Source organism: Moorena sp. SIO3I6 (assembly GCF_010672095.1).
Genome location: NZ_JAAHHU010000025.1, coordinates 24041 through 81711, shown reverse-complemented (window position 1 = coordinate 81711; position 57671 = coordinate 24041). Strand labels below are relative to the sequence as shown.

At 44.2% G+C, this 57671-nt stretch carries 48 protein-coding genes (1 of these 48 cut by a window edge); 21 read left to right on the top strand and 27 right to left on the bottom strand.

The genetic code is table 11. The annotated features are described in order from the left end of the window. Together F6K49_RS09470 and F6K49_RS09465 are read right to left on the bottom strand one after the other, a co-directional pair. Positions 1-45, bottom strand: the 5' portion of a protein-coding gene (locus tag F6K49_RS09470; RefSeq protein WP_293028277.1) for an alpha/beta fold hydrolase. Its footprint begins 987 nt before the window's first position; only the first 45 of its 1032 coding nucleotides appear in the window; the start codon lies at positions 43-45; the stop codon falls past the left edge of the window. Positions 46-52: 7 nt separating this feature from the next. Further along, a complete protein-coding gene (locus tag F6K49_RS09465) occupies positions 53-667 on the bottom strand; it encodes a class I SAM-dependent methyltransferase (protein WP_293028282.1) in 615 nt (204 codons plus the stop codon). Positions 668-764: 97 nt separating this feature from the next. On the opposite strand from F6K49_RS09465, the gene tnpA reads away from it, so the two are divergent. Further along, positions 765-1016, top strand: a complete 252-nt coding sequence (gene tnpA, locus F6K49_RS53265) for an IS200/IS605 family transposase (protein WP_365940426.1) — start codon at positions 765-767, stop codon at positions 1014-1016. 162 nt (positions 1017-1178) lie between these two features. On the opposite strand, the gene rpsJ is transcribed toward tnpA, so the two are convergent. The 8 genes from rpsJ to F6K49_RS09425 all read right to left on the bottom strand — a co-directional run bounded on the left by rpsJ (position 1179) and on the right by F6K49_RS09425 (position 10011). Beyond that, positions 1179-1487, bottom strand: a complete 309-nt coding sequence (gene rpsJ / locus F6K49_RS09460) for a 30S ribosomal protein S10 (protein ID WP_198954346.1) — start codon at positions 1485-1487, stop codon at positions 1179-1181. A gap of 104 nt (positions 1488-1591) precedes the next feature. Then, positions 1592-2821: an elongation factor Tu gene (tuf, locus tag F6K49_RS09455; RefSeq protein ID WP_293024668.1), complete on the bottom strand. Its 1230-nt coding sequence runs from the start codon at positions 2819-2821 to the stop codon at positions 1592-1594. Between the two features lie 23 nt (positions 2822-2844). Next, on the bottom strand, positions 2845-4920 hold the full coding sequence (fusA, locus tag F6K49_RS09450; RefSeq protein WP_293024667.1) for an elongation factor G: 2076 nt from the start codon (positions 4918-4920) through the stop codon (positions 2845-2847). 142 nt (positions 4921-5062) lie between these two features. Beyond that, positions 5063-5533, bottom strand: a complete 471-nt coding sequence (gene rpsG, locus F6K49_RS09445; protein WP_008179641.1) for a 30S ribosomal protein S7 — start codon at positions 5531-5533, stop codon at positions 5063-5065. 595 nt (positions 5534-6128) lie between these two features. Further along, positions 6129-6500 carry a 30S ribosomal protein S12 gene (rpsL, locus tag F6K49_RS09440; RefSeq protein ID WP_071106977.1) on the bottom strand — a complete coding sequence of 124 codons (372 nt, stop codon included), beginning with the start codon at positions 6498-6500 and terminating at the stop codon, positions 6129-6131. An 88-nt stretch (positions 6501-6588) separates the two neighbouring features. Continuing rightward, positions 6589-6933 (bottom strand): iron-sulfur cluster assembly accessory protein, encoded by a 345-nt coding sequence (locus tag F6K49_RS09435; RefSeq protein WP_075904457.1) that lies wholly within the window; start codon positions 6931-6933, stop codon positions 6589-6591. A gap of 272 nt (positions 6934-7205) precedes the next feature. Then, positions 7206-7634 carry a cupin domain-containing protein gene (locus tag F6K49_RS09430; protein WP_075904465.1) on the bottom strand — a complete coding sequence of 143 codons (429 nt, stop codon included), beginning with the start codon at positions 7632-7634 and terminating at the stop codon, positions 7206-7208. A gap of 316 nt (positions 7635-7950) precedes the next feature. Next, a complete protein-coding gene (locus tag F6K49_RS09425) occupies positions 7951-10011 on the bottom strand; it encodes a phosphodiester glycosidase family protein (protein ID WP_293096090.1) in 2061 nt (686 codons plus the stop codon). A 943-nt stretch (positions 10012-10954) separates the two neighbouring features. On the opposite strand from F6K49_RS09425, the gene F6K49_RS09420 reads away from it, so the two are divergent. Both F6K49_RS09420 and F6K49_RS09415 read left to right on the top strand, forming a co-directional pair. Continuing rightward, a complete protein-coding gene (locus F6K49_RS09420; RefSeq protein WP_293096116.1) occupies positions 10955-15763 on the top strand; it encodes a glutamate synthase-related protein in 4809 nt (1602 codons plus the stop codon). A gap of 382 nt (positions 15764-16145) precedes the next feature. Further along, entirely contained in the window at positions 16146-16433 is a 288-nt protein-coding gene (locus tag F6K49_RS09415) for a DegT/DnrJ/EryC1/StrS family aminotransferase (protein ID WP_293059302.1), read from the top strand. Between the two features lie 703 nt (positions 16434-17136). Here the strand turns inward: F6K49_RS09415 and F6K49_RS09410 are convergent. From F6K49_RS09410 to F6K49_RS09400, 3 genes are all read right to left on the bottom strand, one after another. Next, complete coding sequence (locus F6K49_RS09410; protein ID WP_293036363.1) at positions 17137-18054, bottom strand: polysaccharide deacetylase family protein; 918 nt, start codon at positions 18052-18054, stop codon at positions 17137-17139. Between the two features lie 141 nt (positions 18055-18195). Beyond that, complete coding sequence (locus F6K49_RS09405) at positions 18196-19740, bottom strand: bifunctional pantoate--beta-alanine ligase/(d)CMP kinase (protein WP_293096087.1); 1545 nt, start codon at positions 19738-19740, stop codon at positions 18196-18198. 275 nt (positions 19741-20015) lie between these two features. Further along, on the bottom strand, positions 20016-21098 hold the full coding sequence (locus tag F6K49_RS09400) for a septal ring lytic transglycosylase RlpA family protein (protein WP_293024654.1): 1083 nt from the start codon (positions 21096-21098) through the stop codon (positions 20016-20018). A gap of 553 nt (positions 21099-21651) precedes the next feature. On the opposite strand from F6K49_RS09400, the gene purM reads away from it, so the two are divergent. Then, on the top strand, positions 21652-22692 hold the full coding sequence (gene purM / locus F6K49_RS09395; protein ID WP_075904478.1) for a phosphoribosylformylglycinamidine cyclo-ligase: 1041 nt from the start codon (positions 21652-21654) through the stop codon (positions 22690-22692). Between the two features lie 53 nt (positions 22693-22745). Here purM and F6K49_RS09390 read toward each other — a convergent pair whose 3' ends face one another. From F6K49_RS09390 to F6K49_RS09375, 4 genes are all read right to left on the bottom strand, one after another. Further along, complete coding sequence (locus F6K49_RS09390; protein WP_293042238.1) at positions 22746-24386, bottom strand: hypothetical protein; 1641 nt, start codon at positions 24384-24386, stop codon at positions 22746-22748. Positions 24387-24580: 194 nt separating this feature from the next. Next, on the bottom strand, positions 24581-25498 hold the full coding sequence (locus tag F6K49_RS09385) for an NAD(+) kinase (protein WP_293042272.1): 918 nt from the start codon (positions 25496-25498) through the stop codon (positions 24581-24583). 208 nt (positions 25499-25706) lie between these two features. After that, positions 25707-26684: an SDR family oxidoreductase gene (locus F6K49_RS09380; RefSeq protein ID WP_293096083.1), complete on the bottom strand. Its 978-nt coding sequence runs from the start codon at positions 26682-26684 to the stop codon at positions 25707-25709. Positions 26685-26906: 222 nt separating this feature from the next. Next, the gene (locus F6K49_RS09375) at positions 26907-27011 is read right to left on the bottom strand and encodes a PetM family cytochrome b6-f complex subunit 7 (protein WP_063747919.1); all 105 of its coding nucleotides are present in this window, start codon (positions 27009-27011) and stop codon (positions 26907-26909) included. A gap of 161 nt (positions 27012-27172) precedes the next feature. Here F6K49_RS09375 and pdxA point away from each other — a divergent pair, with 161 nt between their 5' ends. Then, positions 27173-28273 (top strand): 4-hydroxythreonine-4-phosphate dehydrogenase PdxA, encoded by a 1101-nt coding sequence (gene pdxA, locus F6K49_RS09370; RefSeq protein WP_293096081.1) that lies wholly within the window; start codon positions 27173-27175, stop codon positions 28271-28273. 21 nt (positions 28274-28294) lie between these two features. Here the strand turns inward: pdxA and F6K49_RS09365 are convergent, their stop codons facing one another. Further along, positions 28295-28669 (bottom strand): hypothetical protein, encoded by a 375-nt coding sequence (locus F6K49_RS09365; RefSeq protein ID WP_293082920.1) that lies wholly within the window; start codon positions 28667-28669, stop codon positions 28295-28297. 369 nt (positions 28670-29038) lie between these two features. On the opposite strand from F6K49_RS09365, the gene msrP reads away from it, so the two are divergent. Beyond that, complete coding sequence (gene msrP / locus F6K49_RS09360; RefSeq protein ID WP_293096077.1) at positions 29039-30025, top strand: protein-methionine-sulfoxide reductase catalytic subunit MsrP; 987 nt, start codon at positions 29039-29041, stop codon at positions 30023-30025. A 151-nt stretch (positions 30026-30176) separates the two neighbouring features. On the opposite strand, the gene F6K49_RS09355 is transcribed toward msrP, so the two are convergent. Further along, positions 30177-30803 (bottom strand): methyltransferase domain-containing protein, encoded by a 627-nt coding sequence (locus F6K49_RS09355; protein WP_293024640.1) that lies wholly within the window; start codon positions 30801-30803, stop codon positions 30177-30179. 107 nt (positions 30804-30910) lie between these two features. On the opposite strand from F6K49_RS09355, the gene hemH reads away from it, so the two are divergent. Continuing rightward, positions 30911-32074, top strand: coding sequence for a ferrochelatase (gene hemH / locus F6K49_RS09350; protein WP_293096072.1), 1164 nt, complete (start codon positions 30911-30913; stop codon positions 32072-32074). A 128-nt stretch (positions 32075-32202) separates the two neighbouring features. Here hemH and F6K49_RS09345 read toward each other — a convergent pair whose 3' ends face one another. The 3 genes from F6K49_RS09345 to F6K49_RS09335 form a co-directional block, all read right to left on the bottom strand. Continuing rightward, positions 32203-32697 (bottom strand): DUF427 domain-containing protein, encoded by a 495-nt coding sequence (locus F6K49_RS09345; protein ID WP_293096069.1) that lies wholly within the window; start codon positions 32695-32697, stop codon positions 32203-32205. Positions 32698-33192: 495 nt separating this feature from the next. After that, the gene (locus tag F6K49_RS09340; protein ID WP_293024634.1) at positions 33193-33795 is read right to left on the bottom strand and encodes a class I SAM-dependent methyltransferase; all 603 of its coding nucleotides are present in this window, start codon (positions 33793-33795) and stop codon (positions 33193-33195) included. A gap of 96 nt (positions 33796-33891) precedes the next feature. After that, positions 33892-34686 (bottom strand): class I SAM-dependent methyltransferase, encoded by a 795-nt coding sequence (locus tag F6K49_RS09335; protein WP_293096066.1) that lies wholly within the window; start codon positions 34684-34686, stop codon positions 33892-33894. Positions 34687-34837: 151 nt separating this feature from the next. On the opposite strand from F6K49_RS09335, the gene F6K49_RS09330 reads away from it, so the two are divergent. From F6K49_RS09330 to egtD, 4 genes are all read left to right on the top strand, one after another. Next, entirely contained in the window at positions 34838-35548 is a 711-nt protein-coding gene (locus F6K49_RS09330) for a hypothetical protein (protein WP_293096063.1), read from the top strand. Between the two features lie 23 nt (positions 35549-35571). Further along, complete coding sequence (locus F6K49_RS09325; RefSeq protein WP_293086371.1) at positions 35572-35826, top strand: hypothetical protein; 255 nt, start codon at positions 35572-35574, stop codon at positions 35824-35826. Between the two features lie 1021 nt (positions 35827-36847). After that, positions 36848-38071 carry an RNA-guided endonuclease TnpB family protein gene (locus F6K49_RS09320; protein ID WP_075904509.1) on the top strand — a complete coding sequence of 408 codons (1224 nt, stop codon included), beginning with the start codon at positions 36848-36850 and terminating at the stop codon, positions 38069-38071. Between the two features lie 96 nt (positions 38072-38167). Next, complete coding sequence (egtD, locus tag F6K49_RS09315) at positions 38168-39199, top strand: L-histidine N(alpha)-methyltransferase (RefSeq protein WP_293096059.1); 1032 nt, start codon at positions 38168-38170, stop codon at positions 39197-39199. A 74-nt stretch (positions 39200-39273) separates the two neighbouring features. On the opposite strand, the gene F6K49_RS09310 is transcribed toward egtD, so the two are convergent. Then, on the bottom strand, positions 39274-39396 hold the full coding sequence (locus tag F6K49_RS09310; protein WP_293047089.1) for a hypothetical protein: 123 nt from the start codon (positions 39394-39396) through the stop codon (positions 39274-39276). Between the two features lie 35 nt (positions 39397-39431). On the opposite strand from F6K49_RS09310, the gene ovoA reads away from it, so the two are divergent. From ovoA to F6K49_RS09280, 6 genes are all read left to right on the top strand, one after another. Then, positions 39432-40784, top strand: coding sequence for a 5-histidylcysteine sulfoxide synthase (gene ovoA / locus F6K49_RS09305; RefSeq protein ID WP_293096056.1), 1353 nt, complete (start codon positions 39432-39434; stop codon positions 40782-40784). Positions 40785-42684: 1900 nt separating this feature from the next. Next, entirely contained in the window at positions 42685-43833 is a 1149-nt protein-coding gene (locus F6K49_RS09300) for a choloylglycine hydrolase family protein (protein ID WP_293070945.1), read from the top strand. A 631-nt stretch (positions 43834-44464) separates the two neighbouring features. After that, positions 44465-44845, top strand: coding sequence for a gamma-butyrobetaine hydroxylase-like domain-containing protein (locus F6K49_RS09295; protein ID WP_293042374.1), 381 nt, complete (start codon positions 44465-44467; stop codon positions 44843-44845). 12 nt (positions 44846-44857) lie between these two features. Further along, positions 44858-45586 carry a TauD/TfdA family dioxygenase gene (locus tag F6K49_RS09290; protein WP_293042407.1) on the top strand — a complete coding sequence of 243 codons (729 nt, stop codon included), beginning with the start codon at positions 44858-44860 and terminating at the stop codon, positions 45584-45586. 317 nt (positions 45587-45903) lie between these two features. Further along, on the top strand, positions 45904-46257 hold the full coding sequence (locus F6K49_RS09285; protein WP_293096053.1) for a methyltransferase domain-containing protein: 354 nt from the start codon (positions 45904-45906) through the stop codon (positions 46255-46257). A 243-nt stretch (positions 46258-46500) separates the two neighbouring features. Beyond that, positions 46501-46716: a hypothetical protein gene (locus F6K49_RS09280; RefSeq protein ID WP_293096050.1), complete on the top strand. Its 216-nt coding sequence runs from the start codon at positions 46501-46503 to the stop codon at positions 46714-46716. A gap of 98 nt (positions 46717-46814) precedes the next feature. On the opposite strand, the gene F6K49_RS09275 is transcribed toward F6K49_RS09280, so the two are convergent. Further along, entirely contained in the window at positions 46815-47405 is a 591-nt protein-coding gene (locus F6K49_RS09275) for a DUF4126 domain-containing protein (RefSeq protein ID WP_293096047.1), read from the bottom strand. 142 nt (positions 47406-47547) lie between these two features. On the opposite strand from F6K49_RS09275, the gene F6K49_RS09270 reads away from it, so the two are divergent. The 3 genes from F6K49_RS09270 to F6K49_RS09260 all read left to right on the top strand — a co-directional run bounded on the left by F6K49_RS09270 (position 47548) and on the right by F6K49_RS09260 (position 52994). After that, entirely contained in the window at positions 47548-48831 is a 1284-nt protein-coding gene (locus F6K49_RS09270) for a Glu/Leu/Phe/Val dehydrogenase (RefSeq protein ID WP_293023937.1), read from the top strand. 305 nt (positions 48832-49136) lie between these two features. After that, a complete protein-coding gene (locus F6K49_RS09265) occupies positions 49137-50408 on the top strand; it encodes a transposase (RefSeq protein ID WP_293023891.1) in 1272 nt (423 codons plus the stop codon). Between the two features lie 504 nt (positions 50409-50912). Further along, positions 50913-52994 (top strand): ABC transporter ATP-binding protein, encoded by a 2082-nt coding sequence (locus F6K49_RS09260; RefSeq protein ID WP_293096044.1) that lies wholly within the window; start codon positions 50913-50915, stop codon positions 52992-52994. Positions 52995-53622: 628 nt separating this feature from the next. Here the strand turns inward: F6K49_RS09260 and F6K49_RS09255 are convergent. Next, the gene (locus tag F6K49_RS09255) at positions 53623-54249 is read right to left on the bottom strand and encodes a PD-(D/E)XK nuclease family transposase (protein ID WP_293023895.1); all 627 of its coding nucleotides are present in this window, start codon (positions 54247-54249) and stop codon (positions 53623-53625) included. Positions 54250-54616: 367 nt separating this feature from the next. Here F6K49_RS09255 and F6K49_RS09250 point away from each other — a divergent pair, with 367 nt between their 5' ends. Then, a complete protein-coding gene (locus F6K49_RS09250) occupies positions 54617-54925 on the top strand; it encodes a hypothetical protein (protein WP_293096040.1) in 309 nt (102 codons plus the stop codon). A gap of 389 nt (positions 54926-55314) precedes the next feature. On the opposite strand, the gene F6K49_RS09245 is transcribed toward F6K49_RS09250, so the two are convergent. Continuing rightward, complete coding sequence (locus F6K49_RS09245) at positions 55315-55905, bottom strand: hypothetical protein (RefSeq protein WP_293070933.1); 591 nt, start codon at positions 55903-55905, stop codon at positions 55315-55317. 258 nt (positions 55906-56163) lie between these two features. Beyond that, a partial coding sequence (locus F6K49_RS09240; RefSeq protein WP_293096035.1) for an iron uptake porin occupies positions 56164-57671 on the bottom strand: 1508 nt, incomplete at its 5' end.

Genomic DNA, 57671 nt, shown 5'->3' with positions numbered 1-57671 from the left:
CAGTTCCTGGTTAACTTGTTCGAGTTTTTTCAATTCTGAACTCATTTTTTATTTACGATTTAGTTGTATTTCCAATTTTGGATGCTATAAGATACATGGGGTCGTCGTAAATCGGCATAACCTTGGAATCGATAAGAGTCCATTCTGGTTGGTCGAGGACTTCCTGAAGTTGAGGCAAAAAGCTCTGACGTGCTGTGAACACTAAAATTCCTTCAGGCTCAATACTGTCTTGAAGTGTGCTCAGTTCTCCTGGTCCAGCATGGCTCTCGGCAAATACTCCTGTGGCAATGATGCCACTTGCCCTTCCCAAGTTTCTGAATCGTTCATCGCCGATCGAGCAGCAAACTAAGGAGCTATATACGCCTTTTTCAGCCGCTTTGGTTAACATAGCAGGCGATATGTCAATGCCTATCATCTGTTCAAATCCCAACCCAGCCAATGCAACACCAACTAGACCTGTTCCAGCCCCGACATCAAGGATTACACCCTGCTTGTCGTCCATATACTCTGCTAGCATAAATGCCGCTGTCATGGGAACAGGTTCCCATACTCCACCAACATCTACTTCATACTGATCTGCCCATTGATCATAGTTCTGACGTAGCTGATCAAAATTTTGACTTGAACAGATCCACTTCAACCACTCGTTTGGTTGTATCTCAGACATTTTTCTCCCACCACATCAATAGTTAGACATTTTTATAGGATGCTCATCTACTTCGATTTGCTCACCGCCTCATCCGCTCAGTTCCCTTTATCGGCTGTTGTGCCACAAGTGTCTAACTAAAGAGATGTTGGAATCGCTTGTGGAGATATTTCGAAATTTCCTGGTCAAGTGGCAATGCACATTATTAGAGTTTGCTGGTGAAGGTGATCATGTTCATTTACTTTTTGAAGCACACCCAACCTTTGAACTCGGTCAGTTAATCAAAAACCTAAAGTCTGTCTCAGCTCGTAGAATCAGGTCTGAATACGGTGATTACTTAGCAAAATATTACTGGAAACCTTACTTCTGAAATCATGCCTATACTTTTACTTTCGTAGGTGGGAGAGCAAACCTAGAGACTCTATTAGTTTATAGTAAAAATCAAGATGAACCAGCAAGATTAAAAAGCGTTGGCTCCTATACTAGGGATTAATCCTGTCGGATTTAATCCTAGGATAAGGAGCCATTTTGATCAAAGCTTAACTTCAATATCAACTCCAGCAGGTAAATCCAATTTCATCAGAGCATCAATAGTCTTTGAAGAAGGCTGATAAATATCAATAATCCGTTGGTGGGTGCGTGTTTCAAAGTGTTCCCGAGAATCTTTATCAACGTGAGGCGATCGCAAAACACAGTAAATACGACGTCGAGTGGGTAAGGGAATTGGGCCAATAGCTGTAGCATTTGTGCGGTTTGCTGTATCTACAATCTTCTCACAGGAGGTGTCCAGCAAGCGTCGATCAAAGGCTTTTAGTCGAATCCGAATTTTCTGCTGTTGAATAGTTGCCATTTTTTTAATTTTCTAGGTTCTTTTAGGTAAAATAAACATGAATAAAGAGCAGAGAAGCTAGAACTTCCCTGCTCCTACTCTATAGTAGAGTACTGCTATTCGAGAATCTTGCTGACCACACCTGAGCCGATGGTGCGACCACCTTCACGGATAGCAAAGCGCATTCCTTGTTCAATCGCAATGGCGTTGATCAGGCTCACTGTCATTTTGATGCGATCGCCTGGCATCACCATCTCAGCTGTAGAGCCATCGTCAGCAGTAAAGGCATCAATAGTGCCAGTCACATCAGTGGTTCGTACATAGAACTGAGGGCGATAGCCGGAGAAGAAGGGAGTATGACGTCCACCTTCTTCTTTCTTCAGGACATATACCTCAGATTCAAACTTGGTGTGAGGGGTGATTGAACCGGGCTTGGCAAGTACCATACCCCGCTCAATGTTCTCTTTTTGGATACCCCGTAGCAGTAGCCCAACATTGTCTCCAGCCATCCCTTCGTCTAGGGTCTTCTGGAACATTTCCACACCAGTTACGGTGGTGTTACGGGTCTCTTTAAGCCCGATGATTTCTACCGTCTCACCAACTTTAACTTTACCCCGCTCGATTCGACCGGTGGCAACAGTTCCCCGACCAGTGATGGAGAAGACATCTTCCACTGCCATCAGGAATGGCTTATCCACATCCCGCTCTGGTGTGGGAATGTATGAGTCTACATTAGACATCAGTTCTAGTACCACATCAGTCCACTCATTGTCACCTTTGGCAATGCCTGGATTCTCGGTCAGGGCGTTTACAGCCATTAAGGCTGACCCAGCCACAATCGGGATATTGTCCCCGTCAAAGTCGTATTCGCTCAACAGTTCCCGAATTTCGAGTTCTACTAGCTCTAGGAGTTCTTCATCGTCTACTTGGTCTTTCTTATTTAAGAAAACCACGATGTTAGGCACTCCCACCTGCCGAGCCAGGAGGATATGTTCTTTAGTTTGTGGCATGGCACCGTCAGCGGCAGAAACCACCAGAATTGCCCCATCCATTTGCGCCGCACCCGTGATCATGTTTTTCACATAGTCAGCGTGGCCTGGGCAATCCACGTGGGCATAGTGGCGATTTTCGGTTTCGTACTCCACATGAGCAGTATTGATGGTAATCCCCCGTGCTTTTTCCTCAGGAGCTGCATCAATTTCCTCGTAGTTCCTCGCTTTTGCCTTCCCTTGAGCTGCCAATGTCATAGTAATAGCAGCAGTTAGGGTAGTCTTGCCGTGGTCTACGTGACCAATCGTGCCAATGTTGACGTGGGGTTTATTCCTTTCAAACTTTTCGCGTGCCATGAATTACATGTTCCTTTTTTTTGTTATGCGTTCCCTTGATTCTTAGCAATGATGGCTTCTGCCACATTGCGAGGTACTTCATCATAGGTTTTAAACTCCATAGAGAAAATACCCCGACCTTGGGTCTTAGACCGGATATCCGTAGCATAACCAAACATCTCTGCTAATGGAACTTTAGCAGTTACTTTGGCAATGCCGTCTTCAGAACCCATACCTTCAATCTGGCCACGGCGGGAGTTGAGGTCACCCATGACATCCCCAAGGAAGTCTTCCGGCACTTCCACCTCAACTTTCATCATAGGCTCTAGGAGTACTGGGGCAGCCTTCATCACAGCATTCCGCATGGCCATAGAACCAGCAATCTTAAATGCCATTTCTGAAGAGTCTACGTCGTGATAAGACCCATCTACTAGGGTAACTTTGACGTCGATCACTGGATACCCTGCTAGAATTCCCGATTCACAGGCTTCCTTCATCCCTTGTTCAGCAGGAGAGATGTACTCTCTCGGTACAGAACCACCTACGATCTTGGAGACGAATTCAAAACCACTACCAGTATCTCCTGGTTCCAATTCAACAATAACGTGACCGTACTGACCTTTACCGCCACTTTGACGGATAAATTTGCCTTCCGCTTGGACTGATTTACGAATCGTCTCTCGATAGGCTACCTGGGGAGCGCCCACATTCGCTTCTACCTTAAACTCTCGCAGCATCCGGTCTACCAGGATTTCCAAGTGCAGCTCACCCATGCCCGCAATCACGGTTTGGTTAGTTTCTGGGTCAATGCTGACCCGGAAGGTAGGGTCTTCTTCAGATAGGGCTTGGAGGGCTTTGGATAGCTTCTCCATATCCTGCTTGGTTTTTGGCTCTACTGCCACCGATATCACTGGTTCTGGAATAAAGAGGGATTCCAAAATAATGGGAGACTCTTCGTCACAAATAGTATCCCCAGTGATAGTATGTTTTAAGCCAACGGCAGCGCCCAAGTCTCCAGCCCGCAACTCCTCTACTTCAATGCGGTCATCAGCTTTCAAGACAATTAAGCGAGATATCCGTTCCTTCTTATCCTTAGTGGAGTTGAGGATATAGCTCCCCTTCTTGAGTACCCCAGAGTACACCCGCAGGAAAGTTAGGCGACCATAGGGGTCTGCCATAATCTTGAATGCCAGAGCTGACATAGGAGCTTCGTCATCAGCCACCCGCTCGACGGTTTCACCCTTAGGCATAGTACCTTGAATTGGCGGAACATCAATCGGAGCTGGTAGGTAATCAATAACCGCATCCAATAGCAGCTGAACCCCTTTGTTCTTGAATGCAGAGCCACACAACATAGGAACGATTCTGCCCTCAATGGTTCCTTTGCGCAGGGCTTCACGAATTTCCTCTGCCGTGATTTCCTCTCCTTCAAGGTACTTCTCAATTAACGCCTCATCAGTTTCTGCCACCGATTCCACTAGTTTGGCACGGTATTCTTCGGCTTGCTCTTTGACCTCTTCAGGAATTTCTGTATCTTCGATGTCAGTTCCCAGGTCATTGGTGTATATCTTGGCTCGCATCCGCACCAAGTCAACAATGCCTCTAAATTCGCTTTCACTACCAATCGGGATTTGGATGGGAACAGCATTGGAGCGCAATCGGTCACGAACTTGCTCGTAGACCTTGAAGAAGTTTGCTCCTGTCCGGTCCATTTTATTAACAAACGCAATTCGAGGTACCTGATAGCGGTCTGCTTGCCGCCAGACGGTTTCAGACTGAGGCTGGACACCACCTACAGAGCAAAACACAGCAATCACACCATCCAATACCCGCATGGAGCGCTCCACTTCAATGGTGAAGTCAACGTGACCGGGAGTATCGATAATATTAATCCGATGCTCTCGCCAGTTGGTGCTAATTGCAGCAGCAGTGATCGTGATTCCCCGCTCCCGCTCTTGGTCCATCCAATCAGTTACAGCTGTACCTTCATGGACTTCACCAATTTTGTGAACAATTCCGGAATAAAACAGGATTCGTTCAGTTGTTGTTGTTTTGCCCGCATCAATATGAGCTGCAATGCCGATATTGCGTGTTTTATCAAGCGGGATGGTGCGTGCCACGGTTACCTCCTTTGTCTGGTGCCACCATTTCCTCACCAGGTAGCTATCTATTTACAATTTTATACTTTTTTTAAGTTTTTTTAGGCATTTGTGGACATTATCCTATAGCTACCAGGTTCTTGTTCTAGGCTTTTTAGGATAATTAGTACCGATAGTGGGCAAAAGCTTTATTTGCCTCTGCCATTCTATGGGTTTCTTCACGCTTGCGAATAGCATTTCCGGTTTCATTGGCAGCATCCATCAGCTCATTAGCCAATTTGCTAGCCATGCTCCGACCGGAGCGACTTCTGGAGAATTTAATCAGCCAGCGTAGGGCTAGAGTAGTCCCTCGCTCAGCCTTTACTTCCATAGGAACCTGATAGGTTGCCCCACCAACCCGGCGAGCCTTGACTTCTACTAGAGGGGTCAAGTTACGCACAGCTTTTTCAAAGGTTTCTATGGGATCAGCTCCAGTTCTTTCTTCAATGATTTTCATTGCGTCATAGATAATTCGGTAGGCAAGGGATTTCTTGCCATGACGCATGAGTCTACACCCCAACATACAAATCAGGCGACTGTTATAGACTGGGTCAGGGGGGACAGGACGCTTTTTAACAACTGAGCGACGAGACATAAGTAAGCTTAAGAAAAAATCAAAAATACAGTTTACTATTAAAAATTAACCAAGGCAATCAACTACACTCCTGTGATTAATCCTAGTGTGATTAACCCTGGTGTGATTAACCCTGGTGATACAGTTAGCTTTTGACACTCCCGTCGCTAAATCGAACGCGCCCCGCGTCGGGCAAAGCCCGTAGATTATAGCGTTCGCGTAGCGGCTCCTAGGTCGCTGGGATTCTTAAGAATTTTACACTCTTAATGGCTGAGCCAAACAGCCTCTAAACCCTCCAATAAAATTATTGGGCTTACTTTTTAGATTTTTGGTTTATGCTTGATTCAGAGGCTTTTCAGCTTGCGCACAAACCGCTACTCTTTCGAGGGCATTAATTATTAATAATGCTCAAATTATCAAGGAAGCGCAACAGTTCTAGTCTCCAATTCCCAAGGGGCTGTGTGGGTCACCTGCGGGAGCACTTTATACGCCCCGTCTTCCGCTAAGTCGGTCGGCTATAACGGGAGTCCCCTTGGGGTTTAGATGGGCGTGGGTGAGAACACAGCAACTCTATTGCTGAAAGTCTCTTACTTTAGAGGAGTCAATTCTCGTGAGTTTACTTAGGGCGCTTTGTCCCATACTTAGAACGACCTTGACGCCGATCCTTAACTCCTGCCGTATCAAGGGTACCCCGAATAATGTGATATCGCACTCCAGGTAAGTCCTTAACACGACCACCTCTGATCATAACGACGGAGTGTTCTTGTAGGTTATGACCAATACCAGGAATATAGGCTGTTACTTCAAATCCTGAAGTCAGACGAACCCTTGCCACCTTTCGCAAGGCTGAGTTGGGTTTTTTGGGTGTAGTTGTGAACACCCTAGTACAAACACCACGGCGCTGGGGACATTGTTTCAGCGCTGGGGACTTAGTTTTCTTCTTAGCTTTGAAGCGCTCGCTACTAATGAGCTGCTGAATGGTGGGCATGAGTTACGGCTTAATAAACATTGGTTGATTGAACTTAATCAACTACAAACAAACCAAAGGTAATTATATCGCATTTAACACTCTGGTGTCAATCTGAATCCTTTGATGGGTCTACACGAAAGGAATTACCGCAGCCGCAGCTTTCTGAAGCTTTAGGGTTATGGAAGCGAAACCCTCCTCCCATCAGGTCTTCTGAGTAATCTAGAGTTAAGCCATTGATAGTTTTTAGGCTTTCCGGGTCTACGATGACACTGATGCCATCACAGTCATAGACCTGATCCTCAGAATTTATCACTTGCTCAAAGTCAATAGTGTAGTAAAAATCAGCACACCCACCCTGGCGGACACCTAGACGCAATTTGGCGTCTGGGTTTTGACGCTTGGACTGTACACGTCTAATCTCACTCGCAGCAGCTTTACTCAGTTTAATCATTAACGATACTAACTATACGCAACAACTAGCACCAGCTAATGTTACCTCAAAAAGGAATAGTCATTAATCATTAGTCATTAGTAATTGGTCACTGCCAATAGGCTTTTTTTGACCTACTAAAAACTTCTAACTAATGACTAATGACTACTAACTAAAGAATTGTCAGCTGTCAGCCGTCAAGATTAAACGAATGCTTACCTCTTTTATTCAAAAGATTAAAGCTGATTGCTGATAGCTGATTCCTTACAAATACTTACAACTAATGACTTAATCTATTTGTCTTCTGGTTTGCTGCGAGCATAGTCATCTTCAAAGCGAATAATGTCATCTTCTCCGAGGTATTCTCCATTCTGGACTTCAATTAAAACGAGGGGAATAACACCAGGATTCTCTAGGCGATGAGCATAGCCTTGGGGAACATAGGTTGATTGATTTTGATGAATAATTTCTTCTTTATCGCCACAAATAACTTTAGCTGTACCACTGACAACAATCCAGTGTTCGCTCCTATGGTAGTGCATCTGCAAACTTAAGCGATGACCCGGCTTGACTTCAATGCGCTTGATTTTGTATCCCCGTCCTTCTTCTAAGACAGTGAAAGACCCCCAAGGTCGTAGTTCGGTAGCGGCAACGCCTTCAGCTACTCGGGATGACTGTAGGGTAATGGCCGAAACTTGAGAAATTTCTTTTGACTGAACCATGGTTTTGTTCCTGAAAACGTCTAGCTAAGTGATTTTGGGAAAGTTTACTAATTGCTTACTAATTCTAGGTTAGACAAAATCAAGGGTAATTGACTATCGAAAAATCTAGCAAACTATAACTAAATTTTTCAGGCCAAATTAGTGGATTCCCTGAATTTATATAAAGTCTTTACACTCTTATATAGTTATGTTTACCTAATTATCAGCTGAATAAACCTATAGTTAAGGGATTCGTGATTTACAAAAATCTTAATAAATCTGAACACTTCATACTTCCTTCATAGTTAATACTTAATACTTAATACTTCTTAAACTATCAGGGAACAGGTGTAAAAAAGATGCCCAGACCGTTGTTAACTGGTGCTGCTGTATAGGGAGACCGATCTAGGAGTTGACCACCTAGATAAAGTCCAGTTGAGCTACCCCCGTCAAGATTGAGGGCATTAATGGCTCCCAATTTCTGCATCAACTGAGCTGTTTCCCTTAAGGTTGGGCCGTCTCCAGTATGACTATACTGAAAAGCAGCAATAATCAATGTGCCATTAGCAGTGGTTCCGATAGCACTGCGTGGAGCAGACTGCTGAATAAAGGCATCACTAAATTGTTCCGATTTGCCATCCAAAACAATTTTTCGATCTTGTAGTAGCAGTGGTCCACCACCGAGAATATGGGGGTAGCCATTGAAGTCAGCAGGAAACGTACTCCCCTCAATTCGCACTTGGGTACCGATACTAAGATCATGAACGGCTGTGCTGTTGGCTCTAAGGGTAACTAGATAGCCATTGGGGGGGATAGGAAAGGCTTGCTGACCGGCAAGTCCTCCAGGCAACAGATGGGTGACCGAGTTGTTCTGGACAACTACAATGATTTCATGATCAATTAAGGGAGTGTAGGTTGGTCCGAAGGCGGGAGTGTAGCGGGCAATGCCAGCTTTGACATAACCACTGTTGACGAATAGTACTGGCAAACGTTTCCGGTTTGAGGTAACTAAGGTTTCGGTGAGGCTGAGTCGTCCCAGTTTAAAGTGACCGCGATCATTCCAAGCGATCGCTCCCCGATTCAAAATTGGACCAGATAACCATCGACTGTCACGGCGAATTGCTCCTAAGGGCAATTGGTTGTTACGGTTGAAAAAGCCAGCATTAATTGCAGCAGATGCTTGCCACCACTGAGCAGCTTTAATTAGTGGGGCTGTTCCCACTTGGGTCGTAGCATTACTGCCAATGGGTCTGAGGCGTAACCGGTGAGATTTGGGGTCAACCTCCAGCCACACCACTGGGAAGCTAGTATCTTTGAGACTAATCAACTGCTGACGCCACTGGATGCCGGGTGCCCAGAGAATATTTTTCTTTACCATGGCATCGGGTCGCAAATCAATCACCAATCGAAAAGGGTTAGGCAAGGTGAAAACTCGCAGACGTTTACCTTTGGGGAAATCCACCCTGAGCCTAGTTTGGTTCTGATGGCTTTCTAAGCGGATAACCGGTTTATCCATAGGAGCACCCACAGAAATGGGAGCTACATCTTCAGGCCCTTGGATCTTGGTAGCCTCTAGAGCATTAAAACCCTTGACTAGTGACAGGTCCGCTGAGGCAGCTACTGTAATCACACCTTCAGTGCGTCGGTCATTGACTTGCCAGAAGGTTGGGCGGTCTAAATCAAGAACAATACGATTACCCCAAGGCTGACGTCCCTGGCGAATAGCCTTCACCCTGGCTGGCATGGAAGAGATATACAGCTTATCCCCGTGAACTTGTAACTGCCAACCTGCTGTTTTGGCAAAATCGGTAATATCTAGATATCGATAAGCACCACTAACTTGGCTGGGGAAGACTACTGATGTACTCCGGGGTTTAGAAAACCACCGAATCGGTTGCTGGGTAAAATCTTTACTATTGAGCATTTCTATCCCCAAAGTTTGCATCGCTCCTACATCACTGATGCCAGTGCGCACTGAGGTTCCCACCAGCCACTGCTGCCAAGGTAAGTTGATCCGCTGACCATTTAAATACACTTGAAACCCTTGTCGGATCACCTGGGGGGGGACAGAGAAAAATTCTACCTCTAAGGTGTTATCAGGCATGGGTGGTAGCTCTTCCAATAGTTTCTTCCCCTTTAAAACTAGGATGTTCTCCTGGGTGGTTTGGGATAAACTTTGAACGAGGACAGGGGTCTCTTCATCTGCTGGGGGCAACTGGTTAAGTAACTCTTTAAAGCTATTTAAGATTAAGGGTTCAATTGCTCCAACTCGCCTATTTGCCGTAGCTACGGATGCTGGGAATAGAATTAGGAGCAAGAGGGTAATGGCTAGCTTGGAGATCTGAGTCCACACTTTTGTAGTATCAATTCCGGTCTTTGGTGTTACTCTAGTCGCCATCAAAGGGTTCCATTGAGCATTGATTGCTGGTAGTAGCCTGTTTCCTGAAAGGACTGATTTAGCTCAAAGCTATCCTTTCATAACCTAAATCAGTCAGCAAAAACTATAGAGAATGTCTAATTTCACATACTCTTCAACTAAGTTCTAGGCATTTAGGCTCTAGGCATGTAGCCTAAGGGGGTTTTAAAAAAGTATGAAGGGCTCCAGGTCAAGCATGGAGGCTCTCAACTCCCCCTGTTCTAAGACCTAAGACCATTAGCCTAATACCTAGGCATTTAGGGAGGAGATGCCACCTGGTCTAAACTAATACTGTGATAAAGGCTACTTTGATCAAGGCTACTGTGACAAGATCAAGTCCTGTCAGTGAAAAAGAGTCCTTAAGAAAGCTATTTTGAGTTTCGCTCAATGGTCTTGATCACTGCTACAGTAAATCCACCAATTTCTTCCCGAGTAAAATTTTCAGTAGGTTTATGGAGAAATTAGGTATTGCTATCCCTAACCTATTTCTTATATCATGACTATCCACCTATATCCTATATATGTAAGTTTCTAGGATTTATGCCAGTGTCAGGGAACCCTGCTAACTTTGGTCATCAGCTAGGTGGTTAGTTGCATGGCATGGTTGAAGCACACTTGCGTGTTGCTACTGGTAAAACCTGTAATGGTTAACTACATCCCTTGGTCTGTGTCGGAGGATGTAGCTTTTGTGTCAGCAGCTGACCAAATTTCATTGGATACTCAGGATAGGAGTTTCTAAGGGAAAAAAGCTTGATAGATTGTTTCACCCAGGGAATCGGGATTAGACCCAACCAACTTCTGGCTCACCATTGATGGTAAATCATTGTTGATTTTTCCAGCCTAGTAGCAGTCTATAGGTCACTGCTACTAGGTTAATAGTCCTCAATCTGTAATGAAAGCATCACTAAACACCGTGAATAATTGGATGAATAATATCGATAACCAGAAAAACCAGGAAGATCTACAACAGTATCACACAAGGATACCCTATCCAGGTCAACGTTGGTTGGTGGAGGAACGAGATGCCTGTGGGGTTGGCTTTATTGCGTCTGGCCAGGGTATAGCTACCCATAAATTGATTGAACAAGCTCTAGTGGCACTGGGTTGTCTAGAACACCGGGGGGGGTGTAGTGCTGACCAAGATTCAGGGGATGGTGCAGGCTTATTGACTGCTATTCCCTGGAAACTGTTGGAAAAATGGTTCACTGAACAAGGCATTGACCAGCCTCCTACGGAACAGTTGGGAGTTGGGATGGTATTCTTGCCTCAGGATAAGAGCTTGGTTAGGCAAGGTAAGTCAATTGTTGAGGAAGTCCTTGCTCAAGAAGGCTTAAAGGTTTTAGGCTGGCGTGTGGTACCAGTATGTTCAGAGATCCTGGGTATCCAAGCGAAAGCTAATCAACCCCATATGGAACAGTTGATCGTAGCTTCTGAAGGGGAGATAGGAGATGAACTGGAGCGTTTGCTGTTTAAAACTCGCTGTCGCATTGCTAAGGCACTAAAATCTCAGAGTACCATCCGAGTGCCTGAAGATTGGTATTTTTGCTCTTTTTCCAGTCGCACGATTGTCTACAAAGGTATGGTGCGCTCAGCGATACTTGGAGAGTTTTATTTAGACTTAAAAAATCCTGATTACCAAAGTGGTTTTGCTGTCTATCATCGACGCTTTAGCACCAATACTATGCCCAAGTGGCCCCTCGCTCAACCGATGCGCTTGTTGGGACATAATGGTGAGATTAACACTCTGTTGGGCAATGTCAACTGGATGATAGCCCGGGAGGCTGACTTGGCTCATCCGGTTTGGGAAAAAGGGTTGAAGGCAAATAACCTTGAACCTGCAACCGACACTAACCTCAAACCAAATAACTCCTTAGATGAGATCAAGCCTATTATCAATCCAGAAAACAGTGACTCAGCCATCCTAGATAATGTATTCGAATTACTGGTGCAATCTGGACGCAGTCCTCTGACCGGATTAATGATCATGGTGCCGGAGGCTTACCAAAATCAGCCGGATTTGGATAACTATCCGGAAATTGTTGATTTTTATGAATACTACAGTGGAATTCAGGAAGCTTGGGATGGTCCAGCGCTATTAGTATTCAGTGATGGGAAAACAGTGGGAGCCAGCCTAGACCGAAATGGATTACGACCGGCTCGTTATAGCATTACCCGGGATGGCTATGTGGTGGTGGCATCAGAAGTGGGGGTAGTGGAGTTGCCAGAATCCGAGATTGTGGAAAAGGGCAGACTCGGACCAGGGCAAATGATTGCTGTTGACCTGCAAAGCAACGAAATTCTAAAAAACTGGGACATCAAGCAACGGGTGGCAGCTCAGCAACCCTATGGTCAGTGGCTCAAGCAGTACCGTGTAAAATTGGAACCCCAACCCTTTACTGAGGCTCCTGAACAAGAGGCGGCTGAGTTACTGCGTCAGCAGACCGCTTTTGGCTACACTGCTGAGGATTTGGAGATGATCATCCAGCCGATGAGCACCCAGGGGAAAGAACCTACTTTCTGTATGGGAGATGATATTCCCTTGGCGGTACTCTCCAATAAGCCTCGGCTTCTCTATGACTATTTCAAACAACGGTTTGCCCAGGTCACTAACCCACCGATTGACCCTCTACGGGAAAGTTTGGTGATGTCGTTGAGTATAGAGCTGGGTGAGCGAGGGAATATATTAGAAGCTAAGCCGGAGTACGCCCAGTTGTTAAAGCTGGAAACCCCAGTCCTCAATGAGGCGGAGTTGGCAGCGGTGAAAGGGTCAGGGTTTGAGACGGCTGAACTGTCTACTCTATTTGAAATTGCTACTGGTCCGGGGGGGCTAGACGTAGCTGTGAATCGTCTGTGTGACCAAGCGGCTGAGTCGGTAAGGGCTGGTAAAACGATTCTGATTTTGAGTGATAAAACTGCTGGAGGGCTTTCTGAAAACTACTCCTATATTCCACCGATGTTGGCTATAGGTGCGGTTCACCACCACCTGATCTCTCAAGGATTAAGGATGAAGGCATCTATTATTGTGGAAACGGCTCAATGCTGGAGTACTCATCACTATGCTTGCTTAATTGGTTATGGTGCATCAGCAGTTTGTCCTTATTTGGCTTGGGAATCGGTACGGAATTGGTGGGCTAATCCTAAGACTCAGAAATTGATGGGCCAGGGGAAACTGGAAAGCCTGACTATAGACCAAGCTCAGAAAAATTATCGCAAGGCGGTACAAGCAGGTTTATTGAAAATCCTATCTAAGATGGGAATTTCCCTATTATCGTCTTACCATGGTGCTCAGATTTTTGAAGCAATTGGCATTGGTGGGGATTTATTGGCACTAGCCTTTAAGGGAACTACATCTCGGCTGGGAGGTTTGAGTATTGCTGATTTAGCTCAGGAAGTGATGGAGTTTCACAAGCGGGCTTTCCCCCTGACAGCTAAGAAACTGGAAAACTTTGGCTTTATCAATTACCGTCCTCGGGGCGAGTATCACATGAACAGCCCTGAAATGGCTAAAGCCCTACACAAGGCGGTTTCCTCTTTCGTCCGTGACCAATCCTCTAAGAATGGTAACGGTAAAAATCACAAAGAGTTGGAAGTTAGCAAGTTGCAGGTTAAACCTTCAAGCCTTGACGCTAACAAAGAAGCTTACGACCACTACGATGTGTATCGGAAACTGTTGGAAGAGCGTCCAGCAACTGCACTACGAGATTTGTTGGACTTCAACAGCGACCAACCTACTATTCCGATTGAGGAAGTAGAACCTGTTGAGGAAATTGTCAAGCGCTTCTGTACCGGAGCAATGTCCCTAGGCTCTCTATCCCGAGAAGCTCACGAAACTCTAGCTATTGCTATGAACCGGATTGGTGGTAAATCCAACAGTGGTGAAGGGGGAGAAGACCCAGTGCGCTTCAGCATTCTGAATGATGTGGATCACACTGGTCATTCTCAGACTCTACCTCACTTAAAGGGATTACGTAATGGGGATGTTGCTTCCTCTGCGGTTAAACAAGTAGCATCTGGTCGCTTTGGAGTAACACCAGAGTACCTGATGAGTGGGAAGCAGTTAGAAATTAAGATTGCTCAAGGTGCTAAGCCAGGGGAAGGGGGTCAGTTACCAGGTAAGAAGGTTAGTCCCTACATTGCTAAGCTGCGGCGTTCCAAGCCAGGAGTAACCCTAATTTCCCCACCACCCCATCATGATATCTATTCCATTGAAGACCTAGCGCAACTGATTTTTGATTTGCATCAGATTAACCCTCAAGCTAAGGTATCTGTGAAGTTGGTGGCAGAAATTGGGATTGGAACTGTTGCGGCTGGGGTAGCTAAAGCTAATGCGGATGTAATCCAAATTTCTGGTCATGATGGGGGTACTGGAGCATCTCCCCTGAGTTCGATTAAGCACGCTGGAGCGCCTTGGGAACTGGGAGTAACTGAAGTACATCGGATCTTGATGGAAAACCAACTACGCGATCGCGTTTTGCTGCGGGTAGATGGTGGCTTAAAAACTGGTTGGGACGTACTGATGGCTGCCTTGATGGGAGGACAAGAGTACGGTTTCGGTTCGGTATCGATGATTGCTGAAGGCTGCATTATGGCACGGATTTGCCATACCAATCAATGTCCCGTAGGGGTTGCTACTCAGCAAGAACGCCTGCGCCAGCGCTTTACCGGGATTCCAGGCCACGTGGTCAACTTCTTCTACTTTGTGGCTGAGGAAGTGCGATCGCTTCTTGCCAAACTAGGTTACCGTTCCTTAAAGGATATCATTGGTCGGGCTGATCTACTCAAAGTTCGGGAGGGCCTTGAGTTGACTAAGACATCTATGTTGAATCTAGATTGTCTGACTCAGCTGCCTGATACTCGCACAGACCGCAGTTGGCTCAACCATAACGATGTCCACAGCAATGGACCAGTCCTAGATGATCAACTGCTGGCTGACGCTGACCTGACGAATGCGATTCAAAACCATGGGTCTGTGACTAAAGATGTTGAGATTGTAAACACTGACCGTACTGTAGGGGCTCGAATTGCTGGGGTAATTGCCAAGCAGTATGGTAACAGTGGTTTCGATGGACACATTACTCTCAACTTCAAGGGGGCTGCGGGTCAAAGCTTTGGTGCCTTTAACCTGCCTAGTATGACCTTGATTTTAACTGGTGAAGCGAATGACTATGTAGGCAAAGGGATGCATGGTGGTGAAATTATTATCAAACCACCAGCTGATGCCACCTACGACCCAGCTAACAATGTGATTGTAGGTAACACCTGCCTCTACGGTGCCACTGGCGGAACATTATTTGCCCATGGCGGTGCTGGTGAGCGGTTTGGTGTGCGCAACTCCAAGGGGTATGCTGTGATTGAGGCAGCTGGTGATCACTGCTGTGAATACATGACCGGTGGTGTAATTGTAGTCTTAGGAAAAGTGGGACGCAATGTCGGTGCTGGTATGACTGGTGGTTTAGCCTACTTCCTAGATGAAGAGGATAGTTTTCCGGCCAAAGTGAACCAGGATGTCAAGATTCAACGGGTAATTTCAGCCGCTGGAGAGCAACAGTTGAAAGGCTTAATTAAAGACCATGCCACTCGGACTGGTAGCCCGAAAGCCCAGATGATTCTCGACAACTGGTCTGAATATCTGCCCAAATTCTGGCAAGTGGTACCCCCTTCTGAGGCGGATACTCCTCAAGCCAATCCTGATGTGGTAGAGGAACGGGAGTTAGTTTCTTCTACAGTAGCCTAAAGCAGTTAAAGCTTAAAGGTTCCAGGTTGGCTTGGGTTACCAGTTGCAGGTTAGAAGGTTGAAGGTTGGTTTGATCACCTTTAACCTTCAATCTGTCAAGATTCAACTGTGAATAACCTTGGCCAAAAGGCCACGCGATCGCCTTTGGCGCGGCTTAGGCCTTTGGCCACGCTGCGCGAACGCCGATCGCTCGATTGCGGGACGCGCGTCCATCGCGTTCAACCTGTAACCTGTTCTAGGTCAATCTTTTCGAGGCAAAATTCATTCACAGACCCTTGACGACGAATCATCATCTCCCTTACCCAATCACGATGACCTTGCTTAATATACTCTTCAATACAGTAAGCAGAATAGCCAATGTGATTAGATTCATCACTGATGAATTTATCGGACTCATGTTTATTATCTATACACTGTTATAAAGGATTCAGTCCAGACAAGACAGAAATTAGAAGACCACTTAATTTCTGTTGGCATCGAAACTATGAGAATATATCCGAAATTGATTCCAGATCAACCTGTTTATCAAAATGGTTTACCTCATCGGGTAGGACGATTAACAATAGCAAAGCAAATCGTGGAAAAGTTATTATCTTTACCAGTCTATCCAGAATTGGATATGACCGATATTAACAGAATAGTTAAAGCAGTGCAGCAAGTATTTTGCTAGTAGTCGATAGTCATACCAAATCCGCTTGATTTAGCAGGTGTTATTTGTAGGGCAAAGTATCAAAAAGGTTGGTAATCGGAGTATACCTGAAAGGTGTTTGAGAGGGCTTCTGGACTATGAGAGGAAGCGTGAGGATGATTTTAGCGATAGCGGTGGCATTCTCGCTTACTTAAGTTAGGTTGGGAGGGGAGCATGTCAAATTTGCAGAACAATGTACTAAAATAGCTCATAACTGCTACTGACGCCCCAAAAACACTGTAATTCAAGCGTTTGTAGTTCAAGTGTTCTTACAAAATTGACCTGCTTCCTGCCGTTATTAAAGCCAACTACTAGATAAATACACCATAACTACATAAGCGCGTTTGGTGCCGAGTTTTGGGTAAGTCATGAACTTTGGGTAAGTCCTGAACAGTTAACCGTTAACTTCTTAACAGTTAACAGTATTGTTTTGGTTGAAGATTTCAATCTCGGTTTGCTAGGTTAATTTGGGTAGATAACTTATCGAATAGGATAACTAAGTTTCAGAAAGCTATGTCGCCATTTTGGCGGTAAAATTAAGAATAAAAGATACCAAGGTCAACAATCAAAGCCTCCAAGGTTAGGTTAAGCTCAAGTTGATTATAACTGATTACGTATTTACGGGTTTAAAGTTGACCCTTGACTGTCAAAAGCTAACGGTTAACCGTTGATAAGTAATTACATGTCACTTCTGTTCTTTTTGTGCTATCTCCAACTCTTTTCGTGCCATATCCAACAATTCCGGTACAGTCACAAACTGGTAACCTTGCTTTCTCAATTCAGTAATAATTACCGGTAAAGCTCGTATCGTCTTGGCACGATTGCCGCCACCATCGTGGAGTAGCACAATTCCTCCCGGTTTCGCTCTGCGGAGAACATTATAGGTCAACCGACGTTGGTTTACCGAGTAATCCTCTGAGTCAGCTGACCATTTTACAATCACGTAATTTTTTTTTCGGGCGTAAGCCACTAAGCCATTGTTCATTATCCCCCCAGGGGGTCTAAACAAAGAGGTCTTAACGTTAATAGTTTTGTAAATCCGTGCTGTGGTGTTATCAATTTCCTTAGCAGCTGCTAAGGGATTATGATAGTAATAACTATGGTTCCAACTATGGTTGCCAAGGGCATGACCATGGTCCACAATTTTCTTAAGCTCTTCTGGATATAGATAAACATTTCTCCCTACCACGAAGAAAGTTGCCTTAACATCATATTTTTTAAGGATGTGTAGCACATCGTTAGTCATCTTCGGCCAAGGACCATCGTCAAAGGTCAAGGCAATGACTTTCTGTGGAGTTTTAAGCTCAACGTCCTCGATATATTTTCCCCGAAATTGCGGAGGAACATAGTTAATCTGCTTGCCTCTCTCTTGCTCTGCCCATTTAGCAATACCTTGCTGCAAACCTTTATCTGGCGGCTTAGTTAACGTTTCAACCTTCTTTGAGTCAGTTTGCTGCTGTGGCATTTGCCTAGTGATTAGTGCAGCAATATTTTGGTTAGCCCATCGACTTGTTTTCAAGGTGTAGCCAGCCATACAACTTAGAATAGCAGCAATTATAATCCATGTACTGCGCGACCAGAATAAGCCCTCACGTTTTGCCAAAATTGGTCTCCTTTGCTCCTGCAAAAATACCAGGAAAGTAAATTATCATCTGTAACTAACCATCATCTTATAGAGTGGTGGCTAGCTGTTGCCTAATTGTCTGTTTAATTGTCTGTTTAACATTAGCGGTCAGCTATCTGGTCACAATTGCTGATAGTAGATATTAACAAGACAATCGGTAACTTCTGCAATACTCATACCATCGGTTTGTACTTCAATAGCATCAGCTGCCTTGCGCAAGGGGGCTACAGCACGGGTGCTGTCCTTCAGGTCGCGCTGTTGAATCTCCTGCTCCAGCTGTTCTAAGCTCACCTCTTGCCCTTGGTTTTTCAGGTCTTGCTGACGGCGGCGGGCCCTTTCTTGGACAGAAGCTGTTAAGAATAGTTTGACTTCTGCATTGGGAAAGACATGGGTGCCAATGTCACGACCTTCAGCCACTACTCCTCCTTGACGACCCCAGCGTTGTTGTTGTTTGAGTAACTCACGGCGTACTGAACTCAAAGCAGCCACTGTAGACACTTTGGCAGTAAAGGACTGTGAGCGAATGACCTGGGTAACTTCTTCTCCATCAACCCACACCTGAATCCCAGACTCTCCTGGTTGATTATTACTCAGATTAATTGTACACTTACTGACTAATTCTGCGATCGCAGGCTCATCCTCCAAGTCAATACCGGCTTTGAGCACCCGCCATGTCACAGCCCGGTACATGGCACCAGTATCAAGATACATCAATCCTAACTCTTTGGCTACCAAACGGCTAACGGTAGATTTTCCAGCTCCAGCCGGACCATCAATGGCCACAATCGGTTTACGGTGGGACAGGAGTATATTGTCAATTAAACGAGTTGTACCTAAGTGAACTGCGATCGCTAATAATCCTTGCTCTTCAACCTGTTCGAGGGGGGTTAGAGTAACAGGATCTACTAATTCCACATACTCCACCTGGATATCCTGGGTTCCAGCTAATTCTGACCTAACCCTCTCAATCAGATTGATGCGATCGCATAATCCACCTTGAAACGCTTTCTGAGCACTACGCAACCCTTTATATAGTAATGATGCTTGGGCTTTTTGCTCTGGTGTCAGGTATTGATTGCGAGAACTACACGCGAGTCCCGACTTTTCCCGCACAATCGGACAAGGAACAATGGTCACTGGTAACTTTAAATCTGCCACCATACGCTGGATGATTGCCAACTGTTGGGCATCCTTTTGACCAAAATAGGCTCTGTTTGGTCGTACCAGATTCAACAGCTTGACTACGACAGTTGCCACACCCCGAAAAAAACCAGGACGAGAGACAGCACATAGGACAGAGGTCATGGCTTTGGGTGGAATCACTTGAGTCAATTCATCACCCTTGTCCGCAGTGGGCATTGGATTGTCACCATACAACTGATCCACAGTGGGAGCAAAAATTGCATCAACTCCAATCTGTTGGCAAAGTTCTTGATCCTGAGCCAATCCACGGGGGTACTCCTGAAAATCCTCTGTCGGTGCAAACTGAAGAGGATTCACAAAAATGGTAACAATGACCAGGGAATTTTCTCGTCTTGCCCGCTCAATTAAGCTTAAGTGACCCTTGTGCAAGGCTCCCATAGTGGTTACCAGACCCAGTTCCTTGCCAGGACCTTGACGTTCTAAGTAGCAGTGTAATCCAGCAGTTGTTGTAAACAGGTGCATTAGACTCTAGAGTTTAGATTCTTATCGATGTTAGCAACATAGTCCTATAGAAATAGGCATCTCCAGGAATTCCTTGGCAATTCCTGGAGATGTCTAATGACTAATCACTAATCAATTCAATAAAGAATCTCTATACGCACAGGCCCAGTGCCAGACCTGACCAATCCAATTATTCTGGCAGCTGCAACAAATTTTTTTTCACCTTTGGTAATGGGTAATTGGGAATTGGATTACTATTAGCCATTACCCATTAGCCATTAGCCATTGCCGTGAAATTAATATAAAACCTCTAGACGCACAGCAGCAGTGCCGGATCTTTCAAGTCCAATAACTCGGGCTGCGCCCCTGGAAAGGTCAATGAGCCGACTCCTGCTGTGGGGTCCACGGTCATTAATTCGCACAATCACGGAGCGACCATTTCTCATGTTAGTCACCCGCACCCTAGTCCCAAACCGCAAGGTACGATGAGCAGCAGTCAGGGCGTATTGATTAAATCGCTCACCACTGGCAGTGCGGCGGCCATGGAAACCCGGACCATACCAAGAAGCCATACCCCTCATCTGACTTCTTACTCGCCGAGTGGTACTCCTAGCTACTTTCTGTACTCTTCGTGGTTTTGGTGCTGGCGGTAAGTCGGCAATTTCTTTGAGAGGGGAAGCGTAACCGATCAGCCGTCGCAATCGATTAGTAGCTTGTAGAGCATCTTCAGCCAGGTCTTTAGTGGTATCTGGCAGAATTGTATTCTGATCAACTTGGACTAATTCTTCCCCATTGACTTGGATGCTGTAGCTTTTGTAGGAACCATTCCAACGGACAGTGATTGACTCAGCATTGACATTGTTGCGATGAAGTTCATTGATCCGAGCAGCAACCACTTGAGCCCGCCGAATTGAGTCATTTTCTGACCCATTAGCATCCGATATCGTAGCGTTGCCTGGGGCAACAGAAGACGGAGTTGCTATCTTTTCAACCTCAGTAGCAACTCTGTCTTTGCTAGGGTCAGCATTGATTTCCTGTGAACCTAGGAAAGTCAGAACAGGAATACTACGGACATACAGTGTAGCTGCCTGACGTCCTGCCAGTTGATAAGCATAAATATTGGTAATGATTTCATCAGGTTTAGCAGTTCTCAGTTGCTCTGGAAACTCAGCAAATTGAAACTCTGGTGTTGGCTGAGCTGGTAGTTTTTCTATTGCTGCAGTTACGCTAGATGGCAATTCTTGTGCCAGTTGGGTATCAGAATTTCTGGTCACAGTCTGAGTAACTGTCTCAGCGGATGAGACAGGAGTTGATATTGTTGCACCGAGAACTGTTGTTAGCACAGAAACGGTAATGCCACCCCAAATTTTTTGATTCATAGGTCTGTAGTCTAAGATAATTGGCAGTTTTAGGCATTATGGTGCTGCAACAAACGCAGTAACATAACTTCAACTTGCCCATTAACTCCTCACAAATGGTTATTTCCTCACAAATGGTTATTAGTGATTTAACTAAAAACCTGAAACAGAATACCATGAAGTTTCTGATGGTGGAATCCCCATTTCATGAAGCGGTTACTAATAACTTGTCAAAAACGACTGTTGTAAATTCACCACAAACTAAGTTATATTAGTGGTTAGAGGTTTTATGAAGTTTTTGTGAAGTCAAGTCAATAATAGTTAATTCTTATCAATTCCATCAAGATCTGCGAAATAACTAATGAATCAGCTTCACCAAATTTCCGACCTAAAGTAAACTTTAATACAGACTAGGTGCAAGCAATTCTGGTAATGAAGGGCGCTGACCACGGCGCTGACCACGGCCTTCCTCAACACACTACTGATCTGACCCTATTTGCCCCCTAGGTCTTGATCGACGCTACGCTGTAAAATACATCCTGCATTTCTAGCTCAAAAGCATTTGTGTGTTCCCATGGATTATCGAGACGCTGGTGTTGATATTGAGGCAGGTCGAGGATTTGTTAAGCAAATCCGTAGCCTGGTAAAAAGTACCCACCGTTCGGAAGTATTAGGTGGACTGGGTGGCTTTAGTGGTTGCTTTCAGCTGCCAGTGGGATATACTGAGCCAGTGTTGGTATCTGGAACTGATGGAGTTGGTACTAAACTCAAATTGGCTCAAGACCTTAACCGCCATGACACCGTTGGCATGGATTTGGTAGCCATGTGCGTCAACGATGTCTTGACTGTTGGTGCGGAACCCCTGTTTTTCTTGGATTATTTAGCAACTGGCAAGCTCAATCAACAACAACTGACTCAGGTTGTTGCCGGTATTGCCCAAGGTTGTCGTCTGGCTGGGTGTGCTTTACTAGGAGGGGAAACTGCAGAAATGCCTGGTTTCTACGAACTCGCCGAGTATGACCTAGCAGGGTTTTGTGTAGGAATTGTGGAAAAGAGCCGTATGTTGGACGGTTCCCAAGTGCAAATTGGAGATGTGGCAATTGGTTTGGCCAGTCAGGGCGTCCACAGCAATGGTTTTAGTCTGATCCGGAAAATTGTTCAGGATTCCCCAGACAACGCTCTTTCCTGGGACATAACTCCGGAATTGTTAGCTGGTAAAAGCTTAGGGGAGGAATTGTTGACACCAACTCAGATTTACGTGAAACCGGTACTTGATGCTCGTAGGGCTGGTATCGAGATTCACGGTATGGCTCACATTACCGGCGGCGGTATCCCAGAAAACCTCCCTCGTTGCCTGGGTGCTGGACAATCCGTCCAGATTTATCCCAACAGCTGGGTGATTCCACCAATTTTTCAGTGGCTAGCTCACACAGGTCAGGTTAGTCCTCAGGCAATGTTTGATACCTATAATATGGGGATTGGTTTTGTGCTGATTGTTCCTCAACAGCAGGTTGAGGAAACCCTAACATCGTTTAATTCACAGCAGGTAAATGCATGTAAAATTGGTGAAGTAATCCCAGGGGATGGTGGTGTTGTTGGTCTACTTATCCCGTGATCGGATCAGGCTTCTGGGTGGGGAGTCTCTCAATCATGCTCTCAATCAGAAGGTCAGAAGGGTGGCTCAGTTATTGAGGGTTCTGCCTTGAGGATTGCTATTCCCAAATCTGTAGTGGAGAGCGATCGCGCTTCAAACAATGCCATCATGTCACGAGGCTTGGGATTACCCCGAGATGCTCCTGCTAGACCTCTGGCAATAACTAAACCACAATATCCCTGATTTTCACAACCCTCCTCCCACTGCTGGCGGGCAGCAGCATGGTTGGTATCGGTTTCAGAAAACTCTCCTAACAAATAAAGACTGCTGTTTTCTGTTTGGATAATGCCGAGGTCGTAGCGTGTGCCCTCAAAGGGGTCTTCCCCTGAATTAAAGCAAATCCCTTTGAGTCCACCAGCGGTCTCGATCTGCTCTATCAACACTTGTGCCTTTGGTCGGGTGGTTTGAATCAAAATAACTGGCATGCCTTCCCCGATTGCCTTTATATTCTGAGACTGATAGGATTTGACACCAGAGCGAATAGATTCTATTGCTTCCCAAGACATCATGCCCAGCTTGAGGAAAGCATCCTTTGGCACAAGGTCATCCCGTAAGGGTATGGTCATCGACTCTGAATCGAAATCATCTTCCTCGGACTCAATTGCCATCTCTAACAACTCATCCGCCAGGTCAGGATGGGTGTTAACTTTAACGTTAACAGTAGATTTTGGTTCTAGGGGTACCGGGATGCGGTAGCGCTTACTAATCTTGGGTAAGTTTTCGTCATCTAATTCCTCATGGTAATGGTGAACAAATCGCTGAATCGCTTCTAGGGCAACATAAATTGCGATCGCTTCTTCTTCATAAATATAAGGTCGCATTCCTTCCAAGGGATGGACTGTACCAAAGCCAGGTACAATCTCAGATACTGGCAAATCAGCTAAATCTATATCATCCTCTTCATCCTCATCTTCGGTATCATCACCAAACCGCCCAAAGGTTAAAAACAAACAATCTTGCCCTAAGAAAGCTTGTTCCATCTTTTCCCACGAGTCATCTGCCAGCACTGATGATCGGAACCGTTTCAGGGAATCCCAGGAGCGATATAGTAGTACCCCGTACTCCATACCCAGCATACCCATTACTGAGACGTATAGGGTTTCCACATCCCAGCGATTTAATTCAATTGAGATAATCTGATGATCAGCCACTACTTCCCAAGCAGCTTCATGCCAAATTTCATAGGCTTTTTCTATAAGTAGGTCGGCATACTTAGGTGGTAGCTGGGGTTGTCGAGTAGCCGCCATTTCCTCAAATCCCCGAAACAGTTCGTCAATCAAGGGTAAATTGGGTACATAATCAATGCCAATGTCTAACCCTTGAAGGACACCTCGCAAAAAGAACTGAATTTCTCGATTACGAACAACAATCTTTGAGGGTCGTGCTGGTCTGGCGGGGCTTTGGGGATGTTCCATGGCTTGCATAAGGGCACGAACAATCGCTTCTGGTCCCATGGTTGGTGATACTAAATCCATTGCCCTGACAATGCCTTCCGAGCCATCCACCCAAAGAATGCAATCATTATGACCCTCACCATCCGGCTGTTGATGATTGTTACCAATAACTGACAGGGGACGGCGGTCTCCCTCCCACACACTGGAAGTCTGTTGTAATTTATTGAGCCGACGACGAGTATTGCGATTCAAAGCAGACATAGAATAGTTTGGGTTGATTGCCTAAGTACCGACCGTGAATAGCCAGTTGCTGGTGGATACTCCTATCTTACCGGGGCAAAGGTTGCACAAGCCCCCCTGATCCAAAGTTGCGTTTCACCGATTAAATATTATGGATATCGGACACCACCACACACCACCAGAAACTACATTTTCTGGTTACATGGATGTAAACTCTAAGGCAACTCCACAGAGGTCGGTTTAGCAATGTGCGGCAACCCCCACCCTAACTTTTCTCGCAAAACTCTGAAAAACTCTGGTGCTTGCAAACGGATAAATCGAGCGGAGTAAGGCGATCGCTTAACTTTTATTTTATCTTCTGGTATTACGTAGCAACCACCATTGCCATCAACTACCATCACCATCGAATTGGGAGTAGCGGGAAAAATGGTTAATTGCTCTGTGTCGGCAAAGACTAATGCCCGAGATGCCAAAGAATGGGGACAGATGGGCAAAAGTTGCAACACCGGCACCTCAGGAGTTAATACTGGTCCTCCAGCACTTAGAGAATAGGCAGTAGAGCCAGTGGGTGTTGATACTATTATACCATCAGCGGCAATATCCACTGGTGCGTGATGTCCTATTTGTACCTCAAAATGGCACATACTCGTCAACGGTTCCCGGTGCAATACCATTTCATTTAAACAAAGTGCCTCCCACCAAATCCTCTCATCTCGCAGGATCTGCACAGAAAGCATCGACCGTTCTTCTATAACATACTCTTCTGCCATGACCTGTTCCAAGACAGAAGGCAACTGATTGACATAGGTCTCTGTTAAGAAACCCATGTGACCTGTATTCACCGTTAGCAAAGGGATCCCTTGGGGAGCCACTTGGCGAAAAGCCGCTAGTACTGTACCATCTCCCCCCAATACAATTGCGAAAGCCATCTGGTCATCAAAACCAGGGGGGGCTAGTTTGTCCATTGGTGTATGACACACTGGTGATTGAGGACTCGAATAACCCAGAATTCCCCCAACCCCTGTCGCCATACACACTTCCCAACCCGCAGTCCTCAATTGGTTGTGCAACTCTTCAGCAACGCTACAAGCCATTGGTTTAAGGTCGTTGTAGATAATGCCTGCTTTTGGTATACTCACCAGTCCCCGTCTTGAACTACTTGAAATAAATTATCTGGAACATCATAGACAATTGTCATTTAATCAGGTAATGTCTTGATGCAGTCGCCCTATGGGGACCGGCTGTGTGGTCACGCTGCCATCAGCACCTTGGAAGCCCCGTTGAGACCAACTTTTGCACCACTGGCTCCCCAAGACCTCGCTGCATCTTTCCAGGAAATATCTAGGATTTAGATTTAAAAGGAGTCCTCTTCTTAGACTTCTTTTTAGCTTTCTCGTAATCGATTTCTTTGAGCTTATTCATAATCCGGTTAAAGTATTCTTGCAGATATTCTTCCAAAGTTGTGGTTTCCTTAGGGTCTAGGCCAAATACCTCGTATACCTTATCCATCGGTGCATCTAGAGGTTTCCCGCTCACTAGCACCTCAGTAAAGGCAAGCCGATCTGCCACATTCCACCCCCACTGAAAAAATCTCACGAATCGCCGCATACCCCGCAAAAAATTTATTGGGAGTCGGGCTATTTTAGCATCTTTACCGGACAACCGCTCACACAGGTTAATGATTTCGTAGGTACTAAAGGCTCTGGTTCCCACCACCGGGAATGTCTGATTTACTGTTTCTGGAACTTCAAGAGCACGAATGCCAAACTTAGCAATATCCTGGGTGTTCATATAGGCGATGGGAGAGGTTTCTCCTGTAATCCAAACCGCCTGTCCATCCAAAATCGGGATCGCATACTGACCAATTAAGCCTTGCATAAAGCCACTCGGTTTCAAGATTGTGTGTGGCAATCCTGATTCTGCCAGAAATAGTTCTGTACAGTGTTTTATTTCCATCAGTGGGACATGAGGAAAATTCTCACTTCCCAGAATTGAGAAAAAGACATATCTTTCTATACCAGCAGCCACAGAAGCTTGAATTAGGGCAACTTTTCCTTCCCAGTCTACCTGTCTGATGGTCAGAGAATCTGTTGGTCTCGATGTTGCCGCATCAATGACAGCTGTGATCCCTTCCAGGGCTTTTGGCAGGGTTTCTGGAACACAGAGGTCTCCTTGTACTAGTTCTGCTCCCCATTCTTTTAGGAAAGAGGCTTTTCGTGGACTGCGTACAAGACAGCGTACCTGATGATCCTCGTCCAGTGCACGACGAACCACCTGTCTTCCTAAGGTGCCAGTTGCACCGACGACCAACAAGTTCATTATAGTAATTTTAGTAAGGAATCTTTAAGTTTCTATAAGATTATATCAGAAATTTTGTCGATATCTCATGTTTCTGGTATTCAATAGGCTTTGCCCACGGTGAGGGGTGTGGGAGAATGGGTTGAGGCGTTAGACAGCATCAGTCATGGATTTGGAAGAAAACTGTGAAAGAATTCTTGACCAAACCCCACAGCCGTTACCCCATAACCCATTCACTAGAAACTATTCTGACACTCCCTGGATTTTGAGTAATAAGAAGCCTAAGCCCAAACCCACAAGAATCAAGGTGAAGGACAAAAATGCTGCATTGAAAATTTCTGTACCCATTGTTTTATGATCTCCTATGTACTTTTGTTACAAGGTATCATGACTAGGGTGCCAAAATATAGCAATCCTATGGAAATCCTGAGCAAGACTATTTCAGCAAAGGGGTTAGGATCCGGGAGTGTTGAGGAATGATGTCAGACTTGTCAACAAACCATCAGAAGATGTCTTTGACAGGAAAACTTAACTCACCACCAAGGCTTCCTCGGTTAGCGGTGACCTTGGGAGATCCAGCAGGCATTGGACCAGAAGTTGTCCTCAAGGCATTGGCAGATTCCCAAGTCACTAGCAATTGTGAGATAACGGTGATTGGCAGTCGGTACCTCTTGAATGGGGCTTACACCCAGCTACGTCAGCAGGGGGTTGAAGATGTAGCTACTTTAGCTTCCCCAGAGACATTATCAATCCTTGACATTGAGTTGGATTATGGACAACGGCCTCAAATCACCCCAGGTGTTGGTAATGCGGCTAGTGGTGCTCTTAGTTTTGTGTATCTCGAAAATGCGATCGCACTCACCCAACGTGGTCAGTTTGATGGTATTGTGACCGCACCCATTGCCAAGTCTCTCTGGAAAGCGGCAGGACATGATTATCCTGGTCAAACTGAAGTGCTAGCCCAGTATTCTGGTGTCAAACAATTTGGGATGCTGTTCGTAGCGCGATCGCCCCATAGTGGTTGGGTGCTACGTACACTTTTAGCTACCACACATATTCCCTTAAGTCAAGTACCAAACACCTTAACCCCACTATTGATGGCGAGTAAACTAGACTTACTGATAGCCTGCTTGGGTAGGGATTTTGGCATCAAGAAACCTCGAATCGCGATTTCTGGGTTAAATCCTCATAGTGGTGAGCAGGGTCAGCTAGGTTGTGAAGAACAAGATTGGTTGATTCCCTGGCTAGAGCAAGAGCGCCAGCAACGCCCGACTATCCAATTAGATGGACCAGTACCTCCTGACACTCTTTGGGTAAAACCTGGTCAGGCTTGGTACGGCAACCATCAGCAGTACGCTGATGATGCTTATGATGCTTATTTGGCACTTTATCATGACCAGGGCTTAATTCCTGTCAAACTTATGGCATTTGACCGAGCGATCAATACTACCATCGGTTTACCGTTTGTGCGCACTTCTCCTGATCATGGCACAGCGTTTGATATTGCTGGTCTTGGCATTGCTAACGCTACTAGCATGAAGGCTGCAATTAGCCTGGCTACTGAACTGGTGAACCAGAGGTTGAGTAACCCTTTAGCTATCAGTGGTTAGAACTTGCCTTGTACTCAACCTTTACTCTCTAAGTGGAACCGCCAACTGGACTTTTTGAGTATTGCGAGTAGTTGAGGATTGAGGAAACACATTAAGTTCTTCCTGCTGGATGACATCCCCAAAAACTATGTCTACATTGTCCCTTGAGCCAACCTTGAACTTAGGCTGTAAATTGTTACCTAAGCCTTCCGTTTCCTCTAGCTCTAGTGATGTTGGGAAAAAGGTGCCATAATCGTCTGAGACCGTGCGACCATTAACTTGGCGGAGGGTGTCACCAGACAGGGTTACTGAACCGCTTGGCTCACTAGACTGCGCTCCTGACTGAGCATAAGCAAGAGGTACCAATCCCACAGCTATCCAGCCGATTCCTACTATAACTATTGTTTTACGGATCATCAGCTTTCTCCTGGTTTTTTTATTTACCTTATTTTATTTATTTATTTTTATTTTAGTAGTCTTGACATTAATCTGGCATCCGAATACATCCTTATAAAAAAAATAAGCGGTAGTAATTTTAACTATAACTTTGTACAAGCATAACTTAAGCTATCAGCTATCAGCTATCAGCTTTTCAATAAAAGAGGTAAGCTTTGGCCTTGGCCTATGGTCACGCTACGCGGATGATAGCTGAATGCTTACCTTAAGGTTTTAACCCACGCTATCAGTCAAGGCACTACTTGAAAAGCTACCCTTGCCAGCTATAAGCTCGACTAGCCTGTTTAGGCTGACTGCTAAAAGCTCACCGTCAACAATATCACTTACTTTATGACCATCATTCGTGTACCAAAGTCCTGGGAACTGCCAGAGCAACAAGTCACCTCAGAAACGGCTTATTTTAACCGACGTCGCTTTATCAAAAATTTAGTTGGTGCCAGCCTAGGCACTGGAATGCTATCAATTCTTGGTTGTCAAGGTTCCTCTGCCTCAGACAAAGCTCTTTGGGAAACCCTAAATCAACCCAAGTTCAAATCCTTAGCAACCAATCCAGCTTTTGCCAGTGTTGACAGACCGATCACTGATGAGGAGCTCGCTGGACAGTACAACAATTTTTATGAATTTGGCGGCAGTAAATCGATCTGGCAAGCAGCGCAAAATTTACCAACCAAAGACTGGAAGGTAGAGGTAACCGGATTAGTCAAAAATCCCCAAACCTATGACCTAGATGATCTCCAAACTAAATTTCCGATCGAAGAGCGGATCTATCGCTTCCGCTGTGTAGAGGCGTGGTCAATGGTGCTACCCTGGATCGGATTTCCGATGAAAGCGCTGATCAAAGCAGTAGAACCTACTTCAGAGGCTAAATTTGTGCGATTTACCTCCTATTATGACCGCAAAATTACTATTGGTCCAGGCATACACCTTGGTTCCTTACCTTGGCCTTATACGGAAGGTTTACGTGTTGAGGAAATGGCTAACGAACTAGCATTTTTTGCTATTGGTATTTATGGTCATCTATTACCCAAGCAACATGGTGCTCCTATTCGCATGGTAGTGCCCTGGAAATATGGTTTTAAAGGAGCAAAATCTATAGTCAAAGTGGAGTTTTTAGCTAACCAGCCAGCTACTTACTGGAATACTATTAATTCCTATGAATATGACTTTGAGGCAAATGTTAACCCCAATAAGCCTCACCCCAGATGGTCACAAGCTACAGAAAAATTCATCAGTAGCGGTCCAAACTTATCCTGGGACAGACGACCCACCCTACCTTACAACGGTTATGGGGAATATGTAGGTGGATTATATAGTTGAAGGTTATTTGGTTGTTAGCCTTTGGCGTTGGGTGCAGGGGAGGTTGAAGGTTAAAGGTTGAAGGTTGAAGGTTGAAGGTTAAAGGTTGAAGGTTGAAGGTTGTTCGCCCTTGGCCTTCCCTTCGGGTAGGTTTTTTGGTTACTGTCGGCCTTTACGCTTTCGTCACCTGAATCACCTGTAAACTACCACCTGCGTGCAAAGAGCGATCGCATACCTTAAACCCCACTTGCTCAAGCCCCTTGACCAAGTCAGTCTCTAGTAATTGCCAAGCTGTCTCGGTCTCAAACAACCACATAAATACCGCTAACCCTGGCCAAAACAAAACATTAGTTGGCTTGTGCAAATCCACCAGGGTAAACACTCCTCCTGGTTTAAGCACCCGGTGAACCTCCTGAATAATCTGCTGCAACACCTCAGGGGTCATTTCATGGAGTGCGGCGCTGGTGTGAACTATATCAAATTGAGCATCTGGAAAGGGCATCTGTTCAGCCAAACCCTCTACATAGTTGGCTTGGGGAACATTCCGTTGTGCTCGCTCTAGGGATAGTGGAGAAATATCTAAGCCTGTGACATGCTCAGACAATTCCACCAAGAACTGGGTGGCCTGACCACTGCCGCAACATAGATCTAGCACTTTGGTTCCTGAATGAATTGTTAAGCCCTGTAACGGTAGCTGGCGGAATCGTCTCTCTCCACCTACGCTCAAAGCCGCGATCCGGGAAATACTATCATACAGCCATTGGTACTGATAACTCCAAGCTCTAAGAACTGTTGCCACTACTCACTCCTTAGTAAAGATCTGTGTTTCTTGTTGCAAATTTAAGTTAAAAAATATATTGTTAAAATGAGTAACAAATATGAAAGTTATGGGAAGCTGTGTTAACTATGGGTCGTGTTGGGGTATTATTGCTTAATCTAGGTGGGCCAGATCAGTTAAAGGATGTTCGTCCCTTTCTATTCAACCTGTTTTCTGACCCGGAAATTATTCGCCTGCCTTTTCCGTGGCTGCAAAAACCCCTGGCTTGGCTAATCTCCACTAAGCGTGCTAAGATCTCCCAGGAGAACTACAAGCAAATTGGTGGTGGTTCCCCTCTAAGGAAGATTACAGACGCCCAGGCTCAAGCCCTCCAGGAACATTTGCAAACAAAAGGGCAAGAGGTCAGTGTCTATGTGGGAATGCGTTACTGGCATCCTTTCACTGAAGAAGCGATCGCAACCATCAAAGCCGATGGTATCGAACGCTTAGTTATTTTACCGCTTTATCCCCAGTTTTCCATCAGCACCAGTGGTTCTAGCTTCCGTCTGCTAGAAAGTCTGTGGAAAGAAGACCCAGACCTGAGCAAGATTGAACACACAGTCATTCCCTCCTGGTACCAGCAGCCACAATACCTACAAGCCATGGCTGATTTAATTGCTCAGGAACTCGATAAGTTTTCTAATCCTGATCAAGTTCATATCTTCTTCAGTGCTCACGGTGTACCCATCAGCTATGTCACAGAAGCTGGAGACCCCTACCAGCAAGAAATTGAGGATTGCACTTCCTTAATTATGAAAACCCTCAACCGCCCCAATCCCCATACTCTGGCCTATCAAAGTCGGGTTGGTCCGGTAGAATGGCTTCAACCCTACACCGAAGATGCGTTGCAAGAACTCGGAGCTAACAATACTCAAGAGTTGCTGGTAGTCCCGATTAGTTTTGTATCGGAACATATTGAAACCCTCCAAGAAATCGACATTGAGTATCGAGAAATAGCAGAAGAATCAGGGATTAAGCAGTTTGAGCGGGTACCAGCCCTCAATACCCATCCCCTATTTATTGAGTCTTTGACAAATTTGGTAGTTGACGCTCTCGAATCACCCAGCCGTGAACTCTCCGAGGTCATTCGTCCGCCAAAGACAGTCAAAATTTACCCTCCCGAGCGGTGGGAGTGGGGCATGACTACAGCAGCAGAAGTTTGGAATGGTCGTCTGGCTATGATTGGGTTTATTGCTTTACTGTTGGAGTTGATTAGTGGTACTGGACCGCTACATTTTGCTGGGTTGTTGTAAATTTCTTCAGGTTAGAACCGAAACGGGCACGTCTAGATCTATCAGATCTAATTGGGAGGGGGGCAAGTAATCGTCCCCCTCGACTGCTCTCAAAAGTAAACCACTATTTACCCAATCTACCAACCCGTCTACCAACCCATTGTTCCTGGTTCTCCCTTGAAAGGTCCAACAATATCCTTAGTGATCCAGCCACCATAAAATTCACCAGGCTGGGGAGTGACTAACTCATCATCTACATAGCAGGCATCCATCAGACGAGCATAAAAGCAACAATATCCCTTAATCGGGACAAAATCAGGAGTTGGATCGAAGAAACACCAAACGGCATTATTTGCTTCTTTTTCACCTACCAAAACCTTGTAATAACAAGCCCAGCCTTTCCACTCGCAAAAAGTTTTACGAGGTGTTTCGATCAGATGTTCAAGCTTGATGTCTTCTCGGGGGATGTAATAACTGGGAGGATGACTAGTTTCTAACACCCTCTTCGCTTGCCTGGTTTCAGCCAGAATTGTACCATTAAAAATCACCTTGATGTGCTTGCTAGTGTCTTCCCATCGGGCGGGACGGGGGTAATCCCAAACCGATTCTTGACCTGGCTTTGGAGGGATAGGAGTTGGTCTCATGACTTATCTTTGGTTTTCAAACTTGGTTTTAAAAGTTGGCTTTTCTACTTAACGTTATCCTATAAGTTATTTAGACAACTTCATGGTGATCTTCCCCAGAGAAGCTACAGGGGAGATAATTCCAGACTTTTTGGTAGGGGGGATCAACGTTTATAAAAAATTCTACCTCAAAACATAAATTAAAAATTTTTTTCATATCTCTACTATGATGTTTTTAGCTATTTACCTATTGTTAATGATGTTCGTGAATGGTTAGTTATTGAATTAGTGTTTTTTAACAATTATCAGTTTTGTTTTTTGCTTAAAGCTAAATTGATTAGTTTTTGGATTCAAATACTGTAATAATTTTTCTTTAAATAAGGAAAGTACATCAACATAATTATTAAGGATACATTGTTTTAAATAAGCTTCTAGCAAATCTCGATATTCACAATCAATTTCATGGTTATAATCAAAATCGATCACATCGTACTGCAATTCGAGTAAATCTAAGTTTTATTGGATATCTTCTGCTGTTATAAATCTTCTATAGTTATTCGGCTGTTCGTATTTTTTTAGATAAAAATTATATAATTGATGGTAACAAGAATCTGAACTTGCTTGATACATCAAAAAAATACCACTGGGTTTGAGCAATGTCCTAATATGCTGTAGGATATCCTGAATTTTATTAATGTCTACAGTATAAAATGAATGAATTGCCCAAATAAGATCGTAGTAGCTACTTTTGGGAATTGCTGTTTCAATAGTTTCTGTAGAAGATAAGAACCCTTGATTTGCCTGAAAGTGTTTTAATTGATTGAACACTGAACTACATTGATTCAGACAATAGTCTGAAACATCTAGCAAATCAGATGATAGCTTGAGTTCACTATCAATTTTTTTATCTAATAAATCTGGTAAAACTCCTGTTCCACAACCTATATCTAAAAGTTTTATCGTATCACTTCCAAATGAATCGATTATTTTTAAAAATCGATGACTATTAACAAGCTCTTCGTAATCTATCAAAGTAATTTTGAACCAAGAGTCTAGATCTAGATTACTTTTTTGATAGTAGTCTTGAGAAGGATTGAGATTGTCAGTGTTTTGTTTCATGGCTGTTTCAGATGTAGGATATGTTTTATTTTGGCTACTAACTAACTTAAGGCGGGATGGTGGAGCGGCCCACCGTCCCGTTAGAGTTTTACCACTTTAAGCGGATACCCTTTGTTTTTCAATATAAAATAAAATTACGGAGTGTGGAAGCATTATTTCTCCCCCCTCCATCTTTTGCGAACTCGTGCCAAAGTAGTCTAGGAGCAATCGCAATTGTAAGGGTGAAAAAAATTCCGTGTTGGCACCAACTATAAAATTTAGTAACTGTTTCCCCAACTCAGACTCTTTGTCAAAACATTTTGTAATGTTTGTTGTAAAATCAATTTTTTCTTGACGAAACGGTAAATTGCTTTCAGTTAGGAGTTGCTTTACATCATCGCTAAACCACGGATATTTTCCGTATAGTCGCTGAGTTGCATGGTAAAAAGGTTCATTCAGTAACTGTCTTTTAGCTACCCCTAAAATTACCATTCCTCCTTCCCGGCTAAGTTCGTAAATTTTCCGAAATAAGGTTTTAATGTCAGAAAAGTAGTAAAGGGAATGAATTAACAGTATGATATCAAAACCTTGACGTGATTGAAAAGATTCAAATCCAACAGTATTAATTTTAAAATTAAATTTATCGGTGTGATATATCCTGATTTTATCACACCATTCTTGTGCTTTTACACATTCGGCTTCGTTGGGATCAATGCCGACGAAATGGATAGTTTTGTTTAGAGAAAGAAGCTTTTCCAAAAAAGGTTTCTCAAACAATCCGCTCCCACAACCGATGCTAAGGATGCTGTAATCTTCTTGTGAAGACATCTTATCGTCTATAGCCTGAAGTGTGGCTTCAAGCATCATCTCTTGTTCGTTCTGCTGACTGCGATAGGCAATTTGGCAATCCATATATTCTTGGTCGTTGAGTTTGACTATCTGTAGTCTTGGATCTGAGAATAAGTATGCGATCGCAGATTTCTGCAGGCTCTCCAGGGTACCCTGACTGCCTGACAGAAGTTCTCGAAAGCCTACAAGAACGGGATCTTTAAAAGCTCAGCTTATGCCCGCACTCGGACTAGGATTCGTTGGTGTTCGCGTAGCGTCGGGCTTTGCCCGAATCGCTACCGACAATCCAAGGGCTATCGAGATCTTCAACTGTTTGCCGGAGCACCCTTGGTGCTGGGGACAAGGTTTTGAGTCAAAAAGGGTAGAGTGGCTTGAGTTGCTAGAGTTACTACAAAAACAGCCTTTTCTGATGTCAAACTCTACCCGTCTCTATAGTCAACTATTGGACCTCCTGCGTCAATATAGTAACTACTGCGATTTGCGTCACCTCAAAGTCGAAGCCTGGATGGTTAGCGGCCTGATCTGTAGTGGTCAGCTTAGCTTACCCGCTTGGGAGCCTTACGTTCAATGCCGCGCCCAAAAAGCGATGAGTGTGGAACGTCGTTGGAGTAGATTTCTTGTCAACAACCGAATTAGGGTAGAAGCGCTCTATGTACCTTTGGTACTGGTAGCCTTGAGAGGCTGGCAAAATCATCGTCTCTATTTAGCCTTAGACACCACAGTATTATGGAATCGCTACTGTATGATTCATTTATGTGTAATTTGTTGTGGTCGAGCAGTGCCTCTGTTCTGGCGGGTGCTAGAACATAGCAGCGCCACTGTAAAGTTCCGGGAGTACAAACCACTGTTGCGGAAAGCCCGGTGGTTCGTAACGTATCACCCCGATGTGATGCTGTTAGCGGATCGAGGCGCAAGCCAATCATAACCTGATGAGTTGGTTGCAAGCCAGTGGTTGGCATTACTGCCTACGGCTCCGAGCGTGATTTACTGCTCCATGGCCCCCGCCGCTATCCCCTTGAATTGAGTTATCTTTGGCCGACCTTAGGAGAAGCGGCATTCTATCACAATGTAGGCTTGTGGGAAGATGGTTTGTATCATTGTAACTTGGTACTGGCTACTGTCAAAGGTGTCAAAGAACCCTGGGCAGTTATTACTGATGAATCTCCTACTTTGATTTCCTTGTGGCAATACGCAGAGCGGTAAGGAGTCGAAGAGTTGTTTCAAGGGTAGCAAATCAGGAGCAAATGAACTGGAAGATTCTCGGATTAACTCCCCCGAAGCTCTCGAACGCTTATACTTAGTGGCCGCTTTCGCTCTCCAAAACAGCACTACTCTTTGTCTGGCCGTACAACTTGCACCGCTTGCGTCAACAAGTTGTTCGCGTAGCGTGACCAAAGGTCAATCCCCATTGGCGGCGAGGCATCAGTTATCTCAAAATAGGTCTACGCTGGCTCAAGGGGGTTCACGAACATTGGACGCCAATTGTTAACCCCTGTGTTCAAGTTACCCCGCGACCCGCAACCAAGCTTTGCTTCTTTGAAGGCTGAGCAGCATTACTACGACCGAATCTGGTTTACTCGTATTCGCTCGAAGCACTGCACCCCTTGATGACTGCCATTTTCCAAGATGTGTCAGGCAGTCAGCAGGGTACCTACTGAATCAGAAAACCCATCGGTAAAACTATCATTTGTTAATGTCATCTATTTTTATTTTTCGTGATTAATCTATCTAATTTTAAGTGCATCAATACAAGGCTCCCCCATCCTCCGGTTATGTCTTACGGGGGTTTCACCCACTCGCGCTTTGCATTAAGACGCCGTTTTTCATGTGTCAGACAACTCAACTTATAAAAATTAGTGATGAATTCATTATCTCATATTTGGTGCTCAAGTTAACTTTGATGATTACATATCACACTATTACTTAGTTGTCAAAATAATTTAGATTTATTTTTAGATGGATTTGTCCTGGCCTCAGAATCGACAAAGTATAGCTCCCTGGGTTCGCTGTCCAAAGTAAGAGCTATTCAAAACTGGTAAAAATTATGGTACTCTTAACCGGTGCTAATCAGATCATGTCTTAACAAAACTCGCGGAATTCCCCACCGTCTTTCACGGTGGGGATGGATAGCGATACGATCACTTATATTGAAAAGCCTAAAACTTGACGTATTACTGCAAAATCTATATAATAGTAACAGAGGTCGATAACAGAGGCAAGCGCAGTGAAACATAAAGCTGTCAAAGTCAGGATTTATCCCACTCAAGAGCAGATTCAGATTCTTGCTCAGCATTTTGGATGTGCTCGATGGTGGTGGAATTATGCTCTAAATCAGTGTATAGAAACTTACCAAGAGACTGGCAAAGGGCTAAAACAATCTGCGCTTAACTCTATGTTGCCAAAACTCAAAAAAGAAAAAGAAACTGAATGGCTAAAAGATTGTTACTCTCAAGTCTTGCAATCTGTGAGTCTCAATCTTAGTCGTGCATATCAAAATTTTTTTGAGGGTAGGGCAAAATACCCTAGATTCAAGTCCTATCATCATCGCCAATCAATTCAGTATCCTCAAAAAGTCAAGCAAGTGGGCGATTGTCTTAAATTCCCTGGAAAACTGGGAGTTGTAAAGGCAGTAATTCATCGCCCGCTGGACGGGGAAATCAAGACTGTTACAGTCAGTAAGACTCCTTCTGGGAAATACTACGCCTCTGTGCTGATGGAATATGATTATAGTAGCTCAAAGGTGTCCAAGGATGGGAAAACAATCGGGATTGATTTGGGTATCAAGGATTTTGCTATAACCTACGATGGCGAAAATATCTCTAAATTTGCTAACCCTAAACATTTAGTCAAGTACGAAAATAAACTGGCCAAAAAACAACGGATTGCCACCCGAAAGAAAAAAGGAAGCAATAGATGCATAAAGGCCAGAAAGATTGTAGCTAAGGTATACGAACGGATTGGAAATGTCCGCCAAGACTACCTGCACAAACTATCTAGAAAGATAGTGGATCATAATCAAGTAGTGGTAGTCGAAAACCTAAACGTCAAGGGCATGGTTCGTAACCATAAACTAGCTAAAGCAATTTCTGATCTAGGTTGGGGAACCTTTGTAAATTTTCTATCTTATAAGTGCGAAAAAGAAGGAAAGGTATTGGTGGAGATAAACCGGTGGTTCCCCAGCTCTAAAACCTGTTCTAATTGTCATTACCAAATCAAAGAGTTGCCACTTGATGTCAGGTCTTGGGTTTGTCCAAGTTGTGGAACTCACCACGATAGAGATGGTAATGCGGCAAAAAATATTAGAGCAGAAGGGATCAGGATGCTATCCTCCTCTGGGACGGGGGAGGTCAACGCCAGCGGAGAAGAAGTAAGACCAAGACGCGGACGTCCGTCCAAGTTAAGGCATTCTTCTGTGAAACTGGAAGCCCCGACCTCTACGTTCGCGTAGCGTGGCCATAGGCCAAGTAGGTCGGGGTAGTTCACGCAGTATAAATGTACTGTTTTTGGAAAACTGTTTTTGGCAAACTAAATTTAAAAGAGTATTATGTCAACAACTTTTCAAGAGACCACAAAGAATCTGAGATTCAGTGAGGATCGCCTAGGAATTAACTATCTCGGGAGTGCCAACCTGCCTACTGCAACAGATGATGGCAAAGATATCATTCGAGGATTAACCCAAAGGCCGAAATCTTTGCCACCTCGTTACTTTTACGATGAAAAAGGCTCCCAATTATTTGAGCAAATCTGCGAATTACCGGAATATTATCCCACCCGCACAGAGGCAGAAATATTACAACAGTATGCTGTAGAAGTAGCCCAATTTACGGGAGCTTGCGAATTGGTGGAGCTGGGTAGTGGCAGTTCTACCAAGACTCGCTTGTTGTTGGATGCCTATGAAAACCAGGGATATCCGTTGCGCTATGTTCCTATTGATGTCAGTGGGGAGATTCTTGAAGAGAGTGCCAAGCAGCTGTTGTTGGATTATCCCAAGTTAAAGGTTCAGGGTCAGGTGGGAACCTATGAACACGCCCTGAGCCAATTAACTCCAACACCATTACCTAGACGGATGGTTTTCTTTTTGGGTAGTAGCTTGGGGAATTTTGCTCCTGAACAGTGCGATCGCTTTTTTGATAAAATGACAGGTTTACTAGCACCAGGAGATTACTTTTTGCTGGGCATTGACTTACAAAAACCCAAGGAGATTCTGGAAGCTGCCTATAACGATAGTCAGGGGGTTAATGGGGCATTTAACCTGAATATGCTAGCACATCTGAACTGGCGTTTCCAAGGAAATTTTGACCTCGATCGCTTTACCCATCAGGCGATTTATAATCAATCAGAAAGTCAGATTGAGATGTATTTACATTGCCAGGAAACCCATGTTGTGCGCTTAGCCAGCCTGGATTTAACCGTTGATTTCCAAGCAGGAGAAAGCATCCTTACAGAAATTTCTCGCAAATTCAATTTGGAGCAGATGCAGCACTATCTAAAAGGTCGGGGACTAAACACAGTTCAGGCTTGGACTGATACCAAGCAATGGTTTGGTTTACTCCTGTGTCAGATACAGGGTGTGTAATCGACCTGTAAGCTATCAGCTATCAGCTTAAGCGCTACGCGCTACGCGCACGCTACGCGAACAGCTATCAGTTATCAGCCTTTAGCTGACCACTGACCGCTGACCGCTGACCACTGACTGCTGACCGCTGACCGCTGACTACTGACCGCTGACCACTGACCACTGACCACTGACCGCTGACCGCTGAATATAGACACCCCTAAGTTTAAGAATAATATTTGGCACTCAAACCATGGATACTCTCGAATCTACTCAATTCCCTCGCCTTGACAGCTGCAGTCGCGAAACCATTATCAATTACTTTAAGAATTCATGGGAACTCGAAGATGTTCTGATGAAAAGTCTGGTTGGTGAAGAAACATTCTATATGAGTCCCGACCCATTAAGAAACCGTCTGATTTTCTATTTGGGTCACTCGGCTGTTTTCTACATCAATAAATTCCTTGGGGTTGGGTTATTAGATAAACCCATTAATCCTAACTATGAAATCCTGTTTGAGATTGGTGTGGACCCGGAAACTCCTGAAGAACTCGATCAAGCAACCAAAGATATCCACTGGCCGACAGTGGAAGAGGTTTGGCGCTATCGAGATCAAGTGTATGGGGTGGTTATAGAAACTATCGAAAAGACTCCTCTGAATCTGCCAATTCATCAAAATCATCCTCTTTGGGCGCTGATGATGGGAATTGAACACAGTCGCACGCACTTTGAAACCTCTTCGATGCTGATCCGACAACTGCCTGTAGAGCGGCTTGAACGTCCTGACAGCTGGAATTATGCTGTTTCTAATGGCAAGGTTTCCAAGAATGAAATGCTCCAAGTTTCTGGGGGTTCGGTAGAACTTGGTAAACCAGAAGATTATCCTACCTATGGCTGGGATAGTGAATATGGCAATCGTTCGGTGGAGGTTAAACCGCTTTTAGCCAGTGAGTATCTGATTACCAACGGAGAATTTCTGGAGTTTGTGAATGATAATGGCTACGATAATCCAGATTACTGGGATAAAGAATCCTGGATGTGGAAGACAACCTATAATATCAAGCACCCTAAATTCTGGATACCTACTAATAGTGGCTACAAGTATCGAGCCATGTTTGACGAGATTGACCTTCCTCTCGATTGGCCGGTTGAAGTGAATCACCATGAAGCTATGGCTTACTGTCGTTGGAAGGGGCAAGGGATTCGTTTGATGAGTGAAGCGGAGTGGAATCTTGCTACTGCTGGCAGGGATGAAAGTAGCACGACTCTAAAGCAAGACCCCTTTGCGATACAGGATTACAATCTAAATCTCAAGTTTGGCTCACCTAGCCCAGTGGGTATGTTAGAAACTGCTAGAAGTCCTGCTGGACTCTATGACTTGCGGGGGAATGTATGGGAGTGGCTGAGTGATGACTTCAAGCCGCTACCAGGATTCAAGCCCCATCGGCTCTATGAAGATTATTCTGCTCCCTTCTTTGATACCCAACATAACATGATGCTTGGTGGTGCTTGGGTGACTACTGGAACAGAAGCATCCACATTCTATCGTAACTGGTTCCGTCCCTACTTCTATCAACATGCTGGGTTTAGAATTGCGGCTTCTTGACATCCTCCCTCGGTAAATCGCCACATCTCCCAAAAATAGGAATTTTTGGTGATAAAACCGCTATTTTTGCCATTTTCTGGAATTACCCAAGCCAAAACCCCGTGTTTTTAAACCGGGTCAGAAGTTACCGCAAAAATAACGCACCGTCAGTAAAGCGTGATCAACTTGATGGTATACCTGATTTTCCGGCGTTGCTGAACCCAAAAATGGTATACTAAAAATAAAACCATGGAATGCCCTAGATGTCATAGCAATAAAACTCATAAATATGGTCATCAAAGAGGAAAACAAAGATATAAATGCAACGAATGTGGACGACAATTTATAGAGGTTAAAACTGAGCGTGGTTACGATGAAAAAACTAAATTGCTATGCTTAAAAATGTATCTAAATGGCATGGGCTTTAGAGCCATATAAAGAGTGACTGGTGTTCACCATACCACCATAATAGGTTGGGTAAAAAAAATTAGTTTACGCTTAAAAGATGTATGTTTCACGCTCATAAATCCCTGAAATTACTGAAATAGATGTGCTACAAACCTTTGTTAAAAAAAAACAAGGTTTGGGTGTGAGACGAAACCTTAGAGAGTGGTTTGAAGTTACCGTAAGAATAAAGAAGCCTTATTCCATGAGTTTTATCCCTTTTACCCATAGCCTTTCGCCTATAAAGGCTTCTTTATTCTAAGGTTTCATCTCCGGCCTTATTTCAGATAACTTCAAACTATTACCCATAACCTGTCTCTATAAAGGCCGGAGCTGAATCCTTGAGAAGGGTAGCCTTACTAAACAAGACTTAACCCTTTTACTCACAGCCGACCAACTATAAAGGCTACCCTTCTCTACGGAAACTTCTAGCCACTCTCTTACGGTAACTTCAAAGGACCGCAGCTAACAAGCGCTATCCCGGAATTTTAAACTTTATAGTTGGTGACCGGAGTTCGGAAACTTTTAAAAAGCTTTGGAAGAGCGTAAAGCGATGCAGCGCGGTCTTGGGGGTTTCCCCCGGAGACAAAACCTTAGATAGTGGAGCCTTTATAGTTAGCAGGTTATGCAGAAAAGGGTTAAATATTTTTTAATAAGGCTCCACTATCTTACGGTAAATTCAAACCATGAGCGACTGCATCAAGACAATGTTGGCATAGCTTTTGGTATGTTACTGATAAATATGTTGTCTATAAAATATTTCTTGATGATATTGATCATTTAACTAAGACAACTTATATGACTAGAATATAAAATGAAAATATGAGATTAAAACATTATTTGGCTAGACTACATCGACGCACTCTTTGCTATTCTAAATCATTAGAAATGTTGGAATTATAAATTAGGCTTCTTATTTATTATTGAAAATATCATAAAATCCCCCTTTCAGGTGAAACCATTTCATGATTCAGCAACGCCGATTTTACCACGACTGAGCACCCTGATTCGAGTGGAGTGGTGAACGTCGAATCTATCGGGCTTCTCTGATTGAAGTTTCCCACGAAACTCGCGCTCTTTGTTGCCTCATTTATCGATACGGCTGACGCTTTTGCCAAACGGATTCGAGGCTATTGGGGAGTGGAGAACAAAGTGCATTATGTCCGTATCGGTAACTCAAGGGGAAGATGCTTCACGGATTCGTACCCCACCTAGGCTTACAAATTTGGGCACTGGCACGCAACTTTGCCTCTGAATTTATATCGGGACAATGGTTTTCAAAATATGGCTCAAGCCCAGCGTCGGGCTGGCTTTAGCCAAAACACACTCAAAAACCTATTTAGAATGAAATAGCCCTGGGGAAGTAGGTTAGTCTAAACTTCAGTAGAATGGAAAAATTAGGCATAATTACTCGTTGCCTTCTTCACAGGAAAAAAAGTATAACTTATTGTGTACAGCATCAAAAATTAGCTGAGTGATGAAAAACATAAAATCAAGAGTGCTGACATTGGCTTTAGCCTTTATGTTTTGTTTAATTAGCCTAATGCCTGTTGCTTATGCTTGCACAGGTATCACCCTAACAGCAGAAGACGGTGCTATGGTCTATGGTCGAACACTGGAATGGGGTGTCTTTGATATAGAATCTCGAATATTGATCCTGCCCAGAGGCCACGAGTTTGTTACGGAACTCTCTAACGATAAGAATGTCCATTTGCCTGGTATACAGTGGACTGGCAAATATGGAGTAGTAGGAATAGATGGTCTAAATCAGCCAATTGTCTTTGATGGTATGAATGAAAAGGGATTAACTGCCGGAGTCTTTTATCATCCAGGTTTCGCTGAATATATAGATTATGATTCAATCATCGCAGACAAGTCAATGGCACCGACCGATGTTGCCAACTATCTTCTTTCCACCTGTGCCACATTAGATGATGTTCGTCAGGCAATAAACCAGATCGTAGTGGTCAACGTTGTTGAACCAGCTCTTGAGATACCTGCACCAATTCACTTGATGGTCAGCGATCCTTCGGGTGAACAGATCGTCATTGAATGGTTACAAGGCAAACCACAAATCTTTGATGCGGAACTAGGGGTTATTACTAACGCCCCAACATACGACTGGCATATCACTAATTTACGAAATTATGTCAATCTCTCTGCTGTAGCTCTTCCAGATCAGGAGATTGGCTCAATTAATTTTAGCCCATTAGGTAGCGGTAGTGGAATGATTGGGCTTCCAGGAGATTTTACACCTCCATCACGTTTGATCCGTGCTGTTGCTTTTACTCAAACTGCAAGACCAACCAGTGACGGACTTGAGACGATGTATGAATTGTTTCGTATACTTGATAATTTTAATGTTCCGCTCGGAGCATCCGAGGGATCTGAAGGTGAAGATCTAGACAAATCAGGTATGCGGAGTTCAACCCTTTGGACAACGGCTCAGGATCTCACAAACAAGGTAACCTATTACCATACTCAACACAACCGTCAAGTCCGCAAGATTGATGTTGGCAGCTTAGACTTTGAAACTATTAGTGATGTGCAGACGTTCCCCCTTGATCTGCAGAAGGAACAGAATATCGAGGATCGGACTCCTGGAAAGGAGAGCGTTTCATCCTAACTAGAGTTTAGATTAACCTATCCCCAAGACTTGTCCCCTGGAAGAACTGCTGGTAGTCCTAAATTTGATGCAATCGCTTCTTTTATTCAAGATACTGCGATTGCCGTATCTTGACACTGGAGTTTAGTAAATAGCTCCCAGGCTGTCTAGATAGGGCTTGCTGATTAACTCTCAAAGCATTGACAGATAAAGGTTTTAGCCTTGTTGGGTCGAAAAAAGTGCCAGCTTTTCGGTCGAAAAAGCTCAATAACTTAGCCTTTTGGGCAGACAAGAGCAGAAAAATCATCGGACTTGTCTTCCGACTACCTCCTATATAATTCCCATTTCTCCTAACTCCTGACTCCTAACTCCTGACTCCTACCAATACCAAAAGACTTTTTCAGCAAACCCTAGATAATTTACAGAATCTACTGATGATTACAAAAACCCTTGAATTACCACGTACACCGGATTTTAATACTTAGAGCTGATTCGTAAACTCGCACTAAACCTTGTAGGATAAGGCTTGCGCTAAAATAGAACAATTGAACTATTTAATACCGAAAAGACAATCATAGCAAGGCTTTCAGACTTCTTAAGATTTACTTTACGAATCAGCTCTTACCCATCACATCAGCTCATCACCCAGGCAGTGCTTTTAACTAATGGGGTGGAAGTAACTTGGGATGATGGGTTGAAGAGTCGTTTTCATACCCTTTGGCTACGGGATAATTGTGCTTCCGAACACTCTATTAAACTATCTACCCGCGAACCAATCTTTGAAATCGATGAAGTTGCCAAAAATCTCTCGATTGAATCGGTTTCTGTTGACGACAGTGGGTCTCTAGTAATTCACTGGCAGCCAGAAGATTACATCAGTCGTTACCATCCCGGTTGGTTGCGCCACTATGCCTACGACCTAGAGGGAGAATTGACTCCACTAGTTCAATTTGAGCGCAAGCTTTGGGATCGGGAATCTTTGGGAGCAGTTTCTACCTTTGATGGTCCTACTGTGCTCACCAACCCAGAATAAAGCGCCGCCTGGATTCGAGCAATTTACACAACCGGATTGGGTTTACTGCGGAATCTGCCACCGGAACAACAATCGAGTGCTGACGTGGCTGCCCTAATTGGGTCACTACGCAATTCTAGTTTCGGTTTATTTTTCCATGTCCGTGCTGATATAAACAGACCTCTAGCTGATAGTGTAGCTTACACAAATATTGCCTTACCATTACATACCGATTTGGCAACTCGTGAGTTACAGCCAGGTGTACAAATGCTATTTTGCCTAACGAATGATGCTGAGGGTGAGAAGAATGTTTTTGTGGATGCATTTCGGGTGGCAGAGGATTTGCGTCAGTCAGAGCCAGAAGTCTTTCGCAATTTGTGTGAAACGATTTGGGAATGGAAGTATAGTACCAATGAAGAAGATTATCGTGTCGAAGGACCAATGATTGTCCTTGATCGCTATAATCAGATTCGTGAAGTACGGAGCATTACCTCCCAACGAGGTACGTTACAAGTGCCCTACAATCAGGTCGATGCCTGCTATAACGCTCTGCTTACCTGGTACCGACGTGTCAAAGAAAGTCGCTATCAAGTCCGCTTCAAACTACAACCAGGGGATTTAATCGCCTTTGACAATCGTCGTATCCTTCATTCCCGTACCCACTTTAATCTCAACAGTGGATCGCGGTATCTAATTGGCTGTTATGTAGATACAGATGACTTAATGTCTAAAATGCGAGTTCTCAGCCGAGGGCAAGGTTAAATGTTAAGATTTATTTTTAATAAAAAGCACAATACTATCAGCAATAAAAATGAGTATAACAGATAGAGTCAGTAAAGTTTACAGTTCTAAAAATAATCAATAAATTATCGCGAACTATGACATATGGGCTGAGGAGTATGATCATGATTTTACTGGTTATGGCGACTACGTATCACTACAAAAAATTGCCGAGATTGCTCTCAAGCGCATCCCTGTGCAAAAATTTTAGATGCTGCGGCAGGAACAGGCTTGGTTGGTCAAAGGCTCTACCAGGAAGGCTACCGTCACTTAGTTGCTATTGATCTGTCCCAGTAAATTTGAATAAAGCGCGTCAAAAAAATGTCTATAGGGAGTTATATCAGCAAGTTTTGGTAGAGCATTTAGACTTCTCATCGAATTCATTTGATGCCAATATCAATGTTGGATTATTTACTTATAATCATGCTCCCAGTCATGCTTTTGATGAGTTAATTCGCATTACTAAACCAGAAGGTTATATAATTTTAATGCGCCCTGATTTTTACGAAAGCAGCCAAGATTTTAAAGCAAAGATGGCTAACTTAGAGTCATCAGATCAATGGCAATTAATCGAGCGCGGGGATAAATATTATTCCCACCCTAATACTAAGCAGAAGACTCCTGTAGAAATCTGGACCTATCAGGTTCAATAAATTTAAGCATTAATATAGCAATCCTAAATCATTCATTTGTCAAATAAGTGTACTTTTTAAAAACTAGCTCCAACTCTTTTCACTTCTGCCTTCTGCCTTCTGCCTTCTTCTTTAAAGCAGCCCATTTATTTCACGAATCAGATAGGATTGCTATAGATACTGAAGTCCAGCAAATAAAACTTCATGGCAGCGGACGAGGACTATTAGAATAGAAAAGTACGCTCGACTTGACCGGAGTGTTTTATGGTTTCATCAGAACTAATCTCGACCTTGAGAGAACTGAGTCGCTCAGACAAGTTCCATATCATACAGATTCTGATTTCGGAACTAGCCCAACAAGAAACGGATTTAATTAAACCTGACCAGTCTTACCCAGTGTGGTCGCCTTATGATGCGGTTGAGGCAGCGGATACAATGTTAAAAGTGCTACAGGCTGTCAAAGCTCAAGATCATGGGTAATCCTGAACGATATCCAAAAGACCTAAAAACGGAGCTCCCAAGAGACCCTCACCAACCACGAATATAGCGCAGGAATTCTCGCCTAAAAGTTATCCGCGTCAGTCAGGATTCTGGTCATGGCTTTGATCACTCATACGGGAACGCTTACCTCGAAAATACCAACGATACCAATGCTTAGCACTGCGAATCGCTAACCACAGTAGCAGTAAAGCGATTAATCCTCCTTGTTCAGGAGCATCAAAAGCCAAAATTATCAAAACTACGCACAGAAAATCCTGAAGAAAAACTACCCACAGAGGCAAGCCACGCAAACGGTAGAACCATCCTACTTGAACTAACTGGAGTACGAAGGCTAATAAGCCGCCGACAATACCCACCACCCAGACAAATCCCGTTAGTTCTTCAGCAAACTGAGTCACAGCAATACCAAGAATTGCCCCTACTAGAGGACTTAAAAGTAGCTGAACTATTTGCAAGACTCGCTGTCCTAATAGATTTTTGGAGGCAAATAGCTCCACCAATGACCAAATTGTCAAGATAGTCAGCAAGACTGGGGGATGAATCTGTGACAGTAACGGTACCTTCGACCAGAGTTGGTCACTTTGGAGCAAACCAATCACCAACAGGGGCAGGGCAATTCTCATTCCTGCCGCAGCGGAAGCTGAGAGGGCGGCGAGGAGTGCAATCATGAGCGTCGTGACTTTGGCAAGAGGTTTACTATAAACCAGTCAAGCTTAGCATAATGTAACAAAATATACAGTTTTTATGTGATTAAATTAAATAACTACGACTGGGTAAATGGTAAATACTGTTAGCTGGAGAAATAAGGCCATGTCTGAGTCATTATTTGCTGATGCCAGTAAACGATTGCATAAATCACTGAAATATGTGTCAATTTCGGAGGATGCGATCGCACGCTTAAAATATCCCAAATCTAGTTTGAGCGTTTCCATCCCAGTCCGCATGGATGATGGCTCGTTACAGATGTTTCAGGGCTATCGGGTTCGCTATGACACCACCAGGGGACCAGCAAAAGGGGGAGTGCGCTATCATCCCAATGTTTGTTTAGATGAAGTCCAATCCTTAGCCTTTTGGATGACCTTTAAATGTGCTACCTTAAATTTGCCCTTCGGGGGTGGCAAAGGGGGAATTACTCTAAATCCTAAAGCCTTATCGAAGCTGGAGTTGGAACGGTTAAGTCGTGGTTACATCGATGCGATCGCAGATTTCATTGGGCCTGATATTGATATTCTCGCTCCCGACGTTTACACCAACTCCATGATTATGGGTTGGATGATGGATCAATACAGCGTCATTCGCCGTCAAATCAGTCCAGGGGTCGTCACAGGTAAACCCTTGGCCTTGGGAGGGAGTGTTGGTCGCGATACCGCTACCGCTACTGGCGCGTTTTTTGTGATTGAATCCATTTTGCCTAAATTTGACCAGCTGCCTCAAAATACCACCGTAGCCGTGCAAGGATTTGGTAATGCTGGTGCTGTCATAGCGCAACTGTTAGCTAAAGCAGGCTATAAAGTTGTGGCTGTCAGTGATTCTCAAGGGGGTATTTATGCCAAAAAAGGCTTAGATATTCCCAGTATTCGCCAATATAAAACATCGAGTCAAGGCATTAAAGCCGTTTACTGTAAAGGTAGCGTTTGCAATATTGTTGAGCATGAAGTCATTACTAATCAAGACCTTTTAGCCTTAGATGTGGATGTCTTGATTCCTGCTGCTTTGGAAAATCAAATCACTGAAGAAAACGTTGATAATATCAGAGCAAACTATATCTTTGAAGTAGCGAATGGACCAGTAACCTCGACAGCTGACAATCGTTTGGAAGAAAAAGGCATCTATGTTTTTCCTGACATTTTGGTTAATGCTGGAGGTGTCACCGTTAGCTATTTTGAATGGTTACAAAACCGGAGTGGACACTATTGGAAGCTCGATGAAGTCCATCAGCGTCTGAAAGAAAAAATGGTGGAAGAAACTGAAACAATTTGGTCACTTTCTCAGGAACTAGCAGTTTCCATGCGCACAGCTGCTTATGTTCATGCTTTGAATCGCCTGGGAGACTCCCTGGATGCTAAAGGAACTAGAGATTATTACTGTAAATAAATCCGAAAGGGGTGCATCTCCTAAAAGCTGTTTGAGCTGGTGGGTGGAATGGGCATCTTGGTGGAACGGGCATCTTGGTGGAACGGGCATCTTGCCCATTTCATTCCCGGACAGAATGTGCCAACACTGGCTACTAATAAAATCAGGGTGAGCGGCTTCCTAACCTACCCTACGCCACATTTACCTTAAATGTCGGAATTCATCTCCCGCCATAATCTCTGATTTGGCGGTGAGATGAATTCCGACCAATAAAAAAGAATGCAGTATCTATGTTTATCAGGGTTTGTTTATGATAAAATTTTATCATGATTGTACGCGAAGCTAAATTATTAAACGGTTCTCAGTCTCAATATGCAAGACTTGACTCAGCTATAAGGACTGCACAGTTCATTAGGAATAAGGCAGTTAGACTATGGCTAGACGAGCCAGATGTGGACAAATCTCGTATCTCTCGTTTATGCAAAGAGTTAGCCCAACAATTCCCTTTTGCTAAAAAGCTTAACTCAATGGCTCGTCAAGCTTCAGGAGAAAGGGCTTGGAATTCAATATCTAGCTTCTATCGTCGTTGTCGTGAAGGAGCCAAAAACAAAGGTTATCCTCAGTTCAAAAAGTATTCTCGTTCAGTTGAGTATAAAACCTCTGGCTGGAAACTTTCAGAGGACTGTTTAACCATTAATTTCACTGATGGATTTAAAGCGGGTCGGTTTTCTCTATTCTGTAATCATCAAACCAGAGAGGACTTATTCAGACTTAAAATTAACCGGGTACGAGTGGTTAGACGGGCTGATGGATATTATGCTCAATTCTGCTTTGATGCCAGTCGCTTTGAAGCGGGAAACTATACTGGAAATGTTGTCGGTATTGACTTAGGGTTGAAGTATTTCTACAAAGACCAAAATGACAATTCTGCCATCTATCCCAAGTATTTAAGACAAGCTGAGAAGCGGATTAAGAAACTACAGCGGCGGCTGTCAAGAAAGTTTGTCAAAGGCAAGAAGCCTCAATCAAACAACTACCACAAAGCCAGAATTAGACTGGGTAAAGCACATTTGAAGGTTCAAAGGCAGCGTAAAGACTGGGCAGTGAAGTTAGCTCGGTGCGTAGTCCACTCTAACGATGTGGTTGTCTATGAAGACCTCAAGATACAAAACATGGTCAGAAATCATCACTTGGCTAAGTCAATTTCTGATGCTTCGTGGTATCAATTCACTCAATGGTTAGACTATTTTGGGAAAGTTTGGGATAAAACAGTGATTGCTGTTGCACCGAATTATACATCTCAAGATTGTTCACATTGTGGTCATCGAGTGAAGAAATCTCTCAGCACTAGAACTCATCAATGTCCTAAATGCCAGACAGAAATTTGCCGTGATACAAATGCAGCATTAAACATTTTAAAGAAGGGCATGAAGATTCTAGGCATTGAGTGGAATACAGGTACTGAAGGGCATTCAGGAACCTCCGAGTATTCGGGAACGCTTGAGGAGACTACCACCTCTGCTGTAGATGGGCAACCTGAAACAGTAAGTGGTGTCGCTGAGTCAAGAATCACTGTTTGTGAGAATCCCGCGCTGTAATCTCTGATTCAGCGCCGGGAGTATGTCAATATAGCATTTCCAAATATATCATAAAAACTTATCACCAATCTAGTGATAAATCATGATCAAATATTTAATGGTTTGCTAATTATAACGTTTGAGACTTTTATAATTTTAGGAAGGGCGTTATCTAGTTAGCGATCGCATACAGCCCAGCAGAGCATATCGCCAACTTTTACAGACAACGATCAAAGGTTAATTTTCCCTCTGGTATAGAAAGGCAAATTACCAAATAGCAATCACAGCAAGACCTTGGGGCTTTGATTAAAAATTATCAACAAATCCTTGACAAACCTCTTTTATTCAAAAGCACCTCAAATACCGTGCGCTATGGACATAAGCTGAATACTTACTTCCCAGGTAGCAGCCAGATCGATCTGATTGAAGATAGAAAACAGCTGATAGCTGACGTAGGGAGTAAACCCTAGAGTCAAGTTTTGTATCATTTAAGTTAAGTCTGCTAACTTAATCCTCTTGAATGCCATGACTGACAATGTTCTTGACGTCCGTAATCTGAAAGTCCAATTCCAAACCGATGTAAAACAGGTCACAGCCGTTGACAGCATTGACTTTCAACTGCGTCGAGGACAAACCCTAGGAATTGTGGGGGAGTCAGGTTCTGGGAAATCAGTCACGTCTTTGGCCATAATGGGTTTGATCCCCTATCCTGGTAAGGTTACCAATGGCGAGATTTATTTCCGACCCTCAACTCGGGAAAAAGGGGTGGATTTACTAGGGGTGAGTCCTGATCAAAAACAGTCCTACCGGGGTGGTCAAATCTCGATGATTTTTCAAGAACCGATGACCTCCCTTAACCCAGTTTATACCTGTGGGTTTCAACTGACAGAAGCAATTCTGCAACACCAGGATGTTTCCCTAAAAGAAGCAAGGCGTCAAGCCATGGCTCGTCTTCAAGAGGTGAAGCTACTCCCTAGCGACCAACAATTGAGGGAGACTTTTCTAGAGGAATTCCGTCGGGAGAACCCTGGTCAAGCTATACCGGGGGAACGGCTAATTAATCGTCACATTAACCAGCAAAAACGGGAAATATTAAAGCGCTATCCCCATGAACTGTCTGGTGGTCAATTGCAGCGGGTCATGATTGCGATCGCAATTTCTTGTAACCCTGATGTGTTGATTGCTGATGAACCCACTACTGCTCTCGATGTTACCGTACAGGCAACCATTCTGGATTTGCTGAGGGAGTTACGGGATACCCGAGGGATGTCCATGATTTTTATTACCCACGACTTAGGCGTGATTGCGGAAATTGCTGACAGCGTAGCGGTGATGTACCAAGGCAAAATTGTGGAAAGGGGTGATGTCTGGAAAATTTTCTCTGAACCAAACCATCCCTACACCAAGGGATTATTAGCCTGTCGCCCAACTCTCGACCAAACTATAACATACCTACCGACTGTTTCTGACTTCATGGAGGTGGTAACTACTCCTAGTGGAGAACAGGTGATCCGAGAAAAATCAAAAGGGTTGAATGTTGACCGGTTCCAGCTTCAAACTTCCTCAGATAACCTACCCTACGGGAACGCTAAAGGCGAACAACCTTCAAGCTTCCAACCTTCAACCTCCCAACCTTCAACCAAACAACCTTCAACCAAACAACCTTGGCCAAAAGGCCACGCTACGCGAACAACCTTCAACCAAACAACTACACCACCATTAGTTTCGGTGCGTAACTTACAGGTAGGCTTTCCCATTCGAGGCGTATTTGGCGGGACGAAACGCTATCTGATGGCAGTGAATGGAGTATCCTTTGATGTTTATCCTAGTGAAACCTTGGGCTTAGTGGGAGAATCCGGTTGTGGCAAATCTACCTTAGCACGAACATTGCTGCGCTTGATTGAACCAATGGGTGGAGAAGTAAACTTTGATGGTCAAGAAATTACCAAAATCAAGGGTATGGGTTTGCGGCAACTACGCCGTGAAATGCAAATTGTGTTTCAGAATCCCTTTAGTTCCCTCGACCCACGACTGAAGATTGGAGAAGCAGTCATGGAACCCCTATTGATTCATGATGTTGGGGGTAATAGTAAGGAAAAACGCGATCGCGTGGCTGAGTTGTTGGAGCGAGTGGATTTAAATCCTGACTGGATGAATCGCTATCCTCACGAATTTTCTGGAGGTCAGCGCCAGCGGGTATGTATTGCTAGGGCACTCGCTCTTAATCCTAAGTTTATCATTTGTGATGAATCCGTTTCTGCTCTAGATGTTTCCGTACAGGCACAGGTTCTGAATTTGCTGAAACAATTGCAGGAGGATTTCGGCTTAACCTATATCTTCATTTCCCATGACTTGAGTGTAGTCAAATTCATGAGCGATCGCATTATGGTAATGAACCAGGGCAAAATAGAAGAAATTGGTTCAGCTGACAATATTTATCGAGAACCGCAGCAGGATTATACTCGTCAGCTGATTGCTTCTATTCCCACTGGTACTCTGGATCGGATTCAACAGCAGCAAGACAGACGACAAGCTATGGAAATACCTGAGATTAGTGATCCATGGTCTGTTAATTCTGAGATTAGTGATCCATGGTCTGTTAATTAAGGGAAAGGTGATTTTTTTTAATTCAAAATGCCAAATTAAAAATTCAAAATTACATAAGGTATCAGCTATCAGCGTGTCGCGTATCAGCTATCAGTATCGAAGTCTGTGCGACGAGTCATGGAATTTTCCCCAGACTCTCAATTCTCATGAATCTGGAATTATTAAATTATCTCGTTCTAGGTTTATTTTAAGCACCTCAAGTAGCGTGAGCTAAAAGCTCACGGCTGACGGCTTACAAAATTACTAGCCTTATAATTTTGAATTGTTGACAACGGATACAAGCCCCTGAATTCATTTCGGGGGTATTTTTTAATTTTGAATTGATAATTTATGGAGTTTAGACTATAGCGGTTTTTATCCTAATGAGGTACACATTATTTTTTCCATGTTCCCTATTCCCCTCCTGGGAGGGTTTAGGGGTGGGTTAATCTTCCCTGTTACCTGTTCCCTAAAACCAGTAACTCTGTACCTCACATAATTGAAAAACGCTATAAACTACTTCAAGGACTTGCCCCCTAGTTCATCAGCTTGTAGGGTGGGCAAAAACAGTTTGGTTATTTTGAGTATTTTAGATAATAGAACTTTGCACACCCTACTTTAATTAGTATTTTTTTGACTATAGCTACTTTTAGTTAGAGTGCTCTTGCAGCCAGTTGAGTAAGTCATCACTGGTCTGAAAATCCCAGATGGCTTCTGATAAACCTTCTAGGTCTTGGTGGGTCAAGGCTTCGATTAATGCCAAGGCATTAGTTGTGAGTTTACCAAAACGGCTCTCAAGCAGTCGCAATAGTAAATTTCTTTCCCCTTCTTCTCGTCCTTCTCTTTTCGCGAAACTCAATGCACCTCGCGCGTCCTCCAAAGCCATCTCCTGTTTGCGGAGTTTTTCCACTTCTGAGACATTCAACCCCGCTTGATTTGCTATAGTTAAGGCTTTTTCTAGCTGTGGGATTTCCCTGAGCTGGTCAGGAATAATTTCTAAGTTGGGCGCTTCTTTGATAAAATAGATCCACTTATCTATCACACTTTCCAACTCTTCCAGTTGCTTAGTAAATTTCGGAAGTTCCACAAACACCAGCTTGTCTTTTAAATCCACTACATCCCCAGCACTATAGGGGTCAATAATTTCTAAATCCTGGATGACCGAGTTACCGGAGTAGATCATGGCATTTAGGAAAGAAATCAGAATATCCTTACTCTGATCTGAGCCAAAGATTTTCTTGAAAGCAAAGTCAGTTTTCGGGCTGATGAATCTCATGGTTTTACCGGGTTACAAGGTTTATATAGGGAGGAGGGAGTAGGGAGGAGGGAGTAGGGAATAGGGGGAATATAGCGCTACGCGCAAGGCAATTCGTGTGTTCACAACCCAGATACAAACGCTAAGTACCTGGACAAAAATAAACCTCACTTCTTGATGCAAAGCGCGAGTGGGGGAAACCCCCTGTTCCGAAGCTGCATCGCTGTATTAACTTGTGTAAAGTTGCCAAAAGTCCGTCTGCTCCCTGCTCCGAAGTCCCTGCTCCCTATTTCAACAGTTAATTTTACTTGTGTCCTACTACTTATATATCATAGTAACATAGGTAAAAGAGTTTACATTATGGGTTTAACTCCAGGATAATCTGATCATGAACAAGCAATTATTTTCTATAATTAAAATAACATCTATTATTTTGATTACTTGCGCTTTATGTCTAGAAAGTTGGTATATTTATTTACAGCTAAATGATGGCTCTATACCAAGTAACCTCTATTCTGCATTGTGGCTAGCAAGTATCGCTTTAATCTCCCATTTTATTGAAGGTTTAATCGCTGCTTTTAAAGCTGACAGTTGTGATAAAAATCCTATAACCTATGGCATTTATACGTTTTTTGTCGGGTTTGTTGGATTGTGGGAATTATTTAATCCAACTTCAGAAAGTTCTAGTTATAAATAAACCGTTGTACTGGCTTATTCCCCGATCTCAAGAAAAAAATGATTAGTGTAACTGACCACTTAGAATTAAGCGACCGTATTTTAGCAAGAGCCATATCCACAGGGCAAACGCATCTTAAGATATGGGATGATGCACCTTGGCTGCATCATCCCATATCTTACGAACTAGGGCGCTCTAGCGGAGCGGACGCGATCGCGAATAGTGCCCTTTTTCCCGACAGGTGGTGCTCGCGCCGCTAAGCTTGAGGTGGTTATAGGTAAAGATCGGGTGTTGCTGAATCAAGAAATGCCTTATAATTATATATAAGATCGGGTTCTTATAGTAATCTTGCCCCCCACACTCCCGACTCCCGACTCCCGACTCCCGACTCCCTTCTTATTAATACTCACCTACCGTGCTCGTAATTCTGTTTCTAGTTTCCCTAAATCCTCTTTCAGGAAAACCGTAAGTTGTCCAATGAAAGCCTTGCCGCTATCATTTTGGGTTATTTCTATCCAATAGCCGTATTGTTCTCCTAACAAAAGTTGACCCTGTTCAGCTGACCACAGTGGTAGGTTTTTTCGCCGTGATAAATCTAAGATTTCAGGAGTTGGATAGGTATATACAAACTGAGCGCTATTGTAATCTCGATAAATCTGTGGACCATAGACAGTGCGCAGAGATTCCTCCAGGCGTTCGAGGGTTACCCCATTAACTTGGTCATGGATAGCAATGCGTTCACTGCGAATCGTACTCCGGTCTTTTGGATAAGAGATGGTACCAGGAGGCAAGACCGTGGCTTGAAAGGTAAATCGTTCCCCAGCCGTATCACTTTTGCGAACTACTAAGCCATCTCCAATACCAGGCCGTAGAGTGGGGTGACCGTTAATCCATGCAGCAACTTGATCAGTTCTCTGACCAGGCAGGGCATTAACCGGATTGCCAGTTAGTGCGAATATAATGCCCAGTGATAGAAATGATCCTATTTTAATAACATTCATTGAGAGCACCTGTTAGCTGAGTTTTGGGTAAATCCTAGCATTTTGATACCCAAGCACAAAAACCCCGACCTCCAAAAGAAGTCGGGATGATTGTTACTAAAGAAAGATGGCTTTTAGAGCTGGTGGTGCGTTACGGGACAAGCTATCCCAACCCTGACTACCGTGAAAATGATGGCTAGCAGGTCCCTAACGCACCCTACGCACTATCTGCTGATAACTAACAGCTAATAGCTAATAGCAAACCCTAGAATCTATTACCTAGAACTCAAAGGTTGTACGGATGGCTCCAACCCAAATCGTATCATTGTCATCATCGTGATTAGGATTAAAAATCACGTAGGCTCCTGGAGTAATCGTGATGTTCTTGCTAATCGGGAATTTGTAATGTGCCTCAACCAGGTAAGAAGTATCATTATCTTCATCAGCACCATCAATGTCGGTAGCCTTAGGTGGCACACCTCCCGCAAAACTCAGCACAGCTCCCTCTTTGCCTAAATCCAGGAAAGACAGGTTAGCTGACCAAGTTAAGATTTCAGCATTGTCACCTTCTTCCACCGCACCATTATCATCTTCTGCTTCAGCATCAATATAACCAAACCAACCGCCGATATGAATTTGTGAGGTAAGACGAAAACTCGCTTGTGCTCCAAAGCGATTAGCAGAGGTAGCCGTCTCGCCAAAAGGCTCCCTGGCCAGGTCACTACCAGTGTTATCGGTAAGATTGACATCGTCTCCTGGCTGGTAGCTACGGAGGTAGGTCAAAGATATCTCCAAGTTATCAATGGGGGAAATACCCAGTTGAGCACCAGCGCTATAGGCACCATTGAACAATCCATCTCCCTGAGCAGGACTAGGCGCATCGCCATCATCAGCTAGATAAAGTAGTGATAGATTCAAGGCATCACTAAATTCATAGGTTAAACCGCCACCAGCTCCCTCTGGTCCCCGATGGACTAGGGGGTTACGGCGGACAAACCGGGATAAGCCACCACTGCCACTGCTTTCCACGAAGGGGTTGGTCGGGTCAAAAAGATCATCTATAGCAAGTCCAGATGTTCCCACATAAGCCGTGGTTTTTGTACCAATGGGGAAAAGATAGAACAAGTCAGGAAGTTCAACATTGTTCTCATTATCCTCATCATGACCCAAGCGAGCCGAGTCGGTACCAACCACATCATTGAGTTGAATAAAGTTTCCTGCCTCGAAACGAACTCTCAACCGGTCTTTCCCGGTGAAGCTGGTATCGAAGTTCAGACGTACGCGATCGCTTAAGGTAATGTTTTGATCAAAATCATCTCCACTACCATCAGCTTTTTCATCCCCAAAGGCACCAGCGAGGGTAAAGATCACCTGCCCTTCAAGTTTGGTGGTGGTAGAGAACTGATGGTCTTCGAGGAAAGCCACCCGACCTTCTAAGTTATCCACCCGTGCCCCTAGGGTAGCCAATTCGGATTCAAACTCTTGAATCAGCCGTTGCAGGGTTTCCAGGTCCTCCCTGGTAATAAAATCCGCCGTGCTAGCCGCAATTAACCGCTCAATCTGGTTCAAGCAAGCATTCAAACCAGCCGCAAATTCATAACGGGTAGTTGCCCGGTTTCCACGGAATGTGCGGTTAGGATAACCAGCGATACAACCATAGCGTTCTACCAGAGAGCGCAAAGCTTCATAGGCCCAGTCACCAGGAGATACGTCCCGCAGTTGGGAAACACTGGTGACCTGGTCGATCGAATCTACATTTGTGCCCTCGTTGTTGTAGATATTGATTT

Coding starts and splice junctions, on each gene's coding strand:
- F6K49_RS09465 (WP_293028282.1), bottom strand. CDS start 667: ATGTCTGAGATACAACCAAACGAGTGGTTGAAGTGGATCTGTTCAAGT.
- tuf (WP_293024668.1), bottom strand. CDS start 2,821: ATGGCACGCGAAAAGTTTGAAAGGAATAAACCCCACGTCAACATTGGC.
- rpsG (WP_008179641.1), bottom strand. CDS start 5,533: ATGTCTCGTCGCTCAGTTGTTAAAAAGCGTCCTGTCCCCCCTGACCCA.
- rpsL (WP_071106977.1), bottom strand. CDS start 6,500: ATGCCCACCATTCAGCAGCTCATTAGTAGCGAGCGCTTCAAAGCTAAG.
- F6K49_RS09435 (WP_075904457.1), bottom strand. CDS start 6,933: ATGATTAAACTGAGTAAAGCTGCTGCGAGTGAGATTAGACGTGTACAG.
- F6K49_RS09430 (WP_075904465.1), bottom strand. CDS start 7,634: ATGGTTCAGTCAAAAGAAATTTCTCAAGTTTCGGCCATTACCCTACAG.
- F6K49_RS09425 (WP_293096090.1), bottom strand. CDS start 10,011: ATGGCGACTAGAGTAACACCAAAGACCGGAATTGATACTACAAAAGTG.
- F6K49_RS09420 (WP_293096116.1), top strand. CDS start 10,955: ATGAATAATATCGATAACCAGAAAAACCAGGAAGATCTACAACAGTAT.
- F6K49_RS09405 (WP_293096087.1), bottom strand. CDS start 19,740: ATGCACCTGTTTACAACAACTGCTGGATTACACTGCTACTTAGAACGT.
- F6K49_RS09400 (WP_293024654.1), bottom strand. CDS start 21,098: ATGAATCAAAAAATTTGGGGTGGCATTACCGTTTCTGTGCTAACAACA.
- purM (WP_075904478.1), top strand. CDS start 21,652: ATGGATTATCGAGACGCTGGTGTTGATATTGAGGCAGGTCGAGGATTT.
- F6K49_RS09390 (WP_293042238.1), bottom strand. CDS start 24,386: ATGTCTGCTTTGAATCGCAATACTCGTCGTCGGCTCAATAAATTACAA.
- F6K49_RS09380 (WP_293096083.1), bottom strand. CDS start 26,684: ATGAACTTGTTGGTCGTCGGTGCAACTGGCACCTTAGGAAGACAGGTG.
- F6K49_RS09375 (WP_063747919.1), bottom strand. CDS start 27,011: ATGGGTACAGAAATTTTCAATGCAGCATTTTTGTCCTTCACCTTGATT.
- pdxA (WP_293096081.1), top strand. CDS start 27,173: ATGTCTTTGACAGGAAAACTTAACTCACCACCAAGGCTTCCTCGGTTA.
- F6K49_RS09365 (WP_293082920.1), bottom strand. CDS start 28,669: ATGATCCGTAAAACAATAGTTATAGTAGGAATCGGCTGGATAGCTGTG.
- msrP (WP_293096077.1), top strand. CDS start 29,039: ATGACCATCATTCGTGTACCAAAGTCCTGGGAACTGCCAGAGCAACAA.
- hemH (WP_293096072.1), top strand. CDS start 30,911: ATGGGTCGTGTTGGGGTATTATTGCTTAATCTAGGTGGGCCAGATCAG.
- F6K49_RS09345 (WP_293096069.1), bottom strand. CDS start 32,697: ATGAGACCAACTCCTATCCCTCCAAAGCCAGGTCAAGAATCGGTTTGG.
- F6K49_RS09340 (WP_293024634.1), bottom strand. CDS start 33,795: ATGAAACAAAACACTGACAATCTCAATCCTTCTCAAGACTACTATCAA.
- F6K49_RS09335 (WP_293096066.1), bottom strand. CDS start 34,686: ATGGATTGCCAAATTGCCTATCGCAGTCAGCAGAACGAACAAGAGATG.
- F6K49_RS09330 (WP_293096063.1), top strand. CDS start 34,838: ATGCCCGCACTCGGACTAGGATTCGTTGGTGTTCGCGTAGCGTCGGGC.
- egtD (WP_293096059.1), top strand. CDS start 38,168: ATGTCAACAACTTTTCAAGAGACCACAAAGAATCTGAGATTCAGTGAG.
- ovoA (WP_293096056.1), top strand. CDS start 39,432: ATGGATACTCTCGAATCTACTCAATTCCCTCGCCTTGACAGCTGCAGT.
- F6K49_RS09300 (WP_293070945.1), top strand. CDS start 42,685: ATGAAAAACATAAAATCAAGAGTGCTGACATTGGCTTTAGCCTTTATG.
- F6K49_RS09280 (WP_293096050.1), top strand. CDS start 46,501: ATGGTTTCATCAGAACTAATCTCGACCTTGAGAGAACTGAGTCGCTCA.
- F6K49_RS09275 (WP_293096047.1), bottom strand. CDS start 47,405: ATGATTGCACTCCTCGCCGCCCTCTCAGCTTCCGCTGCGGCAGGAATG.
- F6K49_RS09270 (WP_293023937.1), top strand. CDS start 47,548: ATGTCTGAGTCATTATTTGCTGATGCCAGTAAACGATTGCATAAATCA.
- F6K49_RS09265 (WP_293023891.1), top strand. CDS start 49,137: ATGATTGTACGCGAAGCTAAATTATTAAACGGTTCTCAGTCTCAATAT.
- F6K49_RS09260 (WP_293096044.1), top strand. CDS start 50,913: ATGACTGACAATGTTCTTGACGTCCGTAATCTGAAAGTCCAATTCCAA.
- F6K49_RS09255 (WP_293023895.1), bottom strand. CDS start 54,249: ATGAGATTCATCAGCCCGAAAACTGACTTTGCTTTCAAGAAAATCTTT.
- F6K49_RS09250 (WP_293096040.1), top strand. CDS start 54,617: ATGAACAAGCAATTATTTTCTATAATTAAAATAACATCTATTATTTTG.
- F6K49_RS09245 (WP_293070933.1), bottom strand. CDS start 55,905: ATGAATGTTATTAAAATAGGATCATTTCTATCACTGGGCATTATATTC.